Source organism: Staphylococcus sp. 191, from assembly GCF_011174885.1.
GTDB classification, from domain to species: domain Bacteria; phylum Bacillota; class Bacilli; order Staphylococcales; family Staphylococcaceae; genus Staphylococcus; species Staphylococcus coagulans.
Genome location: NZ_PNRJ01000013.1, coordinates 1 through 57,671, shown reverse-complemented (window position 1 = coordinate 57,671; position 57,671 = coordinate 1). Strand labels below are relative to the sequence as shown.

Genomic DNA, 57,671 nt, shown 5'->3' with positions numbered 1-57,671 from the left:
AAAACCCAGATTTAGGTTTGCTATAAATATAGCCCTCATCTATAAGTTGTGCATACGCATTCTCAACAGTCGTTTGGCTTACAGATAAGTACTGACTGAGTTGTCTTTTTGAAGGCAATTTTTCACCCTCTTGCATACTCCCATTAATTATACTTTTTTTAATATTTTCATATAGTTGAATGTAGATAGGTGAATTTTGTGACTGCTGGATATCGAACATTAACATTTCCATCTTATTACTCCAATCTGACCCGCTTATTTTTTGTTATTCTGACACTTTAACCAGTTCAGTTATTAGTATAATCTACTTGTGAACGTATGAAAAGGAGGACAATCACCTATGTCAAAATTAATCGGATCAGAGCGTGTTAAACGCGGTATGGCAGAAATGCAAAAAGGTGGCGTTATCATGGACGTGGTTAACGCTGAACAAGCAAAAATTGCGGAAGAAGCTGGTGCTGTTGCAGTCATGGCACTTGAGCGTGTACCATCAGATATTCGTGCTGCTGGTGGTGTCGCACGTGCTTGTAATCCTTCTATAGTAGAAGAAGTAATGAATGCGGTATCTGTTCCAGTCATGGCTAAATGTCGTATTGGCCATATTACAGAAGCAAGGGTTTTAGAAGCAATGGGTGTGGACTACATTGATGAATCAGAAGTATTAACACCTGCTGATGAAGTCTTCCACTTAAAGAAAAGTGATTATACCGTACCATTTGTATGTGGATGCCGAAACTTAGGAGAAGCTGCACGTCGTATTGGCGAAGGTGCTGCGATGCTTCGAACTAAAGGCGAACCAGGTACAGGAAATATCGTTGAAGCGGTACGTCATATGCGCCAAGTTAATCAAGAAGTGGCGCGTATCACAGTGATGAGTGATGACGAATTAATGACTGAAGCGAAAAACTTAGGTGCACCTTATGAAATCTTAAAAGATATTAAAGCACATGGTCGCTTACCGGTTGTAAACTTTGCAGCTGGTGGTGTCGCAACACCTCAAGACGCCGCATTAATGATGGAATTAGGTGCAGATGGTGTATTCGTTGGTTCAGGTATCTTTAAATCAGAAGATCCAGAAACTTTTGCTAAAGCTATTGTACAAGCGACAACACATTATCAAGACTACAAACTCATTGGCGAGTTAGCTAAAAAATTAGGTACTGCAATGAAAGGATTAGATATTAATCAACTTTCATTAGAAGAACGTATGCAAGAGCGTGGTTGGTAAAATGAAAATCGGAGTACTTGCATTACAAGGTGCTGTTCGTGAGCACATTCGACATATTGAAGCTACGGGGCATGAAGGTGTGCCAATTAAAAAAGTAGCACAATTAGAAGAAATAGAAGGGTTAATTATCCCTGGTGGTGAGTCAACAACGTTACGTCGCTTAATGGGACTTTATGGTTTTAAAGAAGCATTACGCGAATCACAATTGCCAATGTTTGGCACTTGTGCAGGCTTGATTGTGCTTGCGCAAGATATCGTTGACGAAGAAGGCTATTTACAAAAATTGGATATTACTGTAGAACGCAATTCATTTGGTCGTCAAATTGACAGTTTTGAATCAGAGCTTCAAATTAAAGGGATAAATCAACCTGTAGAGGGTGTCTTTATTAGAGCGCCTCATATCCAATCTGCAGCGCCACATGTAGAGATTTTAGGTCGAGTTGAAGATAAGATTATCGCAGTTCGTCAAAATCAATACTTAGGAATCTCATTTCATCCAGAATTAACAGATGATTACAGTATGACACAGTATTTTATAGAACAGGTTATCCCGAACAGCACATCGCAAAGAACCGCAGCTGAATGATAGTTGTCCTTATCCAATCTCATGGTTATGCATCAAGTGATAATCTAGGATGATAAGGACATCAAATATCAAAGCGATTGAGCTGGAAATCAATCCCAAAATAAATAGCGCTAAGATGATTTTCTATTAATAAATCATCTTAGCGCTTCTTTTTATAAAAAATTCGATTTCAATTATAAGAAGAAACCTGCGATTGTTGCAGACACAAATGATACTAATGTAGCACCAAATAATAATTTAAGTCCAAAGCGTGCAACCATGTCACCTTTTTCATCATTTAAAGATTTAATGGCTCCGGAAATAATACCGATCGAACTGAAATTCGCAAAAGATACTAAGAATACAGAGACAACACCTAGTGTACGAGGTGAAAGCCCGTTTGCTTTTCCTAATTCAGTCATTGCTACAAATTCATTAGATAGAAGCTTTGTAGCCATAATTGAACCTGCATGAACTGCATCATGCCAAGGAATACCTGTTAAAAATGCTAATGGTGCGAAAATGAAACCAATCAATGTTTGGAAATTCCAATCCAATTGACCACCAGAAACTAAACTGATAATACCGCCTACGATACCATTGAGTAATGAGATTAAAGCGATATAACCGATTAACATCGCACCTACAATAACAGCAACTTTAAATCCATCTAAGATATATTCGCCCAACATTTCAAAGAAAGATTGTTGCTTTTTCTCTTCTTCAATCAATAATTTGTCGTCTTCTTCGTTGACTTTATATGGATTAATAATAGAGGCAATAATGAAACCACCGAATAAGTTTAATACCACTGCGGTTACAACATATTTAGGTTCAACAAGTGTAAAGTAGGCACCGACAATTGATGCTGATACTGTAGACATTGCTGAAGCGGTTAATGTATATAAGCGATGTTTAGGAATATAAGGAAGTTGTTTTTTTAATGAAATGAACACTTCGGATTGTCCTAAAATAGCAGAAGCTACCGCATTATATGATTCTAAACGACCCATACCGTTAATTTTAGAAATTAAAAATCCAAGAACGTTAATAATTAATGGTAAGATTTTTGTGTATTGCAAAATACCAATCAACGCGGAAATAAAAATAATTGGCAGTAATACATTAAAGAAGAAAGGCGATGCGCCTTTGTTGGCTAAACCACCAAATACAAAATCGACACCGACTGCAGCTTGTTTTAATAAATAACCAAACCCAGTAGCAATACCGCCGACAATTTGAATCCCAATATTTGTTTTAAGTAAGAAAAATGCTAAAACAAGTTGGATAACAAGCATGATGCCAATATATTGCCAACGAACGTGCTTTTTATCAGAACTTGCTAAAAAAGCTAGGGCTAAAAATACAACAATCCCAACAACCCCAATTAAAATATGCATGTGAGTTCCACCTCTGCTTTTCAAAATTAAATTTCACTAGAACTATCATACACCAAAAATGTAAGCAGTAACATAGCAATTTTATAAATTTAAAATCAAATTGGTTGAAAAAGGTCAAAGTGGGTTCTATAATATAGTCAAAGATGGTCAAAAGAGGTGATACGATGCACAATATGTCTGACATCATAGAACAGTACATTAAAAAGTTATTTGAAGAAGCACAAGATGACGTTGTTGAAATTCAACGCGCAAACATTGCACAGCGTTTTGATTGCGTACCATCTCAGTTGAATTATGTCATCAAAACACGATTCACGAATGAACATGGTTATGAAATAGAAAGTAAACGTGGTGGCGGCGGGTATATTCGAATCACAAAAGTTGAAACAAAAGATCAAGGGAATTATATTAAACGTCTGATGGAATTAATTGGACCTGCCATTTCTCAGCAACAAGCGCTTTATATCATAGATGGTTTGTTGGAAAACAACTTGATTACTGAAAGAGAAGCCAAAATGATTGCAGCGATTGTAGATAGGGAAACATTGAAAATGGATGTGGCCGCAAGAGATATTATCCGGGCAAATATTTTGAAACGCCTACTACCGGTTATTAACTATTATTAAAGGATGATGTGCTATGAATACCGATAAATACAAACTTGAACGACATCAAGCGACAATCCCTTACCGTCAGCAAGTCAAATTGTCACAGCAACCTATCTATGGACAGTCTGACGATGATTGGCAAGAAGCAGAGGATGTTGAAGGGACTTTTGTCATCAAACAAATTTTACAACATTTGGCAGCTAAACACGGCTTGAGTGTCGATCAAGTGGTTTATCGAGAAGAAAAGCGCTGTCCAACTTGTCAAATGACATTAAAAGATATTGCGCATGTCGGCAAGTTCGGCTGTCATGATTGTTATCAAACTTTCAAAGAAGATGTTTATGACATTGTGAGACGTGTCCAAGGTGGTCATATTGAACATTCTGGAAAATGTCCACAGTCGTCACAACAAAAACGGGCATTGAAAAAACAACTTGAAGAAAAACGTGCACATCTTGAATCACTTGTTTCAAAACAAGCTTTTGAAGAAGCGGCGATTGTACGAGATGAAATTCAAGCACTCCAACAACAAAGTGAGGTGTCCAAATCTGATGACGAATAATCTTGATCAGCACATGAGTGATTGGATGCAAGAAGTTCAATCACAACCTGTGATTATGTCTTCACGTATTCGGTTAGCGCGTAATCTTGAAAATCATGTACATCCTTTGATGTTCCCGTCTGAAGAGGAAGGACATCGTGTGATTAATGAAGTTCAAGATGTTTTAAAGGATATGAAAGTTTTAAGATTAGATGAATTAGATCAACAAAGTAAATATAAGTTAGTGGCTAAGCATTTAATTAGCCCAGAGCTGACAAAGCAACCCGCATCTGCTGTATTGTTGAACGAAGATGAATCTATTAGTGTAATGGTAAATGAAGAGGACCATATACGTATTCAAGCAATGGGCAACGATTTATCATTAGATACGCTTTATCAAAAAGCTTCTAAAATAGATGACGTCTTAGATGCTTCACTCGATATCAGTTATGATGAACAACTGGGTTATTTGACAACTTGTCCGACGAATGTTGGCACAGGTATGCGTGCGAGTGTGATGTTGCACTTGCCAGGGTTGTCTATTATGAAGCGAATGAATCGTATTGCACAAACGATTAACCGATTTGGTTTTACGATTAGAGGCATTTACGGTGAAGGTTCGCAAGTTTATGGACATGTTTATCAAGTTTCAAATCAATTAACACTTGGTAAAAGTGAACAAGAAATTATTGATGCATTAACAGAATTAGTTCATCAAATTATTAATGAAGAACTCGCATTACGAGATCGTTTAAATCAACACAATCATACTGAGACACTTGATAGAATCTATCGTTCATTGGGTATATTAAAATATAGTCGTTTAATTTCGGTAGAGGAAGCATCATATCGTTTAAGTGATATTAAATTAGGTGTTGATTTGGGCATTTTAGAAATGGAAGACTTTCGATTTAATGAATTAATGATTGCGATTCAATCGCCATTTTTAATTGATGATGCAGAAGAACAATCCATTGAAGCCAAAAGAGCAGAAATTTTAAGAACGCATATATAAAACTAGGAGGTTGGCATATGTTATTTGGAAGATTAACAGAACGTGCGCAGCGTGTTTTAGCACATGCACAAGAAGAGGCAATTCGCTTAAATCACTCTAATATTGGAACAGAGCACTTACTACTAGGTTTAATGAAAGAACCAGAAGGTATTGCGGCAAAAGTATTAGAAAGTTTTGATATTACAGAAGATAAAGTTGTTGCAGAAGTAGAAAAATTGATTGGACATGGTCAAGAACAAATGGGCGCGTTACACTATACACCACGTGCTAAAAAGGTCATTGAACTTTCAATGGATGAAGCACGTAAATTACAGCACAACTTTGTAGGAACAGAGCACATTTTACTTGGCTTAATCCGTGAAAACGAAGGTGTAGCTGCACGTGTATTTGCAAACTTAGATTTAAATATTACTAAAGCACGTGCACAAGTTGTTAAAGCGTTAGGTAGCCCAGAAATGTCTAATAAAGGTGCACAAGCAGCTAAATCAAACAACACACCAACTTTAGATGGATTAGCAAGAGATTTAACAGTTATTGCTAAAGACGGTACGTTAGATCCAGTGGTAGGCCGAAATGCTGAAATTACACGTGTGATTGAAGTGTTAAGTCGACGTACAAAAAACAATCCTGTTCTTATCGGTGAACCTGGGGTAGGTAAAACTGCTATTGCGGAAGGTCTTGCTCAAGCAATCGTCAACAATGAAGTTCCAGAAACATTAAAAGATAAACGTGTCATGTCTTTAGATATGGGAACTGTTGTCGCAGGTACAAAATACCGTGGTGAGTTTGAAGAACGTCTTAAGAAAGTAATGGAAGAAATTCACCAAGCAGGCAATGTCATTTTATTCATTGACGAATTGCATACACTCATTGGTGCGGGTGGTGCAGAAGGTGCAATTGACGCCTCAAATATTTTAAAACCTGCCCTTGCACGTGGTGAACTACAATGTATTGGTGCCACAACATTAGATGAGTACCGTAAACACATCGAAAAAGATGCTGCACTTGAACGACGTTTCCAACCAGTACAAGTAGATGAACCAAGTGTTACGGATACAATTGAAATTTTAAAAGGCTTACGTGATCGTTATGAAGCACACCACAGAATTAACATTTCCGACGAAGCGATTGAAGCTGCTGCAAAATTAAGTAATCGTTATGTACAAGATCGTTTCTTACCAGATAAAGCGATTGATTTAATTGATGAAGCTAGTTCAAAAGTACGCTTAAAAAGCCATACAACACCAACAAGCTTAAAAGAGATTGAAGTACAAATTGAACAGGTGAAAAAAGAAAAAGATGCTGCAGTCCACGCACAAGAATTCGAAAATGCTGCAAATCTAAGAGATAAGCAAACAAAATTAGAAACGCAGTACGAAGAAGCTAAAAATGAATGGAAAAATAACCAAGGTGGCCAACACACAACACTTGTCCCTGAAGATATTGCAGAAGTTATTGCGGGTTGGACAGGTATTCCACTAACACGTTTGAACGAAACAGAATCAGATCGATTACTCAACTTGGAAGAAACATTACACCAACGTGTAATTGGTCAAGATGATGCAGTTGCTGCTATTTCTAAAGCCGTTCGTCGTGCGCGTGCAGGCTTAAAAGATCCTAAACGTCCAATTGGTAGCTTTATTTTCCTAGGACCAACAGGTGTAGGTAAAACAGAACTTGCGCGTGCATTAGCGCAATCTATGTTTGGTGAAGAAGATGCGATGATTCGCGTTGACATGAGTGAGTTTATGGAAAAACATGCAGTGAGTCGTTTGGTTGGTGCCCCTCCTGGATATGTAGGTCACGATGACGGAGGTCAATTAACTGAAAAAGTACGTCGTAAACCATACTCAGTTATTTTATTTGATGAAATTGAAAAAGCGCACCCAGATGTATTTAACATCTTATTACAAGTGTTAGACGATGGTCACTTGACTGACACGAAAGGTCGCCGAGTAGATTTCAGAAATACAGTCATTATTATGACTTCTAACGTCGGTGCACAAGAATTGCAAGACCAACGATTTGCAGGCTTTGGTGGCAATTCAGAAGGTAACGACTACGAAACAATTCGAAAAACAATGATGAAAGAATTGAAAAATGCGTTCCGTCCAGAGTTCTTAAACCGTGTTGACGACATCATTGTATTCCACAAACTTAATAAAGAAGAATTGAAAGAAATCGTAACAATGATGGTAGGTAAATTAACAGATCGCTTATCTGAACAAAACATTCATGTGAGTGTTACAGATGCAGCGAAAGATAAAATTGCCGCTGAAGGTTATGATCCAGAATATGGTGCACGTCCATTAATTCGCGCAATTCAAAAAACAGTTGAAGATAACTTAAGTGAGTTAATCTTAGAAGGTAAAGAATTAGAAGGTAAAAACGTTACTGTTGACTTTGACGGTGAATCTTTCCAATACGACATTTCTGAACGAGAATCAGATCAAGCAACAACATCTGAAGCATCATCGTAAAAATGTCTGAAAAGAACTGACGTATTTAAAGTGATTAAAAAAGAGTGCATAACCATTTGCTTTTGAGTCACATGCTTTTAAGGAGACGATTAAATCTTATGATAAATAAGAGATCGTCTCCTTTTATGTTGTATTTATTAGAGTGATAGATATAAAATAGAAAATCATTAGCATTGTTATCCTTTTGTTAAGTAGCTTTGTTTTTGTTCAAGTTGACCAGTATCCGAATGCTTGCAACAGGCACACAAGTAAAGTTTAGATATGTATTAAAATCGACAATGGATACGGTGTTAATTGCGATGAACATTGAATGATTGCGCTTTATTTCATAGGTTGTAGTGTGAAGTACAACCAGCCTTACGCAAAATTTGTCTTAAATCTTTAACAAGTATAAAATAGATATGTTATCCGAAGAGATGGGGGTGGCCTTGTGGCGAAAAAGAAAGTGATATTTGAATGTACAGCTTGTGGTTATCAATCTCCAAAATGGATGGGCAAATGCCCAAATTGTGGTGCATGGAATACAATGGAAGAGTCGATAGAACAAAAAGTAGCGAGCCCTAAACATGGGGTCAGATCTCAAAAAACGAGTACTTCCAAAATTCAAAAACTAAATGAAATTAAACAAGAACAAGCACCGCGTATCCTAACAAATAGTGATGAGTTTAACCGTGTACTCGGTGGAGGTATCGTAGAAGGATCGTTCGTCCTCATTGGTGGTGACCCAGGTATAGGGAAATCAACGCTGTTATTACAAATGTGTGCAGCACTCTCCCAAAGTAAAAATGTATTATATATTACAGGTGAGGAGTCACTTAATCAAACAAAGTTAAGGGCGGATCGACTTGACGAAGATGCGAGTCAATTGAATGTTTTTGCTGAGACCGACTTAGAAGTGATTCATGAAGCAGTGAAGAAAATTGAACCGGAGCTTATTGTAGTGGACTCAATTCAAACGATTTATCATCCAGAGATTAGTTCGGCTCCAGGATCCGTGTCACAAGTTCGTGAAAGTACACAAAGCTTAATGCATATTGCAAAACAAATGAATATTGCTACTTTCATTGTAGGACATGTGACAAAAGAAGGCCAAATTGCTGGACCGCGTTTGTTAGAACACATGGTGGATACGGTGTTGTATTTCGAAGGCGATGAACATCATGCTTATCGTATTTTAAGAGCTGTTAAAAACCGTTTTGGTTCTACGAATGAAATGGGCATATTCGAAATGAAACAATCCGGATTGAAAAGTGTATTGAACCCATCAGAGATGTTTTTAGAAGAGCGTTCTACCAATGTACCTGGCTCAACGATCGTTGCGACGATGGAAGGGACACGTCCATTACTTATTGAAGTACAAGCACTCGTTACGCCGACGACATTCAATAATCCTAGACGAATGGCTACAGGTATTGATCATAATCGCTTGAGTTTATTAATGGCAGTGTTAGAGAAAAAAGAAGGCTATTTATTACAACAACAAGACGCCTATATTAAAGTAGCAGGAGGCGTGAAGTTGTCTGAGCCAGCAGTGGACTTAAGTATTATTATCGCAACAGCATCAAGTTTTAAAGACCAAGCTGTCGATGGATTAGATTGTTTTATTGGAGAAGTTGGATTAACAGGGGAAGTACGACGCGTTTCCCGTATCGAACAACGGGTACAAGAAGCGGCAAAACTCGGTTTTAAACGTGTGATCTTACCTAAAACAAATATAGGGGGATGGCAATTCCCGCAAGGTATTGAAGTGATTGGTGTTTCTACTGTAAATGAAGCATTAAAATATGCCATAAAAAAATAGAAAGGAGGGAGGAAAAATGGATTTTGTCAAACTGCTCGTTATCCTATCGTACATTGTTATCGGGAGTGTCTTAGGCATTGTATTGATTCCTGAGATTGTTGTAGACTTTGAAGTCAGTCATCCACCGATGATAGAAAATAGCTATTTTGCAGCGTTTATGGGTACAGTTTTGATGTTTTTATTATTTGGTTGGTTTATTCCACGTATTGCATATGCTATTAAAGACTTAGAGCAATTTGTGTTAGGATACAGTGCGATTGAAATTATATTTGCGACAATTGGTCTGTTTATGGGCTTGCTCATTTCTGTTATGATTTCTTTTATTTTAGAATTTATTGGGACAGACTTTATTAATCGTATTATCCCGATTATTTTAACTTTAATTTTAAGTTATTTAGGTTTCCAATTCGGTCTTAAAAAACGAGATGAAATGTTGCTGTTTTTACCGGAAAACATGGCACGTTCGATGGCAATTAGCGCGCGTAACGCTGTACCGAAAATTATTGATACGAGCGCAATTATAGATGGTAGAATATTAAAAATTATGGAAGCGGGCTTTATAGATGGTGAGATTTTAATTCCGCAAGGTGTGATTAACGAGTTGCAAGTTGTGGCTGATGCTAATGATAGTATTAAACGTGACAAAGGGCGTCGTGGCTTAGAGATTCTTAATGCGATTCATATGTCAAAACATCCGACACGTATTGTTCATCCACAGCGAAGTCACCATGATATTGATGATTTACTCGTAAGATTGGCGCAACATTATCGTGCTCACGTGATTACAACGGATTATAATTTAAACAAAGTTTGTAGTATTCAAGGCATTAAAGTGTTGAATGTTAATGATTTATCAGACGCAATTCGTCCAGAAGTGCATCAAGGAGACCGATTTGACCTTATGATAACTAAAGTAGGTAAAGAACCGGGTCAAGGTGTAGGTTATTTTGATGACGGAACGATGGTCGTGGTCGACGATGCGAAGCAATATATTAATCAAACGATTCCTTTGGAAGTGATTAGTATGTTACAGACAGCTTCTGGGCGCATCATATTTGCAAAAAAGGTGGAGGAATAAATGACAAATTATCATGTGATCATACCGGCAGCAGGTACCGGAAATCGAATGGGACGTGCTTATAATAAATTATTGATTCGTGTTGCAGGACGTACAATTTTAGAACATACGATAGACGTATTTCAAAAAGATGATCAATGTGAAAGCATTTATTTAGCCATCCATCCAAGAGACCGTGAGCGATTACAAAATATTTTAGCGCCTTATAATAAAATTAAAGGCTTAATTGAAGGCGGGAAAGAACGCCAAGAAAGCATTCATAAAGTTATCCAACATATGAATGTGGCTGAAGATGAAGTTGTACTCGTCCATGATGGCGCGAGACCTTTTATTACACACCAAACCATTAAAGAGGTTACTTTAGCAATCGAAGCATATGGCGCGGCTATTGTAGGTGTTAAAGCGAAAGACACGATTAAATTGGTTCAAAATCAGTTTGTGTCACAAACTTTAGACCGTTCCGCTTTATGGCAAGTTCAAACACCACAGGGTTCTAAATTTCAGCATTTAAAAACAGCCTATGATGATGCGGTGACTAAAAAAATCAATGGCACTGATGACGCCTCGCTTTTAGAAGCTTCTGGCCAGCCGATTTATATGGTTGAAGGTGACTATGATAATATTAAAGTAACGACAGAAGAAGACCTTACATATGCGGAAGCAATATTTGATAAAAGGAGAAAAGAAAATCATGTATAGAGTTGGATTAGGTTATGACGTTCATGCTTTTGACGAAACGCGCCCATTAATTATCGGTGGTATTGAAGTGCCGCATACACACGGGTTAAAAGGCCACAGCGATGCCGATGTTTTACTTCATGCTATCACTGACGCTATGTTAGGTGCATGTGCACTAGGAGATATTGGAAAATTATTCCCTGACACAGACCCACAGTTCAAAGATGCAGATTCTAAAAAGTTGTTAGTCGCTGCATATGAACAAGTTAAAGATGAAGGCTATATTATTAATAATATTGACGCAACCATCATTGCTGAGCGCCCTAAATTCCGCCCTTATATTGATGAAATGCGTGCTGTCATTGCTGATTTGTTTGAAGTCGCAATACAACAAGTCAATGTAAAAGCAACGACAAGTGAAAAGTTAGGTTTTACAGGTCGTCAAGAAGGTATCGCAGCACAAGCAATCGTATCTTTAACAACGCAAGCATAGTTGAAAGTAACATATACACAATATCATATGACATGTTATAATTAAAAAATTGAAGAACAAAACAGGAGTGAACGAAATGAGTAACCGAGTAAGAGTCAGATATGCACCAAGCCCAACAGGTTATTTGCATATCGGTAACGCACGTACTGCATTATTTAACTATTTATTCGCGAAACACTATGATGGAGACTTTGTGATTCGTATTGAAGACACGGATACTAAGCGTAACCTTGCCGATGGTGAAGCTTCACAATTTGAAAATTTAAAATGGTTAGGTTTAGATTGGGATGAATCTGTGGATCAAGATAAAGGTTATGGTCCATATCGTCAATCTGAACGTGGTCACATTTATCAACCTCTTGTGGATCAATTGTTAGCTGAAGACAAAGCGTACAAATGTTACATGACGGAAGAAGAATTAGAAGCAGAGCGTCAAGCACAAATCGAACGCGGTGAGATGCCACGTTATGGTGGTAAACATGCCCATCTAACAGAAGAAGAAAGACAGCAATTTGAAGCAGAGGGACGTAAGCCTGCTATTCGTTTACGTGTACCACAAAATAAAACATATCAGTTCGATGACATGGTGAAAGGGACAGTTTCTTTTGAATCTGATAACTTCGGCGACTGGGTAATTGTGAAAAAAGATGGTATTCCAACATACAACTTTGCAGTTGCTGTAGATGATCACTATATGGAAATTACAGATGTGATTCGTGGCGATGACCATATTTCTAACACACCGAAACAATTAATGATTTATGAAACATTTGGTTGGGAACCGCCTCGTTTTGCACATATGACATTAATCGTGAATGAGCAACGCAAAAAGTTAAGCAAACGTGACGGTCAAATTTTACAGTTTATTGAGCAATATAAAGAATTAGGTTATTTACCAGAAGCATTATTTAACTTTATCGCATTATTAGGATGGTCTCCTGAAGGTGAAGAAGAAATCTTTTCTAAAGAACAATTGATCGATATCTTTACTGAAAAGCGTCTATCAAAATCACCTGCATTTTTCGATAAACAAAAATTGGCTTGGATTAACAACCAATACATGAAAGAAAAAGATTCGGAAACAGTTTTTGAGATGACATTACCGCATATGATTAAAGCTGGTTTGATACCTGAATCACCATCAGAAGCTGAATTAGACTGGGGACGTAAGCTCGTGGCACTTTATCAAGAACAAATGAGCTATGCTGGAGAAATTGTACCTTTATCAGAGCTATTTTTCCGAGACGAAAAAGAATTAGACGAAGCTTCACAAGAAGTGTTGAATGGTGAACAAGTTCCTGAATTAATGAATGCACTATATGGTAAATTAGAAGCGTTAGAGCCATTTGAAGCTGCTGAAATTAAAAAGAAAATTAAAGAAGTCCAAAAAGAAACTGGCATTAAAGGTAAACAACTCTTCATGCCAATTCGTGTTGCGGTAACTGGACAAATGCATGGACCAGAATTGCCGAATACAATGGAAGTGCTTGGCAAAACAAAAGTACTTCGTCGAATTAATCAATTATTGTAATGACTGGCTTAATTCTAAAATGAGGCTTAAAGAGCGATTTAGATTGTTTTCAAGCCGTTTCCAAATTTATAACTTGATATCACATTCAAAATCCACTACCATAAAGGTGAATTTTGATTTGAATAAAGGATTAGTAGGCAAATTGCGTGTTTTAGAGAGTGTACGGTTGCTGCAAGTACATCACAAAATTTGTTGAATGCACCTTTATTAAGAAGAATTAAATAATTAATGAGTGAGTAGGTCAAAGAGAATTGAATGATTCTCGTCGATATACTAATTGAGAGTGGAACCGTGCTTAAGCACCTCTGACATAATTTATGTCAGAGGTGTTTTTTATACTAAGGAATAAGAATAACCATTTTAGGAGGGAATACAGTGATCAAACGAATGATGGATGATGTAAAAATGGTCTTTGAACAAGACCCAGCAGCGCGTTCAACTTTTGAAGTGATTACAACATACGCGGGCTTGCATGCCGTGTGGAGTCATCTTATTGCACATCGTTTATATAATAAAAAACGCTTCACATTAGCGCGTGTCATATCTCAAGTTTCTCGCTTTTTTACAGGTATAGAAATCCATCCAGGCGCTAAAATTGGACGTCGTCTTTTTATCGATCATGGCATGGGTGTCGTTATCGGAGAGACATGTACAATAGGTGATAACGTAACGATTTACCAAGGTGTGACTTTAGGAGGGACTGGGAAAGAAAAAGGTAAAAGACACCCTGATATCGGAGACAATGTCTTGATTGCAGCAGGGGCTAAAGTATTAGGAAATATTAAAGTAGACTCGAATGTCAACATCGGTGCCAACTCTGTTGTATTAAGAAATGTGCCTAGTTATACAACTGTTGTAGGCATTCCTGGTCGTGTGGTAAAACAAGACGGCATTCGCACCGGTAAAACGTTTGATCATCTCAATTTGCCTGACCCTATTTATGAACAACTCAAGCAGCTTGAGCGACAACTTGAACAAACTAAAAATGGAGAGATTAAAGATGATTACATTATATAATACACTAACGCGTCAGAAAGAAACTTTTAAACCGATTGAACCTGGGAGAGTCAAAATGTACGTTTGCGGGCCGACTGTTTACAATTACATTCATATTGGAAATGCACGTCCAGCTATTAATTATGATGTTGTCAGACGCTATTTCGAATATAAAGGTTATGAAGTGAATTATGTATCAAATTTCACAGATGTCGATGACAAACTTATTAAACGCTCTCAAGAACTCGGGAAAACAGTACCTGAAATTGCAGATCGTTATATAAAAGCATTCCACGAAGATACGGGCGCATTAAATGTCAAACCCGCAACATGCAACCCACGCGTTATGGAGCATATGGATGATATTATCCAATTTATTCAAAATTTAATAGATGAAGGCTATGCTTACGAAAGTGGCGGAGATGTATACTTCAGAACGCGCAAATTTGATGGTTATGGAAAGTTAAGTCATCAATCTATCGATGATTTGAAAATTGGTGCTCGGATTGAACAAGGTGAACAAAAAGAAGAAGCTTTAGACTTCACTTTGTGGAAAAAAGCAAAACCGGGTGAAATCAGTTGGGAAAGTCCGTTTGGTACAGGACGTCCGGGTTGGCATATCGAATGCTCAGTTATGGCCTATGAAAAACTAGGCGCAACGATTGATATCCACGCTGGTGGCAGTGATTTACAATTCCCTCATCATGAAAATGAAATTGCACAATCAGAAGCGCATAATCATGCACCATTTGCAAACTATTGGATGCATAACGGCTTTATTAATATCGACAACGAAAAAATGAGTAAATCATTAGGTAACTTTATTTTAGTTCACGATATTATTAAAGAGGTCGATCCAGATGTATTGCGTTTCTTTATGATCAGCGTACATTATAGAAGTCCAATTAACTATAACATCGAGCGTGTAGAAGCGGCACGTAGTGGTCTTGAGCGTATTCGTAACAGTTATCAAGCCCTTATTGAACGAGAAGCGGTTGCTACAGATCTTGTAGACGATACGAATTATTTAGAACAAATTGAACAAGTACTTGAGCAATTTGAAAAAGTGATGGACGATGATTTTAATACAGCGAATGCCATTACAGCGTGGTATGATTTAGTTAAGCTTACAAATAAATACATGTTAGAAGATAATACGTCGACACAAGTGATTCAACGTTTTAAAGAAGTATTCCAAATTTTCAGTGAGGTACTGGGTATTCCACTCACTTCTCAAAAAGATGAGCAACTGCTTGATGAAGAGATTGAAAAATTAATTGAAGAGCGAAATGAAGCTAGAAAAGCTAAAGATTTTGCACGTGCAGACGAAATTCGTGATCAACTAAAAGCACAAAATATTATTCTTGAAGATACACCACAGGGCGTGAGATTTAAACGTGGCTAATGACATCAACAAAAAATTATTAAATCCACTCTCTTTAGCGTATGTGGGCGATGCTGTTTTAGATCAGCACGTCCGTACATATATCATTCTCAAATTACAGAGCAAACCGAACCGCTTGCATCAAGAAGCGAAAAGATTTGTCTCGGCTAAAAGTCAGGCTGCAACACTTGAAGCTTTAATTGAAAACAATTGGTTTACAGAAGAAGAACGAGATATCATTCGACGTGGACGTAATGCTAAAAGTTATACAAAAGCGAAAAACACAGATATTCAAACCTATCGAAAAAGTTCTGGCTTAGAAGCACTGATTGGCTATTTATATTTAGATCAACAAAATGCGAGACTTGAAGCATTATTAACGACAATAGTTGAATATGTAGAAGAAAGGCGTTGAATGAAATGGATTCAGAAATCATTGTTGGCCGTCATGCAGTAAGAGAAGCTGTGACAACAGGACATACCATTAATAAAATACTGATTCAAGAAGGCATTAAAAAGCAACAGATTGAAGATATTTTAAAAGCTGCAAAATCGGCAAAACTTGTTGTACAAACCGTTCCAAAATCAAAATTAGACCAAATTGCGAGCGCACCTCATCAAGGCGTAGCAGCTTATGTTGCTCCTTACGAATATGAGACATTGGATCATTTCTTAAAGCAACAAGCTGAAAAAGAGACACTTTCTACAGTATTGATCTTAGATGGCTTAGAAGATCCGCATAATTTAGGGTCGATATTGAGAACAGCAGATGCAACAGGTGTGGATGGGATTATTATTCCGAAAAGACGCTCTGTTGCATTGACACAAACAGTAGCTAAAGCGTCTACTGGAGCGATTCAACATGTCCCGGTTATTAGAGTCACGAATCTATCTCAAACGATGGATGAATTGAAAGATAAAGGCTATTGGATAGCGGGCACAGAAGCAAATCATGCGACAGATTATAGACAAATGCAAGTGGACGTTCCGTTAGCTATTGTTATCGGAAGTGAAGGTCAAGGAATGAGCCGTCGTGTGAAAGAAAAGTGTGATTTTTATATTAAAATTCCTATGGTTGGCCATGTGAATAGTTTGAATGCTTCTGTTGCAGCAAGTTTAATGATGTATGAAGTGTTTAGAAAACGGCGGCCCATTGGCGGTGAAGATTAAAAGATGAAAGACTATTATGTAATCATTGACGGGTACAACATGATAGGTCAGTCTCCAGAATTAAGTCGAGTAGCTAAAGAAAACTTAGAAGAAGCAAGAGAGCAACTACTGATTGAAATCGCAAACTATAATGCGGTCGTAAAAGGGAAAATCGTCTGTGTTTTTGATGCATATGAACAAGGCACGCCTCAGTCAGAATCTGTCTATCATGGTGTGCATGTTATTTTTACGAAAGAAAATGAAACGGCAGATAGTTTTATTGAGCGTTATGTTTACAACATTTACAACAAACATACAACGCATATCACAGTTGTAACAAGTGATATGAGTGAACAACATGCTATTTTTGGTACAGGTGCTTATCGTTTATCTTCAAGAGAAATGTGGCGACATTTAAAAGAAAATAAAGAGACCGTCACAAAGTCGATGCATCATTTTCATGAGCAGAAGCCGAGAACACGGATTCACTTATCTGAAGAAGTATTGTCTGAATTTGAGAAATTAAGGCGAGGCGAGTCCGAAGAATAAGATTTCGCAAGTTGTCTGAAGCTGTTATGAATAGGTATGATAAAGCATATTTTTCGAAGGCGAGGAAGAACGCATATGCTTTATCAATATCAATATGAATTAGATGATGCTTTTTCAGTAATGGTTGCACAAGTAAAGGCTCGGCAACCAGAGGCAATCGTACAATTAATCACTTACATTGAGCAATATGCACGAAAAAGTTTTAGTGACTTTAGTATCATGCCGGCAGATTGCGAAGATCTTATCCAAGAAGTGTTGCTAGCTATTTTTAAAAAGATACAAAGCGAGAATTTTTATTACGATGTCCCTTTCGAACATTATATTCATCGTGCAATTTATTTACGTAAAATAGACTATCGCCGTAAAAAGATGACGCATGAACGGCTATTCGACAACTATATTGAACGTTATACGACGCAATACCAAGTTATGTTAGTACAACAATATCAAAGTGGGTGTACATCACAACAATTTTGTCATGAAGTATTAAAATTAGCGGATCGTGGATTAAGTCATTTTGAAATGCAGGTGTTGAAATATCTGATTGAGGAATGGAAACCGTCAGAAATTGCATTGGCATTAAAGGCTGAAGATAAAAAAATATATAATGCCATCTATCGAATCCGTAAGAAATTGAAAGTACTTTTGGACGAATAGTGTGGTTTGACAATTGAACATAAACTTATGTATAGTAAACTGGTATTATAGAAGCAAGGTGAAATAAGTTGAAAAAAGTGCCATTAAATTGCGAGGAATGTGGAACCGTAACTACCATGTACCGAAAACGATCAATAAAACTGACCGGCTCGTATTAAAAAAATTCTGTGCAAAATGTAATACACATACATTTCATAAGGAATCTAAGTAAATAGGAGGGATTTTCGTTATGCCAAAAAAAGAAAGCTTTTTCCGAGGCGTTAAATCCGAAATGGAAAAAACAAGCTGGCCAACTGGACCAGAACTTGTAAAATACACAACAATCGTAGTCATGACAGTGCTATTCTTTTTGTTATTCTTCTACGGTTTAGATATTGGAATTGGTCAATTAATTAAAATGATAAAATAGTGAATGAGGAGTTGTCAGCATGTCTGAAGAGTTAGGGGCAAAACGTTGGTATGCAGTACATACCTACTCTGGTTATGAAAATAAAGTGAAAAAGAATTTAGAAAAACGTGTTGAGTCAATGAACATGACAGAACAAATCTTTAGAGTTGTGATTCCTGAAGAAGAAGAGACACAAGTTAAAGATGGAAAAGCTAAAAAGCAAATGAAGAAAACATTTCCTGGTTACGTATTAGTTGAGCTAGTGATGACTGATGAATCATGGTACGTTGTTAGAAATACACCAGGTGTAACTGGATTTGTAGGATCAGCTGGGGCAGGTTCAAAGCCTAACCCATTATTACCAGATGAAGCACGTTTTATTCTTAAGCAAATGGGCATGAAAGAAAAGACAATCGATGTTGAAGTGGATTTAGGTGAACAAGTCCGTATTACTTCTGGGCCGTTTGCAAATCAAGTGGGCGAAATCAGTGAAATTGAAGCGGATAAATTTAAGTTGACTGTATTAGTCGATATGTTTGGACGCGAAACACCAGTTGAAGTTGAATTTGATCAAATAGAAAAACTCTAAACGTGTAAAAAGTTATAAAAAATGAGTTGTATTCAGCGTATGAAAATGTTACAATTACGAAGTCGCGCATTCATAGCGCTACATTTCGTCACGAAATGTTAAGAGTGGGAGGGCAAAATTGAGCCCTGTGACCACATCACGATATCAAGGAGGTGCACATCGTGGCTAAAAAAGTAGAAAAAGTAGTTAAGTTACAAATTCCAGCAGGTAAAGCAAACCCAGCACCACCAGTTGGTCCTGCATTAGGTCAAGCCGGTGTGAACATTATGGCTTTCACAAAGGAATTTAACGCACGTACACAAGAACAAGCAGGTTTAATTATTCCGGTTGAAATTTATGTTTATGAAGATCGTTCATTTACATTTATTACTAAAACACCACCTGCAGCTGTATTACTTAAAAAAGCAGCTGGTATTGAAAAAGGTTCTGGTGAACCAAACAAAACTAAAGTTGCTACAGTAACAAAAGATCAAGTACGTGAAATTGCTAACACTAAAATGCCTGACTTAAATGCTGCAGACGAAGAAGCAGCTATGCGTATCGTTGAAGGTACTGCACGTAGTATGGGTATTATTGTTGAGTAATCACCAACTGATTAACAAATAAGACAATGAGAAGATAAATTTTCGTAAGAACGCAGATAGCCTATGAACAAGAAAGTATTCATTGTGATTCGCACAGATTTGTGCTAGGGACTATCTGCGCTCAACTTGCTTGAAGCAAGTAAATGTGGGAGGACATTCCGATAAAACCACTAAAGGAGGACAAAAAATGGCTAAAAAAGGTAAAAAGTATCAAGAAGCTTTAAACAAAGTTGATCGCCAAGCATTCTATACAGTAGAAGAAGCAATCAGCTTAGCTAAAGAAACATCTATTGCTAACTTCGATGCTTCAGTTGAAGTGGCTTTCCGTTTAGGTATTGATACACGTAAAAATGACCAACAAATCCGTGGTGCAGTTGTATTACCACACGGTACTGGTAAATCTCAACGTGTATTAGTTTTTGCTAAAGGCGACAAAATCGCTGAAGCAGAAGCAGCAGGTGCTGACTATGTTGGAGATGCAGAATATGTAAACAAAATCCAACAAGGTTGGTTTGATTTTGATGTTGTTGTTGCAACACCAGATATGATGGGTGAAGTTGGTAAATTAGGTCGTGTATTAGGACCTAAAGGTTTAATGCCAAACCCTAAAACTGGTACAGTAACAATGGACGTTAAAAAAGCTGTTGAAGAAATCAAAGCGGGTAAAGTTGAATACCGTGCAGAAAAAGCGGGTATCGTACACGCTTCAATCGGTAAAGTTTCATTCGATACAGAAAAATTAGTTGAAAACTTCAAAACTTTACAAGATGTGTTAACAAAAGCTAAACCATCTTCAGCTAAAGGTACTTACTTTAAGTCTGTTGCAGTAACAACTACAATGGGCCCTGGTATCAAAGTCGATACTGCAAGTTTCAAACTTTAAAACGAATCACTTAATGATAAAATCATTAAGTGGCTTGATAAATAGAAAATAATGGTTGACTTATTACACAAAAGCCGTTATATTAATTTTTGTTGAATATTTTACCTAAGACAGTAGGAGTTCTAACTGAACTTAAAAATCATCCTACCGAGGCTAAAATGGACTTGAACGTATGAACTTTCAAGCACTTTTTGCCGTGGGTAAAAAGTGCTTTTTATTTAAGTCTTGGACTTAACTATAAAAAGCACCTAAAACTTATCGATGGAGGTGTCAAAATGTCTGGAATCATTGAAGCGAAAAAACAACAAGTTGACGTCATTACTGATCAACTTAAAAGTTCTGTTTCTACAGTAGTTGTTGACTACCGTGGTTTAACAGTAGCAGAAGTAACAGAATTACGTAAACAATTACGTGAAGCTGGTGTTCAGTACAAAGTATACAAAAACACTATGTTACGTCGTGCAGCAGAACAAGCTGGTATTGAAGGTTTAGACGAGTTCTTAACTGGACCTACAGCAGTAGCATTTACTACTGAAGACGTTGTAGCCCCAGCTAAAGTCATCGCTGGATTCGCTAAAGAACACGAAGCTTTAGAAATCAAGACGGGTATCATGGAAGGTAGTATCATTACTGCTGATGAAGTGAAAACAGTTGGTTCATTACCATCACACGAAGGTCTTGTATCAATGCTTCTTTCTGTATTACAAGCGCCAATGCGCAACTTTGCTTATGCAGTTAAAGCTGTTGGAGAAAACAAAGAAGAAAACGCAGAATAAACGATAAATTAAAACTTAAAAATTGGAGGAATATTAACATGGCTAATCAAGAGCAAATCATTGAAGCAATTAAAGAAATGTCTGTTTTAGAATTAAATGACTTAGTTAAAGCAATCGAAGAAGAATTTGGTGTAACTGCAGCAGCACCAGTTGCAGCAGCAGGTGCAGCTGGCGGAGACGCAGCAGCAGAAAAAACTGAATTTGACGTTGAGTTAACTTCAGCTGGTTCATCTAAAATCAAAGTTGTTAAAGCTGTTAAAGAAGCAACTGGTTTAGGATTAAAAGATGCTAAAGAATTAGTTGACGGTGCTCCAAGCATCATCAAAGAAGCTTTACCAAAAGAAGAAGCTGAAAAACTTAAAGAACAATTAGAAGAAGTTGGCGCTTCAGTAGAATTAAAATAATTCATTGATAAGTGAAAAACCCGCTATTTTTGGAATAGCGGGTTTTTGAATACAATACGATAAAGAGGTGTGACACCGTGAGTCATTATTATGATGCACATCCTGATGCAACACCAGATGAGAGAGAAATTAGCTATCATTATCAGCAACACGAACTGCCACTCACAACAGATGCAGGTGTGTTTTCTCGTGATAAAGTTGATTTCGGCTCTGATTTATTGATACAGACATTTTTAAATGAACACCCGCCAGGTCAATTGAAAAGGATTATTGACGTCGGTTGTGGTTATGGACCGATTGGTTTAATGGTGGCCAAAGTTGCACCCCATGATCATATTACAATGTTAGATGTAAACCATCGTGCATTAGCATTAGCTAAAAGAAATGCCAAAGCGAATGGCATCTCAAATGTGACGATACAAGAGAGTGATGGGTTAGCAATGATAGAAGACGAAGCATGTGACTACGTTTTGACTAATCCACCTATTCGTGCTGGTAAACTAGTGGTTCACCAAATTTTGACAGATGCATACCGCGTACTTAAAACTGAGGGTGCATTGTATGTCGTTATACAAAAAAAGCAAGGGATGCCTTCTGCTAAGAAAAAAATGGATGAGGTTTTTGGAAACGTCTCATCTGTCAAAAATAGTAAAGGTTACCACATATTAAAGAGTTTTAAATCTTGATTTTAAATATTGACTATGATATAGTTGTAAGATGAAATAATTATGTTCAATAAGTGTGTACTTTTACGGTTAAAGTTTCATTGTAACATTTCAAAATAAGACTTATAGAATAGAAAATGGTGTCATCGATTATGTGCTACCGTTTTCTTTTTGTCTTGTTACATGATGAGAACTGAAAAGTGTTCGCACAATTTTTGAGGGGTGAATCTGTTTGGCAGGTCAATTTGTCCAATATGGAAGACATCGTAAACGTAGAAACTACGCAAGAATTTCAGAAGTTTTAGAGTTACCAAACTTAATTGAAATTCAAACAAAATCGTATGATTGGTTCTTAAAAGAAGGTCTTTTAGAAATGTTCCGTGATATTTCTCCAATCGAAGACTTCACGGGTAATCTTTCATTGGAATTTGTAGATTATAGATTAGGTGAACCGAAGTATGATTTAGAAGAATCAAAAAACCGTGATGCAACATATGCGGCACCATTACGCGTTAAAGTTCGTCTAGTTATTAAAGAAACAGGCGAAGTGAAAGATCAAGAAGTATTTATGGGAGATTTCCCTTTAATGACAGAAACAGGTACTTTTGTAATTAATGGTGCGGAACGTGTCATTGTATCTCAATTAGTTCGTTCACCGTCTGTCTACTTTAATGAAAAGTTAGATAAAAATGGTCGTGTGAACTATGATGCGACTGTTATCCCTAACCGCGGTGCATGGTTAGAGTATGAAACAGATGCGAAAGATGTAGTTTATGTACGTATTGATAGAACAAGAAAGTTACCATTGACAGTATTATTACGTGCATTAGGTTATTCAACTGACCAAGAAATCATTGATTTAATTGGAGACAATGAATACTTAAGAAACACTTTAGAAAAAGATAGCACTGAAAATACAGAACAAGCATTATTAGAAATTTATGAACGTTTACGTCCAGGTGAACCACCAACGGTAGAAAATGCTAAAAGCTTATTGTATTCTCGTTTCTTTGACCCTAAACGTTATGATTTAGCAAGCGTAGGACGTTATAAAGCAAATAAAAAATTACATTTAAAGCACCGCCTATTCAATCAAAAATTAGCTGAACCTATTGTAAATACTGACACAGGTGAAATTGTTGCTGAAGAAGGCACAGTTTTAGATCGTCGTAAGTTAGACGAAATCATGGATGTTCTTGAAACAAATGCTAACGCACAAGTATACGAACTTCCTAATAGTATTATCGATGAACCTGTAGAAGTACAATCTATTAAAGTTTATGTACCAAATGATGATGAAGAACGCACAACAACTGTAATTGGTAATGCATTCCCAGATTCAGAAGTGAAATGTATTACACCTGCTGACATCGTAGCGTCTATGTCATACTTCTTTAACTTATTACATGGTATCGGTTATACAGATGACATTGACCATCTTGGTAATCGTCGTTTACGCTCAGTTGGTGAATTATTACAAAACCAATTCCGTATTGGTTTGTCAAGAATGGAACGTGTGGTACGTGAAAGAATGTCTATTCAAGATACAGACTCCATCACACCACAACAATTAATTAACATTCGCCCAGTGATTGCATCAATAAAAGAGTTCTTCGGTAGCTCACAATTGTCACAATTCATGGACCAAGCGAACCCACTTGCTGAGTTAACACACAAACGTCGTTTATCAGCTTTAGGACCTGGTGGTTTAACACGTGAACGTGCACAAATGGAAGTTCGTGACGTACACTATTCTCACTATGGTCGCATGTGTCCAATTGAGACACCAGAGGGTCCAAACATTGGTTTGATCAACTCACTTTCAAGTTATGCACGTGTGAATGAATTTGGATTCATTGAAACACCATACAGAAAAGTAGACCTTGAAACAAACACAATTACAGACCGTATTGATTACCTTACTGCGGATGAAGAAGACAGTTATGTTGTTGCGCAAGCGAACTCAAGACTTGATGAAAACGGACGCTTTATCGATGACGAAATCGTTTGTCGTTTTCGTGGTAACAACACAACTATGGCTAAAGAAAAAATGGACTACATGGACGTATCGCCTAAACAAGTTGTTTCAGCTGCGACAGCATGTATTCCGTTCTTAGAAAACGATGACTCTAACCGTGCATTGATGGGTGCGAACATGCAACGTCAAGCAGTACCATTGTTAAACCCAGAATCACCATTTGTAGGTACAGGTATGGAACACGTAGCTGCACGTGATTCAGGTGCTGCTGTTATTTCTAAGTATCGTGGCCGCGTTGAACATGTTCAATCAAGCGAAGTTTTAGTACGTCGCTTAGTTGAAGAAAATGGTCAAGAAGTAGAAGGCGAATTAGACCGTTACCCATTAGCGAAATTCAAACGTTCAAACTCAGGTACATGTTATAACCAACGTCCTATTATCGCAGCAGGCGATATTGTTGAAAAAGGCGAAATTCTTGCAGATGGTCCATCTATGGAACTCGGAGAAATGGCTTTAGGTCGAAATGTTGTTGTTGGATTTATGACTTGGGATGGTTATAACTACGAGGATGCCGTAATTATGAGTGAGCGTCTTGTTAAAGATGACGTTTATACTTCAATTCACATCGAAGAATATGAATCTGAAGCTCGAGACACAAAACTTGGACCTGAAGAAATTACACGTGATATACCAAACGTTTCAGAAAACGCACTGAAAAACTTAGATGACCGCGGTATTGTATACGTTGGCGCAGAAGTAAAAGATGGTGATATTTTAGTCGGTAAAGTAACGCCTAAAGGTGTTACTGAATTGACAGCAGAAGAACGCCTATTACATGCGATCTTTGGTGAAAAAGCACGTGAAGTTCGTGATACGTCATTACGTGTGCCACACGGTGCAGGCGGTATCGTTCTTGATGTTAAAGTGTTTAACCGTGAAGAAGGCGATGATTCACTTTCACCAGGTGTGAACCAACTTGTTCGTGTATATATCGTTCAAAAACGTAAAATTCATGTAGGGGACAAAATGTGTGGTCGTCACGGTAACAAAGGTGTCATCTCTAAAATTGTTCCTGAAGAAGATATGCCGTACTTACCAGATGGCCGTCCAATCGACATCATGTTAAACCCACTAGGTGTACCATCACGTATGAATATCGGACAAGTTTTAGAGTTACATTTAGGTATGGCTGCTAAAAACTTAGGTATTCACGTTGCTTCACCAGTATTTGACGGTGCCAACGATGAAGACGTATGGTCTACAATTGAAGAAGCAGGTATGGCGCGTGACGGTAAAACAGTACTTTACGATGGCCGTACAGGAGAACCATTTGACAACCGTATTTCAGTTGGTGTGATGTACATGTTGAAACTTGCGCACATGGTAGATGATAAACTTCACGCACGTTCAACTGGACCATATTCATTAGTTACACAACAACCTCTTGGTGGTAAAGCACAATTTGGTGGACAAAGATTTGGTGAGATGGAGGTATGGGCACTCGAAGCTTATGGTGCAGCATATACACTTCAAGAGATCTTAACATACAAATCAGATGACACTGTAGGTCGTGTGAAAACTTATGAAGCGATCGTTAAAGGTGAAAACATTTCAAGACCAAGTGTTCCTGAATCATTCCGCGTATTGATGAAAGAGCTACAAAGTTTAGGTCTTGATGTTAAAGTGATGGATGAACAAGACAATGAAATTGAAATGCGCGATTTAGATGAGGATGATATTCCAGATCGTAAAGTCAATATTCAACCATCTACTGTTCCAGAATCTCAAAAAGAATTTAACGAATAAATGCATGTTGAAAATCAAAAACGATCTTGAATAGGAGATCGCAAAGTTGCATGAGACGTCATAGCGTGCCGATAGTTATGCACGTTCAATGTAACTTTTAAGGATTTAATTGCGTTAAGAACATGAGACGCGTTAAAGACTTAACCTGAACTTGATTAAAACGAAAGGAAGACGAGTGGCGCTTTTGCTACTCGAGAAGGGAGATGTGTGGAAACCTACACGCATCTTCTCTATCCTGTTTGTTAAATAGACATTGCTTTAATATATTATGAAATCGTGTGAATCAATCAACTAGCACAGCTAATTTAAACTAAAGGAGGTAGGCTCCTTGATTGATGTAAATAAATTCCATTACATGAAAATAGGACTCGCTTCACCTGAAAAAATCCGCTCTTGGTCATATGGTGAGGTCAAAAAACCAGAAACAATTAACTATCGTACTTTAAAACCAGAAAAAGATGGTCTATTCTGTGAAAGAATTTTCGGACCTACTAAAGACTGGGAATGTAGTTGTGGGAAGTATAAACGTGTACGTTACAAAGGTATGATTTGTGACCGATGTGGTGTAGAAGTGACAAAATCAAAAGTACGTCGTGAACGTATGGGTCACATTGAGTTAGCAGCTCCAGTTTCGCATATTTGGTATTTTAAAGGAATCCCAAGCCGTATGGGTCTTTTGTTAGACATGTCACCACGTGCTTTAGAAGAAGTTATTTATTTTGCTTCTTATGTCGTTGTGGATCCAGGTCCAACAGGCTTAGAAAAGAAAACATTGCTTTCTGAAGCAGAATTCCGTGAATATTATGATAAATTCCCTGGTCAATTCACTGCAAAAATGGGTGCTGAAGGGATTAAAGATTTATTAGATGAGATTGATTTAGATCAAGAATTAAAAGTATTACGTGACGAATTGGAATCTGCAACAGGTCAACGTTTAACACGTGCCATCAAACGTTTAGAAGTTGTTGAGTCATTCCGTAACTCTGGTAACAACCCAGCTTGGATGATTTTAGACGTACTTCCAATTATTCCACCTGAGATTCGTCCAATGGTTCAACTCGATGGTGGTCGTTTTGCTACAAGTGATTTGAACGACTTATACCGTCGTGTTATTAACCGTAACAATCGTTTAAAACGTTTGTTAGATTTAGGTGCGCCCGGAATCATCGTTCAAAACGAAAAACGTATGTTACAAGAAGCTGTGGATGCGTTAATCGATAACGGTCGTCGTGGTCGCCCTGTAACAGGACCAGGTAACCGTCCATTAAAATCACTTTCACATATGTTAAAAGGTAAACAAGGTCGTTTCCGCCAAAACTTGTTAGGTAAACGTGTAGACTATTCAGGTCGTTCAGTAATCGCAGTAGGTCCAAACTTAAAAATGTACCAATGTGGTTTACCGAAAGAAATGGCATTAGAATTGTTCAAACCGTTTGTAATGAAAGAATTAGTGCAACGTGAAATTGCAACAAACATCAAAAATGCTAAAAGTAAAATTGAGCGTACTGAAGACGAAGTTTGGGACGTTTTAGAAGATGTTATTATTGAACACCCTGTACTTTTAAACCGTGCGCCAACATTGCACAGATTAGGTATCCAAGCGTTCGAACCTACATTAGTTGAAGGCCGTGCGATTCGTTTGCACCCACTCGTTACAACTGCCTATAACGCAGACTTTGACGGTGACCAAATGGCGGTTCACGTTCCATTATCTAAAGAAGCACAAGCAGAAGCACGTATGTTGATGCTTGCTGCACAAAACATCCTAAACCCTAAAGATGGTAAACCAGTCGTAACACCATCACAAGACATGGTATTAGGTAACTATTACTTAACATTAGAACGTAAAGACGCTGTTAATACAGGAATGATGTTTAACGATACGAATGAAGTAATCAAAGCTTATGCGAATGGCCATGTACATTTACACACACGTATTGGTGTCCAAGCTTCTTCATTCAACAACCCTACATTTACTGAGGAACAAAATAACAAAATTTTAGCGACATCTGTAGGTAAAGTCATCTTTAACGAAATTATTCCGGACTCATTTGCGTACATTAATGAGCCAACAGCAACAAACCTTGAGAAAAACACACCAGATAAATACTTTGTTGATCCATCAGAACTTGGTGAAGGTGGTCTAGCTGAGTACTTTGAAAATACTGAACTTGTTCCACCATTCAACAAAAAATTCTTGGGTAATATTATCGCAGAAGTGTTCAATCGCTTTAGCATTACAGATACGTCTATGATGCTTGACTTGATGAAAGACCTAGGATTTAAATATTCATCAAAAGCAGGTATTACAGTAGGTGTAGCAGACATTGTTGTATTACCAGATAAACAAGAAATCTTGGATGAGTCAGAAAAATTAGTTGAGCGTGTTCAAAAACAATTCAACCGTGGTTTATTAACGGAAGAAGAACGTTATAATGCGGTTATTGAAATTTGGACAAATGCAAAAGATAAAATCCAAGCTAAATTGATGAAATCACTTGATAAAACGAACCCAATCTTCATGATGAGTGACTCAGGTGCCCGTGGTAACGCATCTAACTTTACGCAACTTGCAGGTATGCGTGGTTTAATGGCCGCACCATCTGGTAAAATCATCGAACTTCCAATCACTTCATCATTCCGTGAAGGTTTAACGGTATTAGAGTACTTTATCTCTACTCACGGTGCGCGTAAAGGTCTTGCCGATACAGCACTGAAAACTGCCGACTCTGGTTACTTGACACGCCGTCTTGTTGACGTTGCACAAGATGTCATTGTTCGTGAAGAAGACTGTGGTACAGACCGTGGCTTACTCGTTTCAGATATTAAAGAAGGTACTGAAATGATCGAACCATTTATTGAACGTATCGAAGGTCGTTATTCAAAAGAAACTGTACGTCATCCTGAAACAGGTAAAATTATCATTCGCCCAGACGAATTAATTACACCAGAAATCGCTAAAGAAATTACGGATGCTAGTATTGAAGAAATGTATATTCGCTCTGCATTTACATGTAACACAAGACATGGTGTCTGTGAAAAATGTTACGGTAAAAACTTGGCAACAGGTGAAAAAGTCGAAGTTGGTGAAGCAGTAGGAACAATTGCTGCACAATCTATCGGTGAACCTGGTACACAATTAACAATGCGTACATTCCACACAGGTGGGGTTGCTGGTAGCGATATTACACAAGGTTTACCACGTATCCAAGAGATTTTCGAAGCGCGTAATCCTAAAGGTCAAGCTGTTATTACAGAAATTGAAGGTGTGATTGATAACATCACAGTTGGCAAAGATAGACAACAAGAAATCGTTGTTAAAGGTGCGAACGAAACACGCTCATATCTTGCCTCTGGTACATCACGCTTGAAAGTAGAAATTGGCCAATCCGTAGAACGTGGTGAAGTATTAACTGAAGGTTCAATTGAGCCGAAAAACTTCCTTGCAGTTGCTGGTTTAACAGCGACAGAAGAATACTTGCTTAAAGAAGTTCAAAAAGTTTATCGTATGCAAGGTGTAGAAATCGACGATAAACACGTTGAGGTTATGGTACGTCAAATGTTACGTAAAGTTCGTATCATTGAAGCAGGTGACACGAAATTATTACCAGGATCACTTGTTGATATCCATAACTTTACAGATGCGAACCGCGAAGCCTTTAAAGAACGTAAGCGTCCTGCGACTGCGAAACCAGTCTTGTTAGGTATTACAAAAGCTTCTCTTGAAACAGAAAGCTTCTTGTCAGCTGCATCCTTCCAAGAAACAACACGTGTTCTTACAGATGCTGCGATTAAAGGTAAACGTGATGACTTACTCGGACTTAAAGAAAATGTTATCATTGGTAAATTAATTCCTGCAGGTACGGGTATGAAACGCTACAGTAAAGTTGATATTGAAAAAGACGAAGCGCCACAACAAGGCCTTGAAGAGCAAGTCATTATCGACTAATTTGAATCATTGAAGTAAGTTGTAATATTGGGATCTGTCAATATATGATCTGTACTGACAGAAATAAAAGGTAGGGGCTGATTTCGATATCGTGTATACAATATTGAAATCAGACTGCCTGCATCCCCAATATAAGATTGACTGGTATTCACAAGTCTCTAAAAATCAATATTTATTGCGAATAACAGTTGACGAAGTATTTATGAAAATGATAATATAGTAAAGGTTGATGCAAGCAAGTACTTTGGAGGATATGTAAATGTCTAATGAAAAAGTCACACGCTTAAACAAACAAGCCTACGTTGTTGGTTTAAAAGAAACGCTAAAAGCGCTTCAAAAACAACGTGTAAAAACATTGATTATCGGTGAAGATGTTAATGTGCATCTCTTAGCACGCGTGTTATGCTTTGCCAATCAAAATAAGATACCTATCGAATTCTTTTCAAGCCGAAAAGCATTGGGAGAATATGTTGGTATAAATGTAAAAGCAACAGTTGTTGCTTTGCTCAAATGAGATTAGTAAGTTTTTGCTTACTAAATTTTATTTAACCTAAAAATGAACCACCTGGATGTGTGGGATTAAGAAATGAAGAGAGGAGGAAACTTGAAATGCCTACTATTAACCAATTAGTACGTAAACCAAGAAAAAGCAAAACTCAAAAATCAGACTCACCAGCTTTAAATAGAGGTTTCAATAGTCAAAAGAAACAATTCACTAAATTGAATTCTCCACAAAAACGTGGCGTATGTACACGTGTGGGTACTATGACACCTAAAAAACCTAACTCAGCGTTACGTAAATATGCACGTGTTCGTTTATCAAACAACATTGAAATCAACGCATACATTCCTGGTATCGGACACAACTTACAAGAGCACAGTGTTGTACTTGTACGTGGTGGACGTGTAAAAGACTTACCTGGTGTGCGTTACCATATCGTACGTGGTGCGTTAGATACATCTGGTGTTGATGGTCGTATGCAAAGCCGTTCATTATACGGTACTAAAAAACCTAAAAAATAAGGTTAAAAGATTGTAAATCAGCCTTTTAATCATGACTGATAGAATATAAATATACTATAATAGGAAGGGAGGACTTGTATTATGCCTCGTAAAGGATCAGTACCTAAAAGAGATGTGTTACCGGATCCAATTCACAACTCTAAGTTAGTAACAAAATTAATCAACAAGATTATGTTAGATGGTAAACGTGGAACTGCTCAACGTATTCTTTATTCAGCGTTCGACCTAGTTCAAGAACGTTCAGGTCGCGATGCTATGGAAGTTTTCGATGAAGCAATTAACAATATTATGCCAGTACTTGAAGTTAAAGCTCGCCGTGTAGGTGGTTCAAACTATCAAGTGCCTGTAGAGGTTCGTCCAGAGCGTCGTACAACTTTAGGTTTACGTTGGTTAGTAAACTATGCGCGCCTTCGTGGTGAAAAAACGATGGAAGAGCGTTTAGCTAACGAAATCTTAGACGCAGCAAACAATACTGGTGGTGCAGTTAAGAAACGTGAGGACACTCACAAAATGGCTGAAGCGAACAAAGCATTCGCTCACTATCGCTGGTAAGATATGTGCTAATTCCCTGAGCAATTCTAGTATCAGTAATCAACTTGCATTTTGCTTGTTTGAGAGAACTGTACGTGCTTAGGGTAAAGCTATATCTAAATATATTATCCTATTATTCTGGAAGGAGAAAGAATACCCATGGGAAGAGAATTTTCTTTGAAAAACACGCGTAATATCGGTATCATGGCACACATTGATGCGGGTAAAACGACTACTACTGAACGTATTCTTTATTACACTGGACGTATCCACAAAATTGGTGAAACACATGAAGGTGCTTCACAAATGGACTGGATGGAACAAGAACAAGACCGTGGTATTACGATTACTTCAGCCGCTACAACTGCAGCATGGAATGGTCACCGTGTTAACATCATCGACACACCAGGACACGTAGACTTCACTGTTGAAGTTGAACGTTCTTTACGTGTACTTGATGGTGCAGTGACAGTATTAGATGCGCAATCAGGTGTTGAACCTCAAACTGAAACAGTTTGGCGTCAAGCAACAACATACGGCGTACCACGTATCGTATTTGTAAACAAAATGGACAAATTAGGTGCTAACTTTGATTATGCAGTAAGCACTTTACATGATCGTTTACAAGCAAACGCAGCACCAATCCAATTACCAATTGGTGCAGAAGATGACTTCAATGCCATCATCGACTTAGTTACAATGAAATGTTTCAAATACACAAATGATTTAGGAACAGAAATTGAAGAAACTGAAATTCCTGAAGACCACCGTGAACGTGCAGAAGAAGCACGTGAAACATTAATCGAAGCTGTTGCTGAAACAAATGATGACTTGATGGAAAAAATCTTCAGTGAAGAAGAAATCACTGTTGACGAACTTAAAGACGCTATTCGTCAAGCAACAACAGACGTTGAATTCTACCCTGTATTATGTGGTACAGCGTTCAAAAACAAAGGTGTTCAATTAATGCTTGATGCTGTTATTGACTACCTTCCTTCTCCGTTAGATGTTAAACCAATCATTGGTCATCGTGCGGATGATCCTGATGAAGAAGTGATTGCGAAAGCAGACGACGATGCTGACTTCGCTGCACTTGCATTTAAAGTTATGACTGACCCATACGTTGGTAAGTTAACATTCTTCCGCGTATACTCAGGTACTTTAACTTCAGGTTCTTATGTTAAAAACTCAACAAAAGACAAACGTGAACGTGTAGGTCGTATCCTTCAAATGCACGCAAACTCACGTCAAGAAATCAGCACTGTATATTCTGGTGATATCGCAGCTGCTGTAGGTCTTAAAGATACTGGTACAGGTGACACGCTTTGTGGAGAGAAAAATGACATCATCCTTGAGTCAATGGAATTCCCAGAGCCAGTTATCCACTTATCAGTTGAACCAAAATCTAAAGCTGACCAAGATAAAATGACTCAGGCGCTTGTGAAACTTCAAGAAGAAGACCCAACTTTCAAAGCGCATACAGATGAAGAAACAGGTCAAGTTATCATTGGTGGTATGGGTGAACTTCACCTTGACATCATTGTTGACCGTATGAAAAAAGAATTTAACGTTGAAGCTAACGTAGGTGCGCCAATGGTGTCTTATCGTGAGACATTCAGACAATCTGCTGCAGTTCAAGGTAAATTCTCTCGTCAATCTGGTGGTCGTGGTCAATACGGTGATGTACACATTGAATTCACACCAAACGAAACAGGTGCAGGTTTCGAATTCGAAAATGCTATCGTTGGTGGTGTAGTTCCTCGTGAATACATTCCATCAGTTGAACAAGGTCTTAAAGATGCTATGGAAAATGGTGTCTTAGCTGGTTACCCATTAATCGATGTTAAAGCAAAATTATTTGATGGTTCATACCACGATGTCGACTCATCTGAAATGGCCTTCAAAATTGCTGCATCTTTAGCGCTTAAAGAAGCTGCTAAAAAATGTGATCCAGTTATCTTAGAACCAATGATGAAAGTAACTATCGAAATGCCTGAAGAATACATGGGTGATATCATGGGTGACGTTACTGCCCGTCGTGGACGTGTAGATGGTATGGAACCACGTGGTAACGCACAAGTGGTAAACGCTTATGTACCACTTTCAGAAATGTTTGGTTACGCAACTTCATTACGTTCTAACACGCAAGGTCGCGGTACTTATACAATGTACTTTGATCACTATGCAGAGGTGCCAAAATCAATCTCTGAAGAAATCATCAAAAAGAACAAAGGCGAGTAATTCAATCATTACAAATTAGCGCGAATCATGTTAATATGACTAAGGGCAAGCCTTGTTTATAAATTGATTTTTTCAGTAAAATGATTTATAAAGGAAATATCATTATCTATCTCATGTTGGTGAGTAACTTTCATGAGAGATATTTAAAATATTAATTCTTATTCAAAGAGGAGAGATTTCATAATGGCAAAAGAAAAATTCGATCGCTCAAAAGAACATGCCAATATTGGTACTATCGGTCACGTTGACCATGGTAAAACTACTTTAACAGCTGCTATCGCAACTGTATTAGCTAAAAACGGTGACTCTGTTGCACAATCATACGACATGATTGACAACGCGCCAGAAGAAAAAGAACGTGGTATCACAATCAATACTTCACACATCGAATACCAAACAGACAAACGTCACTATGCACACGTTGACTGTCCTGGACACGCTGACTATGTTAAAAACATGATCACTGGTGCTGCTCAAATGGACGGTGGTATCTTAGTAGTATCTGCTGCTGATGGTCCAATGCCACAAACTCGTGAACACATCCTTTTATCACGTAACGTTGGTGTACCAGCATTAGTTGTATTCTTAAACAAAGTTGACATGGTTGACGATGAAGAATTATTAGAATTAGTTGAAATGGAAGTTCGTGACTTATTATCTGAATACGACTTCCCAGGCGATGACGTACCTGTAATCGCTGGTTCAGCATTAAAAGCTTTAGAAGGCGAACCAGAATACGAAGAAAAAATCTTAGAATTAATGCAAGCTGTTGATGATTACATTCCAACTCCAGAACGTGACTCAGACAAACCATTCATGATGCCAGTTGAGGACGTATTCTCAATCACTGGTCGTGGTACAGTTGCTACTGGTCGTGTTGAACGTGGTCAAATCAAAGTTGGTGAAGAAGTTGAAATCATCGGTTTAGCTGAAGAATCTTCTAAAACAACTGTTACTGGTGTAGAAATGTTCCGTAAATTACTAGACTACGCTGAAGCTGGTGACAACATTGGTGCTTTATTACGTGGTGTTGCACGTGAAGACATCAACCGTGGTCAAGTATTAGCTGCTCCTGGTTCAATTACACCACACACAAAGTTTAAAGCAGAAGTTTACGTATTATCTAAAGACGAAGGTGGTCGTCACACTCCATTCTTCTCTAACTACCGCCCACAATTCTATTTCCGTACTACTGACGTAACTGGCGTTGTTCACTTACCAGAAGGTACTGAAATGGTTATGCCTGGCGATAACGTTGAAATGGAAGTTGAATTAATTTCACCAATCGCTATCGAAGACGGTACGCGTTTCTCAATTCGTGAAGGTGGACGTACTGTAGGATCAGGCGTTGTTACTGAAATCGAAAAATAATTCATCTATTTGATGAGATAAAAGAGCTAGCCCTGTTGGGTTAGCTCTTTTTATATTGGCGCTCTGTCAAATCAGACTGATAAGCAAAGTATAGGGGTAAAGTAGTATCGCGTTACTTAATCTCTTTTTTGATGCGTTTCAAAATGATTCATACATAAAATGATAGACTGCACTACTAAACTATTTATAGAAGGGATACAATATAAAGCTAGCTTATCTAGAGAGCAATGCTAAAAATAACTATCTTTTCTTGTCTCCGCATCATGAACAAAGCTATAAGTAACTACTGTTATGAGTTGAATTAAAAGATCAATGGTATCTTACTAGTAAAAGTATTCTATTAATTCAATAGTACACTTCCATTTGAAATGTATTGCTTTTAAGCGTTAAAGTGTGTATGATAGAAATTATCTAAATATTCTCACTTCACTTTTGATTGCGGGATATGATCCCGTTGAGTGTATTGTGTATAAGATGGGATAAATTAAACTATTTAATTTGAATTGGAAAGTGGGAAAACCATGGAGAATTTGACAGCAAAGCAATTTGTAATGAATATTTTGAATGGCATGGCTATTGGTGTCGTCGTTGTGCTTATTCCAGGTGCATTACTAGGAGAATTAATGAAAGTATTAGTACCTGTTCTGCCATTTTTGAAACCTATCGTAGGGGCTTTGGCATTGTCTAATGCGATGATGGGACTCGTGGTGGGTGTATTAACCGGTTTAAACTTTAAATTTAATCCAATCCAAGCTACGGCATTGGGATTAGCGACGATGTTTGCATCAGGTGCAGCGCAATTTGGAAAAGAAGGTATGATTATACTTAAAGGTACGGGCGATGTAATCAACATGGGACTGACAGCAGCATTAGGAGCAGCAGTGATTTTGTTTATCGGTGATAAGTTAAAAGCCTATACGATTTTAGTGATACCACTTATATTACTCGTAGGCGTTGGCTTTATTGGACGCTTGATGTTGCCGTACGTCATGCAAATCACCACATGGATTGGACATGGGGTCGCAGCACTATTGAGCCTTCAGGCAGTCGTGATGTGTATCATCATAGCAGTGATATTTAGCATAATGATTGTGTCGCCGATTACAACTGTAGGTATTTCACTTGCGATTTCAATTTCAGGCATTGGTGCAGGTGCAGCAAATATTGGTATTTGTGCAGCTGGTTTCGGATTTGCGATATTAGGTTGGTCAGTTAATACGAAAGGAACAAGTGTGGCACATTTTATTGGCTCGCCTAAAATGTCGATGGCGAATGCAGCGCAAAAGCCTATTATTTTACTACCTATTGTGTGTACAGCGGCTTGTTGTGGTCTGATTGCTTCTCTATTAAATATTATTGGCACACCTATGAGTGCAGGTTTTGGATTTAGTGGCTTAGTAGGACCCATTAATTATTTAAATTTAGTAGACGGTGGTTGGAATATAACTAATTTTATAAAAATGTTAGTTGCTTTTATTATTGCGCCGGTTGGATTCAATTTCTTATTTAAATATCTATTTATGCGTGTGTTCCCCATTGTGAAACCTGAAGATTATCGTTTGAATATTTAAAGCGTTAGCTGAAGAATTGTCCCATTCAATTGAAAATCGCTTCAACCTATACAACGAAATATAAAAAGAGAGGAGGGGACAATGGTTTATAACTTATAAAAAATAAGAAGGCAAGACGTTGAAGTCTGCCTTCTTAATAATTTGTGATACAGTTTGAGATCAACTTAAAATAGATTTCAAAAAATCAGTGCATATGACTTTTAATTATTTATAAAAAGGGGGTATCGTATTCAATCACTAACAGTATTACAAGCCTAGCGCGAGTAAGCGCGTATGAATATGATGATGTTTCAACCCCTCTTTAAGTAAGGATAACGAAAATCAAGCAACATAATGTTTAGATACCATGCTCAATCTCTTTTTTTCTATTGATAGTTAGATTTAAATACTAAGATTTAAATGAATATGCCACTATTATGGTTTATTCAGCTTCTCTAATTTCATCAGCAATATCGTTATAATCTATTTCAGTTTCTGTGAATGTACGATTATGAACTGGGAAATGTTGCTCAAAATTTTCGAAGTTTTGAATTTCAACTGTAACATGATCGACTTCAAAATCGAGGACATGCCCACCAAACTGACGGGCATCATCAGCGAAATGGATATGAAACCCTCCAGAACCTATCCCATGAAAGAGTTCAGGTGTAAAAAAGCCAATAAGAGTTCCTTGAATATTTTCTTCTGTTTGTTCTGGCTGTCTACGCGCAGAATTGATTAAACGTGTATAAGGGGGCTCTTGCCCAGGCATCATACGCACATGCATTTTTTTAAATGTTCCTGTAATTCTTACAGATGAAAACATATTTGCACTTAGCATATGTGCTTTCACTTCTTCTAACACGTCTTCAGAAGGTTTATTTTCTGTTTGGTAAGTTTCATCAGCAGAAAAGCGTGTAATTGTTGCATAAGGCGTCATTTCGTCGCCTTTTAACTTAACGAACTCTTTATGTTCATTTGCGTGATAAGCTTCTCCATTTAGAAAAATCACTTCCCCGTCGGATCCTGTTAATGTTGCAAGTCCAGAGTCTCCATGTTCCAGTACTTCTTTTACACTCATAGTGCCTTCTAATAGTCCTGCCATTAACGTACCTAAAGTCCCGTGTTGATATAATGTGTGTGCCATACTCTAATTACTCCTTTGCTTTCTTTTCTGTTTAATTTAATGCATCGGGTAGTACATTTGTTGATAATTTAATGTTATCGGCATAATTGACCGGAATATCAATTAAAACAGGTCCTTCTGTCGTATAACTTTCTTTAATTGCTTGTTCTAATTCTGCTGGTGTAGTGACGCGAACGCCTTTTGCTCCGAATGACTCTGCGTATTTGACAAAGTCAACTTCCCCGAATTCAACACCTGCAGAACGTTGATATTTCATTTCCTCTTGGAATTCAACCATATTGTAACGTCCGTCATTCCAAATCAATTGTGTAATATTAAGGTTTTTACGAACTGCTGTTTCAAGTTCTTGGCCAGAAAATAGGAAGCCACCATCTCCAGCAACTGAGATTACCCGTTCATGAGGTCTAACGAGTGCAGCAGCAATTGCCCAAGGTAAAGCGACACCTAATGTTTGCATCCCATTACTGAACAATAAATGACGTGGTTTATAGCTTCTAAATTTTCTAGCCATCCAAATGTAATGACTTCCTACATCGACAGTCACTGTTGAATCGTCACTAATTGTTTTTTGCATCGCATCGATAATTTCGATAGGGTGAAGGACACCTTCAACATGCGTTGCTTTAATCCCTGTTGCTTCAGATACATTATCTCTAAGTGAATCGAGTTTTTGTAATTTTTCTTCGTCTAAGATTGGATGATTAATATGTTCAGAAATGAGTTGAATTGTCTCTGATATATTACCAATCAATTCAGCTTTAGGTTGCATATGGTTCGTGATTTCTGCAGGAACTTCATCAATATTGATAATTTCAGTCTCTAATTCTTTATTCCAGTTACTTGCTTCATACTCAATTGGGTCATAACCAATTGTGATGACTAAATCACTTTTTCTAAGAAGCTCATCACCCACTTGGTTTCTAAATAAACCTATTCTTCCAAAGAAGTGTGACTCCAATTCACGGCTAATCACACCTGCACCTTGGAATGTTTCAACAACAGGTAATTTTGACTTTTCAACAAGTTGACGAATCGCATGTGTCTCAGCTTCACTAGAGCTACGCATACCCACTAATAATACAGGTGATTGTGCAGATTTTAAATCTTCGACAATATTTTTAATATCTTCCTCTGCAGGAACACCTAATTTTGGTTTTTGAGGAACAGTGATTGCTTCCGTTTGAACTGGCGCACTAATAACGTCTTGTGGAATACTGATAAAACTTGCACCATTTTTTCCAGAAGTTGCTTCTCGAATCGCATTTGTCATCACTTCTGATAATGATTCAGGATCTTGAACTTCCGCACTGAATTTTGTAGAAGATCTCAATAATGATGCATTGTCCACACTTTGATGGGTTAAACGAAGTAAATCATTACGCTTAACTTGTCCACCAATAGCGAGCACAGGGTCACCTTCAGAAGTTGCAGTGAGAAGGCCGGTAGTAAGATTGCTCACCCCTGGTCCACTTGTTACAAGGGCAACTCCTGGCTTTCCAGTCAATCGGCCAATTCCTTGCGCAATCATGGCAGCATTTTGCTCATGACGCGTAACAATAAGTTCAGGGCCATCATCTTTTAATGCATTAAAAAGAAAATCTATTTTTGCACCCGGTATACCAAATACATAGTCAATACCGTGATGTTTTAAAGTATCAATCACCATATCTGCAGCTGAATAGTTTTGATGAGTCATGTTATCAATTCCTTCCTTATCATGTAAGATAAGTCAGTATCAGTGAACGATTCATACCTAAAATATATTAGCAGGGTATCAAATAGATCACTCATATGACTTATGCCTATTTTAAGTCTAGAACACAAAACTAATTTAATCAAAAACAATGTTTTTATTATTTAGATGGAAATAGTTATTTTAAAAATATCAATTTATTAAGTCGTTGATATGACTTGTATTAAGCGATTACATGAATTTTGGCTATCGGATAATATCAATTTTTCAACAATTAAAATATAGAATAATAAATGAAGTAAAAGGGATTTTGATATAAAAATGAGCTCATTTTAGTGAGTGAATAAAACGCAAAGAAGAGGACAATCAAATCATTATTGTCCTCTTTTTTCTAAATCATTATAAATATGAAATTATCCATTAATATATGATAGCGCACCTGAATTAGCCGTTTGAGAAGTAACGACATCATCAAAAAGATTTTCTATCTTGCTTATATTCTCAACTTGAAACCTTAACTAAAAGTTGCCTTCAAGTTCTAATATTTTCATGAATGTACTTACGGCGTACTTCATCGCACTTTCATCAATATCAAAGTGTGGACTATGATGGGGCCAATCGGTTTCTTTTTGAGGGTTACCGCAACCCGTAAAGAAAAAAGCACCGGGTCTGGCTTTTAAATAAAAAGAGAAATCTTCTCCAACCATCATGAGGTCAGAGTCATGGTATCGAAAGTTCAATGCATTGGCTGCCTTTTTAACGGTTTCTGCTGACGCTTCATGATTATAGACAGGTAAATAACCCTTAATGTAATCAAATGAATAAGTGATATCGTTTGCCAATGCGAGTCCTTGAAGCAGCTTATCCATCTTATGATAGATGTGTGTTTGAACTTCAGAATCAAAAGTTCGAACAGTGCCTTGGCAAGTGGCTGTATCAGGGATAACGCTATCGGCGTTTCCTGCTTCAATCTTACCGAAAGAGAGTACTGCTTGTTTGACGGGATCTATCGTTCTTGAGACGATTTTTTGAGCACTTAAAATGAACTCTGCCAAAATAACGATGGGGTCGATGGTTTCGTGGGGTTTCGCGCCATGCCCTCCTTTACCAAAGAGCGTAATATGAAATTCATCCGGCTGTGCCATCATAGGCCCGGGTCGTGTATGAATCGTGCCGGTAGGGTAGCCTGTCCACAAATGGTTGCCATAGATTTTATCAACGCCCATTAATGCATTGTCTGCAATCATTTCTTGAGCGCCACCCGGTGTTAATTCCTCGCCATATTGAAATATCAGAACGACTGTCCCTTTCAACTCCGATTGATGCTCGTGTAATAGTTCCGCGACGGTTAATAATATAGACGTATGGCCATCATGACCACAGGCATGCATGATGCCTGGTACTTTAGAACGATAAGGGACGTCTTTTAAATCATCGATAGGTAGCGCATCGAAATCAGCGCGCAAAGCAATTGTAGGGCCGGGCTCTTCGCCTAATATACGGGCTAATATACCGTTTTGTCCTACATGCGCATCAATTTGAAAGTTTAATTTTTGGAGACGCTCTACAATATAATCATGAGTATGTTTTTCTTGAAAAGACAATTCGGGATATTGATGAAGATAACGACGTGTTTCAATCATATCCTGTTCTTTTTCATAAGCCGATTGGAACCAATCAGTCACGATGATCCCTCCTTACTTGCAGTTATTTCATTTATTATACACTTGCTTTTAAGTTTGTACAAAATACGTTATGATTAAAGTGTATGAAAATTGAAAGGGGAACTTAATCATGGTACAAAAGTTAAATGACTTTCTTGAAGAAAATATTAGTTATTTAAAAGATAATGGTCTTTATAATGAAATTGATACAATTGAAGGTGCAAACGGTCCTGAAATTAAAATTAATGGCAAAAAATACATTAACCTTTCTTCAAATAACTATTTAGGCTTAGCAACAAACGAAGATTTGAAAAAGGCAGCTAAAAGTGCTATTGATTCTCATGGTGTAGGTGCAGGGGCAGTACGTACTATTAATGGTACATTAGATTTACACGATGAACTTGAAGCGACTTTGGCGAAATTTAAAGGCACTGAAGCGGCAATTGCTTACCAATCAGGTTTCAATTGTAATATGGCTGCAATTTCAGCGGTTATGAATAAAAATGATGCTATTCTTTCTGATGAATTAAACCATGCCTCAATTATTGATGGCTGCCGTTTATCAAAAGCGAAAATTATTCGTGTTAACCATTCAGATATGGATGATTTACGTCAAAAAGCAAAAGAAGCTGTAGAATCTGGGCAATACAATAAAGTGATGTACATTACTGACGGTGTTTTCAGTATGGATGGTGATGTTGCTAAATTACCTGAAATTGTCGAAATTTGTGAAGAATACGGTATCATGGTTTACGTGGATGATGCACACGGTTCAGGTGTGATGGGTAAAGGTGCAGGTACAGTAAAACATTTCGGCTTACAAGACAAAGTTGATTTCCAAATCGGAACATTATCTAAAGCAATTGGTGTTGTGGGTGGCTATGTTGCGGGCTCACAAAAATTAATTGACTGGTTGAAAGTACAATCACGTCCGTTCTTATTCTCTACTTCATTGGCACCTGGCGATACAAAAGCTATTACTGAAGCAGTTAATAAATTAATGGCATCAACTGAACTTCATGATCGACTATGGGACAATGCGCATTATTTAAAAGAAGGTCTGAACCGTTTAGGATTTAATACAGGTAAATCTGAAACACCGATTACGCCTGTAATTATTGGAGACGAAAAGAAAACACAACAATTTAGTAAACGTTTAATGGATGAAGGTATTTATGTTAAATCTATCGTATTTCCAACTGTGCCACGTGGTACAGGACGTGTACGTAATATGCCAACAGCTGCACACACAAAAGAAATGCTAGATGAAGCGTTAGCGGTGTATGAACGTGTGGGTAAAGAATTAGAAGTCATTTAACTAAAAAAATTATATATTAAGATTCGTTATTTGAGCTGGAAAAGGGCACATATTCGAGTCATCTTTAAAAGAGCAAGGTGTACACTTATCATAGCAGTGTAATGATTTTACCTTGCTCTTTTTTGATTTAAGTGTCATATCGTATGCAGGACAGAAAATTAATTTTATTGTGAAACTTTGGTAAAGATAACTGCAATTGCGTATAAATGGTTATAAACGAATACGAAATCTAGTGAGTGACTTCCTTTATTTGTTTAGAGCTTTATCTTTAGCTTGAAATATGCTTATAGCTCAAACTGATTTAACATTAAGATGTCTTTGATATTTAAATTTGCGATAAAGTTAGAATTTGAAATCAATGTGTATTTATATGTATATCATGCATATACAAGAAAACGCTTTAATGTTATAATTACTCTATATTTTAAAGAAAATGATTGTACATAAAACACATGTGTCCTCAGGAGAAACACAGAATGGAGATGGATGACGTTATGAAAAGAATTATGGTTACCGGTGCGTTAGGACAAATTGGGACTGAGCTTGTCGCAAAATGCCGTGAAGTTTATGGTACTGAAAATGTGCTTGCTACTGATATTCGTGAGCCAGAAGCAGGTTCTATAGTTGCGGAAGGTCCGTTTGAAATACTAGATGTGACAGATGCAGATAAAATGATGCAAATTGCAGAATCATTTAAGCCTGATACTTTGATGCATATGGCTGCGCTATTGTCTGCAACTGCTGAACAAAAGCCTTTATTAGCATGGAATTTGAACATGGGTGGACTTGTAAATGCGTTAGAAACAGCGCGTCACTTAAACTTACAATTTTTTACCCCAAGTTCTATCGGTGCTTTTGGACCCAATACACCTAAGAAAAACACACCCCAAGTTACAATCCAAAGACCAAATACGATGTACGGTGTAAATAAAGTTTCTGGGGAATTATTGTGCGATTACTATTTTACTAAATTCGGTGTGGATACACGCAGTGTTCGTTTCCCTGGTTTGATTTCATATGTTAAAGAGCCCGGTGGCGGTACAACGGATTATGCCGTTGATATTTATTTCCAAGCGGTTCGAGAAGGTAAGTACACAAGCTATATTGATAAAAACACATATATGGATATGATGTTTATGGATGATGCGATACAAGCGATTATTCAATTAATGGAAGCAGACGGTGGTAAACTGATTCATCGTAATGCATATAACTTAAGTGCAATGAGTATAGAACCAGAAATGGTAAAGTCAGCAATTCAAGAACATATGCCTGAATTTACACTAGACTATGATGTAGATCCTGTACGTCAAGATATTGCTGAAAGTTGGCCAGATAATATTGATACGAGTTGCGCACGTGGCGAATGGGGCTTTAACCCTAAATATGATTTAGAAGCGATGACAACACGTATGTTAGAAGGTATTCGCGAGAAAGAAAGTCATAAAGCCTAAATTAATATTAAATAAAGCAGTAAAGTTGTTGAAAAGTATGTGGCTCAAGGAAATTCACCATTTCAATAACTTTACTGTTTTTTTGCTTGTTATAGTATCATTTCAGAGCTAAACAATAATAAGGGTGTCGACGTATATATCAAAACAATTGAAGTTCAATCGGTTAGAAAGTAAGATAGATGATAATATAGTCAATTCGTATAGGTTATTCGAAATAGCGCTATCTTTTTTGAAATGGCAGAAATATTTCACAAAAATTAAAATAAAATCTATAAATTGTTTTAATTTTCGGAATTCTCATTGAATTGTATGACTGTCATTGTTATAATGCATATATTACATTTACATAATTAGGAGGAATAATCATGTCAGAACTCATTAAACTTGATGCCAGAAAATCACTCAAAGAAAAGCCCGACAATGCATCGCTTACTTTCGGTGAAGTCTTCACTGATTACATGTTAAGCTTTGAGTACTCATTAGAAAAAGGATGGCACGATTTAAAGATTATTCCTTATGGTCCAATTGAACTTTCACCGTCAGCACAGAGTATTCACTATGGCCAATCAGTATTTGAAGGGTTAAAAGCATACAAACATAACGGCGAGGTTGTTTTGTTTAGACCTGAGGAAAACTTTAAACGTATCAATCAGTCGTTGGCACGTTTAAAAATGCCGGAAATTGACGAAGCATTATTGCTAGAAGGATTAAAACAGCTCGTAGATATTGATCGTGATTGGGTACCAGAAGGAGAAGGTCAGTCTCTTTATATTCGACCGACTGTATTTGCGACAGAAGGTGTGTTAGGTGTTCACCCGTCCCACGAATATCGCTTGTTAATTATTTTATCACCATCGGGTTCATATTATGGCGGTGACTCATTACGTCCAACTAAAATTTATGTTGAAGATGAATACGTACGTGCCGTGCGTGGAGGCGTTGGATTCGCGAAAGTAGCAGGTAACTACGCTGCAAGTTTACTTGCTCAAGCAAATGCGAATGAACTCGGTTTTGATCAAGTACTATGGTTAGATGGTGTAGAACAAAAATATGTTGAAGAAGTAGGAAGTATGAACATCTTTTTTGTCATTAATGGCAAAGTGGTTACGCCACAATTAAACGGGAGTATTTTACCAGGGATTACGAGAAAAACGGTGCTCGAATTGGCACAAACATTAGGGTATGAAGTTGAAGAGCGTCGTATTTCGATTGATGAATTATTTGATCTTCATAAAGAAGGCGCTTTACAAGAAGTGTTTGGTACCGGTACAGCAGCAGTCATCTCACCTGTAGGGACATTACAATTTAAAGATCAACAGATTGTAATTAATGATAATCAAACAGGCCCTATCACACAAGAGCTTTATGATCACTACACAGGTATTCAAAGTGGAAAATTAGATGATCCTAAAGGATGGCGTGTAGTTGTACCACATTACGAAAGATAAGACATTTGAATCATTTTTAAATTTGAAAAAGAAAGCGTCAAAATTGCGTTGTTCAATTTTGGACGCTTTTTATTTTGAAGTATGATAAACCTAACGCAAAAAAAGATGAGGTGAGGAAAGAATGACAAATCAACAATGGATACTATTCGATAAAGATGGCACACTGATACATTTTGATCAGAGTTGGACCAAGATAGGCATACAATTAGTTGATGACGTCTGTGCATATTATAAAATTAATAATCAGAGCGAAGTGTATCACAAATTAGGTATACGTGATCATCAATTTGTGAAAGGAAGTATCATGGCTTCAGGGACGTTAAAAGATATGATAAATGTATTTAACGCTTTTACAGATGCGGATACTACAAAATGGGTTTCAGAAAGAAGTCAGCAACTGATACGTCAAAGACAGCCTGAAATCGAGTTGTATGAAGGTGTGCAGACATTGCTTTATGAACTAAAACAACAGTCTTATCATTTAGGTCTAGTGACAAGTGATAATGCGGTAGGGGTTGACAAATTTATCAAAACTACACAATTAGAGCAGGTTTTTGACATATTGATTTCTACAGAGGGTAATCATTATGAAAAGCCAGATGCACGGTTGCTTCAACCTTTGTGGGACATGGGCGTACAAGGTAAATCGCTTGTGATGGTGGGAGATACAGATAACGATATGTTGACTGGAAAAAATGCAGGTAGTACTTTAAATGTAGGTGTAAGAACAGGATTAGGGAAAGAAGCGACATTTGAAGCGGCAGATGTAGTCATTGATGACATCAGTCAATTACTGTCTGTATTAGATAAAAAAGCAGATCAAAGAAGTTAACGACGTGCGTTGTTTCTTCTTTAACCTGCTTTAAAATTAGCGCATTAATCTTGATAAGATTCGGATTATGAACGCGAATCCACTTGTCTATATGTATGAATTACATGTTCGATTTTCTTGAGCACGATATCAATCGACTCGGGGTTTTCATATAAGTCGTATTCTTTAATATTGACACGAACAACTGGACAAGCGTTAAATTGATTAATCCAATCGTCATAACGTTTAAACAACATTTTCCAATATTCTGGATCAGTTTCGATTTCCATTTGACGTCCACGTGTTTGAATGCGTTCAATCACAGTGTCATAATCAGATTCGAGATAAATAAGGACATCTGGCTTAGGAAAGTAAGGTGTTAATACCATTGCCTCGAAAAGGTTTGAGTAGGTCTGGAAATCTTCTTCAGACATTGTACCTTGTTCTTCATGCATTTTCGCAAAAATATCGACGTCTTCATAAATAGAACGATCTTGTACAAAACCACCGCCATATTCGAACATACGTTTTTGTTCTTTGAAACGCTCTGCTAAAAAGTAAATTTGAAGATGGAAACTCCATCGATTGAAATCTTGATAAAATTTATCGAGGTAAGGATTATTTTCGACATTTTCATAAGAAGTTCGAAAGTTAAGCTTCTCAGCTAAAGCTTGCGTTAATGATGATTTACCAACACCAACGGTTCCAGCTATTGTAATAATAGCATTGGAAGGAATGTTATATTGATTCATTTCATTTGCCTCCGATTAGTTCGTTAATTTGTTCTAATACATGCGCATAGTCATCAGGATTTTCAACAAAGTCAATTTTTGTTGTGTCAATCCATAAAACATGATGACCATCATTTTTTAATGATTGATAGTAATTTGCATAATCTTCTTTAAGTTTTAATAAATAATCATCTTGGATATTCGCTTCGAAATCACGATCTCGTTTGGCGATACGTGCTTTAAGTATACTTAAATCTGCATCTAAAATAACAGTGAAGTCTGGAGAAATCAGATCTTCCGTTAAAATATCATAAATTCTGGAAAATTTATCATATTCCTTATCATTTAAAGTATTACGCGCAAAAATTTTGTTTTTATAAATATGATAGTCGCTGACAATGCCACCATCGTATTCAGCTAGATCTTGATAAGCTTTGTAACGATGACATAAGAAAAACATTTCCGTTTGAAAACTCCATTTGGAAATATCTGTATAAAAATCTGATAGATAAGGATTTTCGCCGACAATTTCTTTTGCTTCATAAAAGTGATAAGATTGACTCAACTTATGCGCTAATGAAGATTTGCCAACGCCTATCGGTCCTTCGATTGCGATAAACGGTTTTTTCATATTTTTCTCTCCATAAAAAATTTTATTGAACCAGTATTACAAATTTTAACATAAGTGAGGCTATTTCTGTATGACAAGTCATCAATATTATATGTCATTGGCACTTGAAGAAGCACGTGAAGCGGCAAAAAAAGGAGAAGTGCCTATCGGTGCCATTATCGTTAAAAATGAAAAAGTGATTGCACGTGCACATAATTTACGTGAAACAAATCAAATTCCGACTGCACATGCTGAGCAACTAGCAATAGAACGAGCTGCTGAAACACTAGGAACATGGCGATTAGAAGGATGTACATTGTATGTGACACTAGAGCCTTGCGTGATGTGTGCAGGAAGCATTGTGATGAGTCGAGTGGACACTGTTGTATTTGGTGCATATGATCCAAAAGGGGGATGCACCGGTAGTTTAATGAATCTCGTTCAAGATCAGCGTATGAATCACCGAGCAAAAGTGATTGAAGGTGTATTGGCCTACTCATGTGGTGAAATCTTACGTCAATTTTTTAGAACGCTACGTCAACGAAAAGCCACTAAGGCGATGTCAAACTAGGCTGTGATTAAGTTATCGAGGCATGAAAAAAAGATATGAGTTGGTGCCAAGTGTAAACAACAAATCCCCGACTGAATGACATAGCGTTGTACAAGCAATCCTTTCTTTCGTTTAAATAAATGAAGATGTTTGAACAATACTTATAGTCATAATTTTGATAGAATGAGACTGTATTTGAGACAGTCATTTTATAGTTAAAACATAAAAGAGAGAGGGATAAAGATGGTAAAACTTATTGCCACAGATATGGACGGCACGTTGCTAAACGCAGCACATGAAGTTTCACAAGAAAATATTGAAGCCATTCAATACGCACAATCACGCGGTGTTACAGTAACCATTGCGACAGGCCGAGCGTTTTATGAAGCGAATGATCCGATTAAACCAACAGGATTAAAAGTCCCATATATTTGTTTGAATGGCGCAGAAGTCCGTGATGAAAGCTTTGATATTGTCCACACATCGAGTCTAAATCATGAACTTTATCAACGTATTCGAAACGTGCTCGTTCGTGAAAATATCTATTATCAAATTTATACAAATTTTGGTATTTACACTGAAGACCCTGAGCGTGATTTAGCAATTTATTTGGACATTGCTAAATACTCAGGGCAACAACCTGATGTTGAAAAAATACGTCAACATATTAATCATCGTATTGAAATTGGAACATTAAAAGTAGTAAACAACTATGACAATATAGAATCCGTAACAGGAGAGTTAATCATGAAAGTTCTTGCACATGATACGGATTTAGATAAAATTGCCCGAGTGAAGGCTGAATTGTCAGAGAGTAGTAATTTAGCGGTGTCTTCTTCTTCAAAAGGTAATCTAGAAATTACGCACATAGATGCACAAAAAGGGTTAGCATTATGTGCGATTGCTGAAAAATTAGGCATTGATATGAAAGATACCATGGCAATCGGTGACAATTTGAACGATAAATCAATGCTAGATCGTGCAGGTATTGCTGTGGCAATGGACAATGGTTTACCTGAATTAAAAGAAAATGCCACTTTTGTAACAGCTTCGAATGAAGAAAGTGGTGTCGCAAAAGCAATTTATCGTGTTTTAGGTGAGAATAATTAATTTGGCTTAAGCGTGATACTGCATATTGTCTTTTAACTCTATTATAGCGGGTATAATCCATCTAGCATGATGGATTTTGTATCAATCGGATTGGTGAAATGATATTTCAATTTTGCCTTTCCGATTTTTTTATGAATAAAAATAGAGAATCACTATAACGACGGTAAATTGTCTAGTTCCCAAGAATAATTTATAAACCAATAAAAAAGAACTCTAGATTATTGATTTAATCTAGAGTCCCTTCTAAATCATTAAAATTATGATGAGTTTGCCTCAAAAAAGATTATTTTTATGAGTGCAAACTATGATTTTCTATATTTCAATTTTGCAAACGCATCATGCTGATGGATAGATTCTTCGTTACGACATTCAATATCGAAGCCTTCTATCCAGTTGACCTCTACTAAGTCAGCAGCAATCAAGCGTATTAAATCTTCTACAAAACGTGGATTTTCGTAAGCGCGCTCTGTTACTCTTTTTTCATCAGGTCTTTTTAAGATAGGATAAAGCATTGAGCTCGCATTGGCTTCCATTGCATCTAAAATAATCTCTTTATGGTTTTCAGGTAATATCGCGTTTTTGTCAATATATGTTTTGACAGTAATCATACCACGTTGATTGTGTGCAGAGTATTCACTGATTTCCTTAGAACATGGACAGAGCGTTGTCACTGCAGCCTCAATTGTCAATTCTTTGCGTGTAATTTGATCGTTATTGACAGCTAAACCATATGTGACGTCTGCATGGCCAATTGCTTTAATTTGAGTGACTGGGCTCAAGCGATCAAAAAACCACTTTCCGCTCACGTCTACACCAGCACTTCGTTGTTTCATACTTGTTTTGAGACGATTCATCAGTTGTGTTAATGCTTCAAATTCAAGTCGAATCCCGTTGTCATATTCCGCTTCAACAGATTCTAATATACGACTCATGTTAATGCCTTTTTCATCTTGCGTCAGGCTTGTCGAAAAGCTAAAATTACCAGCCGTTTGGTATTGATCAATCCAAACAGGGTAAACGAGATTTTTAATTCCTACTTCTTCTATTTCAAATAAGAAATTTTTATGCGTACTTTGAAGGTCGGGCATTTCAGATTTTGTTGTCGGCTTACTTCCATTAACGGGATCAACCGAACCGAAATGTCTCCAACGACCTTCACGCGTTGATAAATCAAATTCAGTCATGTATCTTCCTCCACTAAATTTTCACAGTAATACGAATGTCATACCATTTATTTAAATTGATAAGTCCAAAATGTTTCTCTTGTTAAATAAGCTGCTGCATCTTTGGGTACACCCGATGCCTGTCCTTGAGGATTCGCAAGTTGTTCTAAAAACGGACCTGTTTGTGAACGATGCGCCTCAAAAGCAGCAAATTTTTGGTCTCTATAGTCTGAAATGTCATTGATGATATCAGGTTCACCGAGCACATCAATGGCGTCGTTACTGAATGCTACAAGTTGTAATCTTGGGCGACGACTTTCTTCCATTCGACCTACTGTTCTTACAACAGCTTCAGCAGTCGCTTCATGATCTGGGTGAACCGCATGCCCAGGATAGAAAGAAATAATGGTTGTAGGTTGCGTCTCATCAATTAATTTTTGAACCATCGCATCCATTTCTTCATGGGGTTCAAATTCAACCGTTTTATCGCGTAGCCCCATTTTACGTAAATCTGTAATCCCAATCGCCTTTGCAGCATCTTCAAGTTCGCGTTCACGAATATTAGGCAGTGATTCGCGTGTCGCGATAGGGGGATTTCCTAAGTTACGTGCCATTTGACCAAGTGTCAGACAAGCATAAGTAACTGGCACACCGTCGTTGATATAACGTGCAAGTGTACCAGCAGAGGAGAATGTCTCATCGTCAGGATGAGGAAAGATGACAAGAATATGTTTTTCAATCGTCATTTGTATTCGTACTCCTTTCTACGCCTTAAAAGGTTTGCGACTAATTTCAAGTGCTGCCGCAAGTTGACCTTCATAATTAAATCCTGCTAATAAGAACTCCTCATCATCGTTCACTTCATAGTGTGTTAAGCCTTGAACGTAAACCCAACCGTTGTTGTCGAGCTTTAAACCTACGCGATAAGGATCCTTGCCGCCCCCTTTAAGTTGGGCGTGCTGATAAGTCAGCTGTATATTTCTTAAAAATGTGCCTGCGTTGAATACACGCTGATCAAAATGATTCGCATAAGCGCCATTTGTTGTCTCAACGTGGATATAGACAGGTTCATTGGCATAGTGATCAAATAATTTTTGAACAGTCGTTTCTGTAATCGGTTGCAAAAAATTCACTGCCTTCCTGATTATGGTTATCTGTCCATTTTACTAAAAAAGAAAGAAAATTAATATAGCTCTGCTCATTTTAATCCTCAAATAAAAGCAAATCTTTACTTAATTGAGGTGTGGGTTGTCTTCTCATCACGAGCTGTTGATAACTTTCTGTAAAATAATCAAGACGCTCTTGATCTTGTAAAAGATGATAGCTGAGAAGGTCAATAATAAAGTGATTGGCTAATTGTGAATTAATAAAATACGCATCATGCGTACGACTGCGATCGGCAGTGATAATAATACGGTCACAATAAGTTTCAAGTGCAGGCGTGCGCAAATGAGAAATAGCAATAATCGTCGCTTCATTTTGGTGTCCATGATAAATGCTATCAATAATTTCTTGCGTCGCACCACTATTGGTAAAAGCAACAATGGTTGTTTTGTTATTGCACATATGCCCGACGACAGTCATTAAATGGGCATCAGTAATCGCAAGCGTATTAAACCCCATACGAGCAGTACGAAAGTAAAGTTCTTGTGCGCTCAGTCCAGAACTACCAATACCGATAAAAATTGTTTTTTCGCTGTTTCTAATGGTATTTACGAGGTAGAGCAAATCTGACTCAACTAAAAATTCTCCGGTATGATCCATAATTGAACGATAGTGTTGGTGCAAAATTTGTATAGACGGACTATTATGAATCGGCTTCACTTGCAATTCATGTTGAATAGCGAATCGAAAAGATTGAAAGCTATCATAATGTAGTTTATAAGCAAAGCGCGTCACACTTGAAGGCGATACCCCAATCACATCAGCTAAATTATTTATGGCGCCAATATCCATTTGGTAATCGATATTTAAAATATAATTTGCAATTTGTCGATCTACTTTTGTGAAAAGATGTTGATATTGTTGAATACGATTTTCAATTTTCATAGCAATTCTCCTTTAATCTCATTGTATTTGAAAAGATTTTTCAAAACAATGTATTTTATTGACGGATATTTTCAAAATGATATATTGAAGGTGGATAGATGATGCATTGAAACGCAAAGCATAAGCCATAGTTATCCACCTTGTACTGTACTTTAAAGATGAAATATTTTTAGACGTATGTTTTCAACCGCGAAAGATGTTGCGTAGAACGATTTGAATTGAATGAAGCATCATTGAAATCATAAATACAGACAGATTTTTTTAATGAAATATGGCGTAGGCTATGAATAGATATATAATTCAAAAAATGAAAAGTAGTCATATGATGGATAAAAATAGCTGAATCGAAGCGTAAACCTATGTCATACAGGTCAAAACAAATGAACAGACAACGAAAGGAATGTGGAAAAATATGAAAATACCTCAAGGCTTGGTCGTATCGTGTCAAGCGTTACCAGATGAACCGTTGCATTCATCTTGGATTATGAGCAAAATGGCTTTAGCAGCCAAAGAAGGCGGCGCGGTAGGGATAAGAGCAAATACAAAAGCAGATATTATGGCAATTCAAAAAGAAGTAGACTTGCCTATTATAGGCATTGTAAAACGCGATTATCCTAACTCCTCTGTTTTTATCACTGCGACACAAAAAGAAGTGGATGAACTAATTGAGAGTGGTTGTGAAGTGATAGCACTAGATGCCACATTGCGAGAACGTCCAGCGCAAGATTTAGAAACACTAGTGACATATATAAGAGAAAAAGCGCCACAAGTTGAAATTATGGCAGATATTGCGACGATTGAAGAAGCTAAAAATGCGGATCGTCTAGGCTTTGATTATATAGGAACTACTTTGAGAGGCTATACAGAAGAAACACAAGGACAAGTTTTGTATGATCAAGACTTTAAATTTTTAACAGATGTTTTGTCAGTCGTACAGCAAAAAGTGATTGCTGAAGGGAATGTGATCACACCGGAAATGTTGAAAACTGTATTTGAAAAAGGGGTATATGCTGCAGTAGTAGGCGGTGCAATTACAAGACCTCGAGATATTACAAGACGATTTGTAAAAATGATTGAGGAGTAGGATGCGAAGATGAAAATTATCAATTTAGGTTCAGAAGCACATGCCTCGTTCCATGTAGCATGTGAACTTTACAAACAAATGTTGTATCAAAAAGAGAGTCGCTTAGGATTGGCGACAGGCGGTACAATGGTAAAAGTGTATGAATATTTAGTCGAGCTACTACAAAAAAATCAATTAGACGTTTCACATATTGAAACTTTTAATTTAGATGAGTATGTTGGCTTAGATGCAAATCATGAAGAAAGTTATTATCAATATATGCAGAAAGTACTTTTTAGCGCTTACCCACATTTTGATCCAGAGCGTATCCATCTCCCGAATGGGATTGCACAAGATATCCAAGCAGAAGCAAAACGTTACGAATCGTTATTAGAAGCAGGTGGTGCAGTGGACATTCAAATATTAGGTATCGGTCAAAATGGGCATATCGGTTTTAATGAGCCAGGTACCTCTTTTGATAGCTTAACGCATTGTGTCAACTTGACTGAAAGTACAATTCAAGCGAATAGCCGTTATTTTGAAACGATTGATGACGTACCTAAACAGGCGATTTCAATGGGCTTACATTCAATTATGAAAGCAAAACGTATTATTTTGCTTGCTTTTGGTGAGCAAAAAAGAGCGGCTATGCGTCAATTAATGACAAAAACCATTACAACTGAAGTGCCGGCATCAATATTGCACCGTCACCCGCATGTCGAAGTGTTTGTAGATGATGCTGCAATGCCTTAATCGATAAGGCTTTCCAGTATCTCATCGATATCCGACTTGTTTAATCTCTTATATGTTGGGTAAACATGTTATCATGAGAGTTACAAATTTGACGGAGGATTGATGAAATCATGGAATTACAATTAGCTATAGACTTACTAAATAAAGAAGAGGCAGCAGAACTTGCTAAAAAGGTAACTGATTATGTAGACATTGTAGAAATCGGAACACCTATCGTAATTAATGAGGGCTTACCTGCCGTTCAACATTTAAAAGAAAATGTAAAAGATGAAGATGTTAAAGTTTTAGCAGACTTAAAAATTATGGATGCAGCTGACTATGAAGTAAGTCAAGCTGTTAAATTTGGTGCGGATGTTGTTACGATTTTAGGTGTGGCAGAAGATGCTTCTATTAAAAATGCTGTAGAAGAAGCGCACAAACACGGTAAACAATTGTTGGTGGACTTAATTGCAGTACAAGATTTAGAAAAACGTGCAAAAGAAATTGATGCACTTGGTGCGGACTACATTGCCGTTCATACAGGTTATGACTTACAAGCACAAGGTCAATCGCCACTAGAAAGCTTGAAGAAAGTTAAATCTGTCATTAAAAATGCAAAAGTTGCAGTTGCAGGTGGTATTAAACCTGAAACTGTTAAAGAAGTGGCTGCTGAATCGCCAGACTTAATTATCGTGGGTGGCGGTATCGCAAACGCTGACGATCCACGTGAAGCAGCAAAACAAATTCGTGAAGCGATTGAAGGTAAATAAAATGGCTATTCAACAGCAATTTGAACTTATTCATCGTGAGCTTGAACAGACATTGTCTCAAGTCGATGAAGAAGCCATCCGACAATTTGAACAAGCTGTGTTAAATGCAGAAGCGGTGTTTGTGACAGGTAAAGGACGTTCGGGTTTTGTCGCAAATGGTTTTGCGATGCGTTTGAACCAACTTGGCCAAAAGGCGCATGTCGTCGGCGAAACGACAACACCCTCTATTCAAAAAGGGGATTTGCTCGTTGTCATTTCAGGTTCAGGTTCGACGACACATTTAAAATTATTAGCCGACAAAGCGCATGAAGTAGGTGCAACAATTGCTTTAGTAACGACAAAAGCTGATTCTGAGATAGGTGAACGTGCAGAAGTGACGCTTGTCCTTCCTGCAGGTACGAAACATCAATCTGAAGGCTCTGCTCAACCGCTCGGTAGTTTATTCGAGCAAAGTGCGCAGTTGATGTTAGATGGTGTCGTATTAGATTTAATGCCCGCATTAGATATAAACGAGACAACCATGCAAAATAACCATGCTAATTTAGAATAGTATCATCAAAAATAAAATCAATGATTTGAAGTTGAGGGAAAAGCTAGTTTCTACAGTAGTGATGTGGAACTAGCTTTTTTTGAAAATGTTAATACGTTGAGAGGAATTTGCATGGCTTGCTTTTAGCTTTAAATGCTTTTTTAGATTAAGTGCAGCTATGTCTCATCCGCACGACACACTCGATTAATAGAATTTTCTTATAATTTAATAGAATTTATGTATTAGAAACTGATTACACGATTTGTTGGATTAAAGCAAAGTCATCTACCAAGGAGGAAATGTTATGGATTATTCACCAAAACAAGGTATTAGAAGTCATGGTTTACCTCATGATCCATTTAAAAGTAGTACGGTACCGCGTCCGATTGGTTGGATTTCAACGGTTTCAAAAGATGGAAAAGACAATTTAGCGCCCTATAGCCAGTACCAAAATTTAACGTGGGATCCACCAATGGTGATGTTTGCGGCGAATCAATCAGTATTAGGAAATCATGAGCGTAAAGATACCGTAAAAAATGCTGAAGAGACAGGTTGGTTTGTGTGGAACATGGCAACATATGAATTGCGAGAAGCTGTAAACTTGTCGTCTAAAGCGTTACCACCTGAGGAAGATGAGTTTGAATTTGCAGGTGTGACAAAAGAAGCATGTATTGAAGCGCCAGGCTACCGTGTCAAAGAGTCACCCGTGCATTTTGAATGTGAGTATGTCCAAACAATTCGTATTCCAACTGGCGACCCTGTTTCGACGGTAGATATTGTTATCGGTCGTGTAGCGCAAGTACATATTGATGATGATGTCATTATGGATAATGGAAAGTTAGATATTAAGTCTATCCGTCCTATTGCGCGTCTAGGTTACTATGATTACACAGTCGTTGACCAAATTTTTGAAATGAAAGCACCAGCAGCAACGAAAGAAGAACTTGCAGGACTCGAGGGGCGTAACTTCGATAATAAGTCTGAATAAGAGTGATACATCGAGGGTGACGGGGTTAAAGTATTAATTATAATTTCTCACATATACCTTAGCAGTGATAAATATAAAAAATCTGACTGATTTTGTTTGTGAGAAATTATTGACTTCTAATTGAAAGAGGTAGGGTCCTCGATATGGACTCACTTTTTAGGATTTGAATTCTCAACTCAATTAAAGTATACACTGGGTAGAAACGAAATTGAATTTTAGACTTTAAGTGCTCGCTTAAGAGGCATGTCTATTTTAATAATTTCACCTCAATAATTGAGGAAAATAATAAGTTTAAAAAGTGAAGAAATTATATAGTATCAATTATTTTGGCACCCAATGTAACATGTATCATTTTGTGCATTTAACTATTAAAGAGTAAGTTGTGCGCAAGTTATAGCCGGTTTAAGAGAATATATTCATTTAATTTTAACAATTTGCTCTAATTACATAAAAGTCGGGACTAGGAAAGTCCTAGTCCCTTAATTGGGTTTAGCTTTCTATACTTATTTGGTTTGTTATTAATGTAACGCCAAAAACAGGGAGGTATAAGGAATAAATCAATTATAAAATTAATATTTCTGCATTAAACTATTTATCTATAGTGAGTGAGAAGTATTATATAACATTATTGCTATATATTAAACATTAATTCTAGTAATTTTTGTTATAATAATACTTAAGAATAAACAAATTAATAATATCGACAAAATAGTTACATGTGCAGGGATATTTAAAGTTAAAGCTGTTCTAATAATTGTAGCACCAATTGCTCCACCAAAACCGGCTACAGCAATGAAAATACTAGTTAACAAATTTTTATTACTACTAAATCTATTGATTATACTAGCGCCTAACGGGAACATTGGTGCAAAGAATAATGTTAGTAAAAATAATAATATTAACTTAAACAAATCTGCTGTACCTGAATATATTAATATAATGTATAAAAG

At 37.2% G+C, this 57,671-nt stretch carries 54 protein-coding genes, 2 pseudogenes and 1 other annotated feature (1 of these 57 running past the window's edge); of the genes and pseudogenes, 44 read left to right on the top strand and 12 right to left on the bottom strand.

Annotated elements, in window-relative coordinates; translation table 11 throughout:
* On the bottom strand, window positions 1-232 hold the start of the coding sequence (gene pdxR, locus C1H58_RS09330) for a MocR-like pyridoxine biosynthesis transcription factor PdxR (RefSeq protein WP_165546027.1). It extends 1,169 nt beyond the left edge of the window; only the first 232 of its 1,401 coding nucleotides appear in the window; it begins with the start codon at window positions 230-232; its stop codon lies off the left edge, out of view.
* 108 nt (window positions 233-340) lie between these two features.
* Here pdxR and pdxS point away from each other — a divergent pair, with 108 nt between their 5' ends.
* A complete protein-coding gene (gene pdxS, locus C1H58_RS09325; protein WP_165546026.1) occupies window positions 341-1,228 on the top strand; it encodes a pyridoxal 5'-phosphate synthase lyase subunit PdxS in 888 nt (295 codons plus the stop codon).
* Between the two features lies 1 nt (window position 1,229).
* On the top strand, window positions 1,230-1,814 hold the full coding sequence (pdxT, locus tag C1H58_RS09320; RefSeq protein ID WP_165546025.1) for a pyridoxal 5'-phosphate synthase glutaminase subunit PdxT: 585 nt from the start codon (window positions 1,230-1,232) through the stop codon (window positions 1,812-1,814).
* Window positions 1,815-1,987: 173 nt separating this feature from the next.
* Here pdxT and C1H58_RS09315 read toward each other — a convergent pair whose 3' ends face one another.
* Complete coding sequence (locus C1H58_RS09315; RefSeq protein WP_050331776.1) at window positions 1,988-3,193, bottom strand: NupC/NupG family nucleoside CNT transporter; 1,206 nt, start codon at window positions 3,191-3,193, stop codon at window positions 1,988-1,990.
* A 164-nt stretch (window positions 3,194-3,357) separates the two neighbouring features.
* Between C1H58_RS09315 and C1H58_RS09310 the strand changes: the two genes are divergently transcribed.
* The 31 genes and pseudogenes from C1H58_RS09310 to C1H58_RS09160 all read left to right on the top strand — a co-directional run bounded on the left by C1H58_RS09310 (window position 3,358) and on the right by C1H58_RS09160 (window position 36,912).
* Window positions 3,358-3,819: a CtsR family transcriptional regulator gene (locus C1H58_RS09310; RefSeq protein WP_016424279.1), complete on the top strand. Its 462-nt coding sequence runs from the start codon at window positions 3,358-3,360 to the stop codon at window positions 3,817-3,819.
* 13 nt (window positions 3,820-3,832) lie between these two features.
* Complete coding sequence (locus tag C1H58_RS09305; protein ID WP_165546024.1) at window positions 3,833-4,363, top strand: UvrB/UvrC motif-containing protein; 531 nt, start codon at window positions 3,833-3,835, stop codon at window positions 4,361-4,363.
* The gene (locus C1H58_RS09300) at window positions 4,353-5,357 is read left to right on the top strand and encodes a protein arginine kinase (RefSeq protein WP_050346077.1); all 1,005 of its coding nucleotides are present in this window, start codon (window positions 4,353-4,355) and stop codon (window positions 5,355-5,357) included. Before C1H58_RS09305 ends, C1H58_RS09300 begins: the two co-directional genes overlap by 11 nt.
* A gap of 17 nt (window positions 5,358-5,374) precedes the next feature.
* On the top strand, window positions 5,375-7,837 hold the full coding sequence (locus C1H58_RS09295) for an ATP-dependent Clp protease ATP-binding subunit (protein ID WP_050346076.1): 2,463 nt from the start codon (window positions 5,375-5,377) through the stop codon (window positions 7,835-7,837).
* A gap of 430 nt (window positions 7,838-8,267) precedes the next feature.
* Complete coding sequence (radA, locus tag C1H58_RS09290) at window positions 8,268-9,638, top strand: DNA repair protein RadA (protein WP_165546023.1); 1,371 nt, start codon at window positions 8,268-8,270, stop codon at window positions 9,636-9,638.
* Between the two features lie 16 nt (window positions 9,639-9,654).
* Window positions 9,655-10,716, top strand: a complete 1,062-nt coding sequence (locus C1H58_RS09285) for a PIN/TRAM domain-containing protein (protein WP_016424284.1) — start codon at window positions 9,655-9,657, stop codon at window positions 10,714-10,716.
* Complete coding sequence (gene ispD / locus C1H58_RS09280; RefSeq protein ID WP_165546022.1) at window positions 10,717-11,415, top strand: 2-C-methyl-D-erythritol 4-phosphate cytidylyltransferase; 699 nt, start codon at window positions 10,717-10,719, stop codon at window positions 11,413-11,415.
* Window positions 11,408-11,887 carry a 2-C-methyl-D-erythritol 2,4-cyclodiphosphate synthase gene (ispF, locus tag C1H58_RS09275; RefSeq protein ID WP_050346074.1) on the top strand — a complete coding sequence of 160 codons (480 nt, stop codon included), beginning with the start codon at window positions 11,408-11,410 and terminating at the stop codon, window positions 11,885-11,887. The genes ispD and ispF overlap by 8 nt, the downstream gene beginning before the upstream one ends.
* 76 nt (window positions 11,888-11,963) lie before the next feature.
* Window positions 11,964-13,418, top strand: a complete 1,455-nt coding sequence (gene gltX / locus C1H58_RS09270) for a glutamate--tRNA ligase (protein ID WP_050331769.1) — start codon at window positions 11,964-11,966, stop codon at window positions 13,416-13,418.
* 387 nt (window positions 13,419-13,805) lie between these two features.
* A complete protein-coding gene (gene cysE, locus C1H58_RS09265) occupies window positions 13,806-14,435 on the top strand; it encodes a serine O-acetyltransferase (protein ID WP_171839470.1) in 630 nt (209 codons plus the stop codon).
* Entirely contained in the window at window positions 14,419-15,819 is a 1,401-nt protein-coding gene (gene cysS, locus C1H58_RS09260; protein ID WP_165546021.1) for a cysteine--tRNA ligase, read from the top strand. The genes cysE and cysS overlap by 17 nt, the downstream gene beginning before the upstream one ends.
* Window positions 15,820-15,823: 4 nt before the next feature.
* Window positions 15,824-16,213 carry a Mini-ribonuclease 3 gene (locus C1H58_RS09255; RefSeq protein WP_037559176.1) on the top strand — a complete coding sequence of 130 codons (390 nt, stop codon included), beginning with the start codon at window positions 15,824-15,826 and terminating at the stop codon, window positions 16,211-16,213.
* A gap of 5 nt (window positions 16,214-16,218) precedes the next feature.
* A complete protein-coding gene (rlmB, locus tag C1H58_RS09250) occupies window positions 16,219-16,968 on the top strand; it encodes a 23S rRNA (guanosine(2251)-2'-O)-methyltransferase RlmB (RefSeq protein ID WP_165546020.1) in 750 nt (249 codons plus the stop codon).
* 3 nt (window positions 16,969-16,971) lie between these two features.
* A complete protein-coding gene (locus C1H58_RS09245; protein WP_050346070.1) occupies window positions 16,972-17,496 on the top strand; it encodes an NYN domain-containing protein in 525 nt (174 codons plus the stop codon).
* Between the two features lie 120 nt (window positions 17,497-17,616).
* On the top strand, window positions 17,617-18,153 hold the full coding sequence (locus C1H58_RS09240; protein ID WP_165546030.1) for a sigma-70 family RNA polymerase sigma factor: 537 nt from the start codon (window positions 17,617-17,619) through the stop codon (window positions 18,151-18,153).
* A gap of 68 nt (window positions 18,154-18,221) precedes the next feature.
* Window positions 18,222-18,364, top strand: a pseudogene (gene rpmG / locus C1H58_RS09235) (50S ribosomal protein L33).
* Window positions 18,365-18,382: 18 nt separating this feature from the next.
* Window positions 18,383-18,562, top strand: a complete 180-nt coding sequence (secE, locus tag C1H58_RS09230; RefSeq protein ID WP_016424294.1) for a preprotein translocase subunit SecE — start codon at window positions 18,383-18,385, stop codon at window positions 18,560-18,562.
* A gap of 19 nt (window positions 18,563-18,581) precedes the next feature.
* Entirely contained in the window at window positions 18,582-19,130 is a 549-nt protein-coding gene (nusG, locus tag C1H58_RS09225; protein WP_016424295.1) for a transcription termination/antitermination protein NusG, read from the top strand.
* Window positions 19,131-19,291: 161 nt separating this feature from the next.
* The gene (gene rplK, locus C1H58_RS09220; RefSeq protein ID WP_016424296.1) at window positions 19,292-19,714 is read left to right on the top strand and encodes a 50S ribosomal protein L11; all 423 of its coding nucleotides are present in this window, start codon (window positions 19,292-19,294) and stop codon (window positions 19,712-19,714) included.
* A 187-nt stretch (window positions 19,715-19,901) separates the two neighbouring features.
* On the top strand, window positions 19,902-20,597 hold the full coding sequence (gene rplA, locus C1H58_RS09215) for a 50S ribosomal protein L1 (protein WP_050331764.1): 696 nt from the start codon (window positions 19,902-19,904) through the stop codon (window positions 20,595-20,597).
* Between the two features lie 86 nt (window positions 20,598-20,683).
* Window positions 20,684-20,823, top strand: a sequence feature (ribosomal protein L10 leader region).
* 49 nt (window positions 20,824-20,872) lie between these two features.
* The gene (gene rplJ, locus C1H58_RS09210) at window positions 20,873-21,373 is read left to right on the top strand and encodes a 50S ribosomal protein L10 (protein WP_016424298.1); all 501 of its coding nucleotides are present in this window, start codon (window positions 20,873-20,875) and stop codon (window positions 21,371-21,373) included.
* Between the two features lie 38 nt (window positions 21,374-21,411).
* Complete coding sequence (gene rplL / locus C1H58_RS09205) at window positions 21,412-21,777, top strand: 50S ribosomal protein L7/L12 (protein ID WP_016424299.1); 366 nt, start codon at window positions 21,412-21,414, stop codon at window positions 21,775-21,777.
* A gap of 77 nt (window positions 21,778-21,854) precedes the next feature.
* Window positions 21,855-22,463 (top strand): class I SAM-dependent methyltransferase, encoded by a 609-nt coding sequence (locus C1H58_RS09200; RefSeq protein WP_060830368.1) that lies wholly within the window; start codon window positions 21,855-21,857, stop codon window positions 22,461-22,463.
* A 211-nt stretch (window positions 22,464-22,674) separates the two neighbouring features.
* Window positions 22,675-26,226 carry a DNA-directed RNA polymerase subunit beta gene (gene rpoB, locus C1H58_RS09195; protein WP_050331762.1) on the top strand — a complete coding sequence of 1,184 codons (3,552 nt, stop codon included), beginning with the start codon at window positions 22,675-22,677 and terminating at the stop codon, window positions 26,224-26,226.
* A gap of 328 nt (window positions 26,227-26,554) precedes the next feature.
* Window positions 26,555-30,175 carry a DNA-directed RNA polymerase subunit beta' gene (rpoC, locus tag C1H58_RS09190; protein ID WP_165546019.1) on the top strand — a complete coding sequence of 1,207 codons (3,621 nt, stop codon included), beginning with the start codon at window positions 26,555-26,557 and terminating at the stop codon, window positions 30,173-30,175.
* A 259-nt stretch (window positions 30,176-30,434) separates the two neighbouring features.
* Window positions 30,435-30,689 carry a ribosomal L7Ae/L30e/S12e/Gadd45 family protein gene (locus C1H58_RS09185; RefSeq protein WP_165546018.1) on the top strand — a complete coding sequence of 85 codons (255 nt, stop codon included), beginning with the start codon at window positions 30,435-30,437 and terminating at the stop codon, window positions 30,687-30,689.
* A 95-nt stretch (window positions 30,690-30,784) separates the two neighbouring features.
* A complete protein-coding gene (gene rpsL, locus C1H58_RS09180) occupies window positions 30,785-31,198 on the top strand; it encodes a 30S ribosomal protein S12 (protein WP_016424304.1) in 414 nt (137 codons plus the stop codon).
* 81 nt (window positions 31,199-31,279) lie between these two features.
* A complete protein-coding gene (gene rpsG, locus C1H58_RS09175; RefSeq protein ID WP_014614746.1) occupies window positions 31,280-31,750 on the top strand; it encodes a 30S ribosomal protein S7 in 471 nt (156 codons plus the stop codon).
* A gap of 138 nt (window positions 31,751-31,888) precedes the next feature.
* A complete protein-coding gene (gene fusA / locus C1H58_RS09170; RefSeq protein WP_050331760.1) occupies window positions 31,889-33,970 on the top strand; it encodes an elongation factor G in 2,082 nt (693 codons plus the stop codon).
* A 183-nt stretch (window positions 33,971-34,153) separates the two neighbouring features.
* Window positions 34,154-35,341: an elongation factor Tu gene (tuf, locus tag C1H58_RS09165; protein WP_016424306.1), complete on the top strand. Its 1,188-nt coding sequence runs from the start codon at window positions 34,154-34,156 to the stop codon at window positions 35,339-35,341.
* A gap of 521 nt (window positions 35,342-35,862) precedes the next feature.
* On the top strand, window positions 35,863-36,912 hold the full coding sequence (locus tag C1H58_RS09160) for a PTS sugar transporter subunit IIC (protein ID WP_103356310.1): 1,050 nt from the start codon (window positions 35,863-35,865) through the stop codon (window positions 36,910-36,912).
* 421 nt (window positions 36,913-37,333) lie between these two features.
* Here C1H58_RS09160 and budA read toward each other — a convergent pair whose 3' ends face one another.
* The 3 genes from budA to C1H58_RS09145 form a co-directional block, all read right to left on the bottom strand.
* Window positions 37,334-38,038, bottom strand: a complete 705-nt coding sequence (budA, locus tag C1H58_RS09155) for an acetolactate decarboxylase (RefSeq protein WP_103356568.1) — start codon at window positions 38,036-38,038, stop codon at window positions 37,334-37,336.
* 31 nt (window positions 38,039-38,069) lie between these two features.
* Window positions 38,070-39,734, bottom strand: a complete 1,665-nt coding sequence (alsS, locus tag C1H58_RS09150; RefSeq protein ID WP_050346067.1) for an acetolactate synthase AlsS — start codon at window positions 39,732-39,734, stop codon at window positions 38,070-38,072.
* Between the two features lie 515 nt (window positions 39,735-40,249).
* Window positions 40,250-41,416, bottom strand: a complete 1,167-nt coding sequence (locus C1H58_RS09145; RefSeq protein ID WP_165546017.1) for an amidohydrolase — start codon at window positions 41,414-41,416, stop codon at window positions 40,250-40,252.
* Window positions 41,417-41,525: 109 nt separating this feature from the next.
* Between C1H58_RS09145 and C1H58_RS09140 the strand changes: the two genes are divergently transcribed.
* The 4 genes from C1H58_RS09140 (at window position 41,526) to C1H58_RS09125 (ending at window position 46,447) form a co-directional block, all read left to right on the top strand.
* Window positions 41,526-42,713 carry a glycine C-acetyltransferase gene (locus tag C1H58_RS09140; RefSeq protein ID WP_016424311.1) on the top strand — a complete coding sequence of 396 codons (1,188 nt, stop codon included), beginning with the start codon at window positions 41,526-41,528 and terminating at the stop codon, window positions 42,711-42,713.
* 494 nt (window positions 42,714-43,207) lie between these two features.
* Entirely contained in the window at window positions 43,208-44,167 is a 960-nt protein-coding gene (locus C1H58_RS09135; RefSeq protein WP_060830533.1) for an L-threonine 3-dehydrogenase, read from the top strand.
* A gap of 365 nt (window positions 44,168-44,532) precedes the next feature.
* Entirely contained in the window at window positions 44,533-45,615 is a 1,083-nt protein-coding gene (locus C1H58_RS09130; RefSeq protein WP_060830365.1) for a branched-chain amino acid aminotransferase, read from the top strand.
* A gap of 121 nt (window positions 45,616-45,736) precedes the next feature.
* A complete protein-coding gene (locus C1H58_RS09125) occupies window positions 45,737-46,447 on the top strand; it encodes an HAD family hydrolase (RefSeq protein WP_165546016.1) in 711 nt (236 codons plus the stop codon).
* Window positions 46,448-46,512: 65 nt separating this feature from the next.
* Here the strand turns inward: C1H58_RS09125 and C1H58_RS09120 are convergent, their stop codons facing one another.
* Together C1H58_RS09120 and C1H58_RS09115 are read right to left on the bottom strand one after the other, a co-directional pair.
* Window positions 46,513-47,178, bottom strand: coding sequence for a deoxynucleoside kinase (locus tag C1H58_RS09120; RefSeq protein WP_050331752.1), 666 nt, complete (start codon window positions 47,176-47,178; stop codon window positions 46,513-46,515).
* A gap of 1 nt (window position 47,179) precedes the next feature.
* Window positions 47,180-47,788 (bottom strand): deoxynucleoside kinase, encoded by a 609-nt coding sequence (locus C1H58_RS09115; RefSeq protein ID WP_050331751.1) that lies wholly within the window; start codon window positions 47,786-47,788, stop codon window positions 47,180-47,182.
* 70 nt (window positions 47,789-47,858) lie between these two features.
* Between C1H58_RS09115 and tadA the strand changes: the two genes are divergently transcribed.
* Complete coding sequence (gene tadA / locus C1H58_RS09110) at window positions 47,859-48,338, top strand: tRNA adenosine(34) deaminase TadA (protein WP_103356571.1); 480 nt, start codon at window positions 47,859-47,861, stop codon at window positions 48,336-48,338.
* Window positions 48,339-48,560: 222 nt separating this feature from the next.
* Entirely contained in the window at window positions 48,561-49,427 is an 867-nt protein-coding gene (locus C1H58_RS09105; protein WP_165546015.1) for a Cof-type HAD-IIB family hydrolase, read from the top strand.
* Window positions 49,428-49,729: 302 nt separating this feature from the next.
* On the opposite strand, the gene folE2 is transcribed toward C1H58_RS09105, so the two are convergent.
* The 4 genes from folE2 to C1H58_RS09085 form a co-directional block, all read right to left on the bottom strand.
* Entirely contained in the window at window positions 49,730-50,611 is an 882-nt protein-coding gene (gene folE2 / locus C1H58_RS09100) for a GTP cyclohydrolase FolE2 (protein WP_165546014.1), read from the bottom strand.
* A gap of 47 nt (window positions 50,612-50,658) precedes the next feature.
* Complete coding sequence (gene bshB2 / locus C1H58_RS09095) at window positions 50,659-51,336, bottom strand: bacillithiol biosynthesis deacetylase BshB2 (RefSeq protein WP_060830361.1); 678 nt, start codon at window positions 51,334-51,336, stop codon at window positions 50,659-50,661.
* Window positions 51,337-51,354: 18 nt separating this feature from the next.
* A complete protein-coding gene (locus C1H58_RS09090) occupies window positions 51,355-51,714 on the bottom strand; it encodes a YojF family protein (RefSeq protein WP_165546029.1) in 360 nt (119 codons plus the stop codon).
* Window positions 51,715-51,793: 79 nt separating this feature from the next.
* The gene (locus C1H58_RS09085; protein ID WP_165546013.1) at window positions 51,794-52,639 is read right to left on the bottom strand and encodes a MurR/RpiR family transcriptional regulator; all 846 of its coding nucleotides are present in this window, start codon (window positions 52,637-52,639) and stop codon (window positions 51,794-51,796) included.
* Between the two features lie 412 nt (window positions 52,640-53,051).
* Between C1H58_RS09085 and C1H58_RS09080 the strand changes: the two genes are divergently transcribed.
* From C1H58_RS09080 to C1H58_RS09060, 5 genes are all read left to right on the top strand, one after another.
* Complete coding sequence (locus C1H58_RS09080; protein ID WP_060830358.1) at window positions 53,052-53,723, top strand: N-acetylmannosamine-6-phosphate 2-epimerase; 672 nt, start codon at window positions 53,052-53,054, stop codon at window positions 53,721-53,723.
* A 9-nt stretch (window positions 53,724-53,732) separates the two neighbouring features.
* The gene (nagB, locus tag C1H58_RS09075; RefSeq protein ID WP_050346058.1) at window positions 53,733-54,455 is read left to right on the top strand and encodes a glucosamine-6-phosphate deaminase; all 723 of its coding nucleotides are present in this window, start codon (window positions 53,733-53,735) and stop codon (window positions 54,453-54,455) included.
* Window positions 54,456-54,565: 110 nt separating this feature from the next.
* A complete protein-coding gene (gene hxlA / locus C1H58_RS09070; RefSeq protein ID WP_016424326.1) occupies window positions 54,566-55,204 on the top strand; it encodes a 3-hexulose-6-phosphate synthase in 639 nt (212 codons plus the stop codon).
* A gap of 1 nt (window position 55,205) precedes the next feature.
* The gene (gene hxlB, locus C1H58_RS09065; protein ID WP_165546012.1) at window positions 55,206-55,754 is read left to right on the top strand and encodes a 6-phospho-3-hexuloisomerase; all 549 of its coding nucleotides are present in this window, start codon (window positions 55,206-55,208) and stop codon (window positions 55,752-55,754) included.
* A 283-nt stretch (window positions 55,755-56,037) separates the two neighbouring features.
* Complete coding sequence (locus C1H58_RS09060; RefSeq protein ID WP_165546011.1) at window positions 56,038-56,721, top strand: flavin reductase family protein; 684 nt, start codon at window positions 56,038-56,040, stop codon at window positions 56,719-56,721.
* 638 nt (window positions 56,722-57,359) lie between these two features.
* Here the strand turns inward: C1H58_RS09060 and C1H58_RS09055 are convergent.
* Window positions 57,360-57,671, bottom strand: a pseudogene (locus C1H58_RS09055) (MFS transporter); the annotation flags it as partial.

Bases quoted from the DNA above. Each gene is read 5' to 3' on its own strand.
- C1H58_RS09240 (WP_165546030.1), top strand. From the start codon at position 17,617: ATGGTTGCACAAGTAAAGGCTCGGCAACCAGAGGCAATCGTACAATTA.
- rplJ (WP_016424298.1), top strand. From the start codon at position 20,873: ATGTCTGGAATCATTGAAGCGAAAAAACAACAAGTTGACGTCATTACT.
- C1H58_RS09310 (WP_016424279.1), top strand. From the start codon at position 3,358: ATGCACAATATGTCTGACATCATAGAACAGTACATTAAAAAGTTATTT.
- C1H58_RS09105 (WP_165546015.1), top strand. From the start codon at position 48,561: ATGGTAAAACTTATTGCCACAGATATGGACGGCACGTTGCTAAACGCA.
- C1H58_RS09135 (WP_060830533.1), top strand. From the start codon at position 43,208: ATGAAAAGAATTATGGTTACCGGTGCGTTAGGACAAATTGGGACTGAG.
- C1H58_RS09245 (WP_050346070.1), top strand. From the start codon at position 16,972: ATGAAAGACTATTATGTAATCATTGACGGGTACAACATGATAGGTCAG.
- folE2 (WP_165546014.1), bottom strand. From the start codon at position 50,611: ATGACTGAATTTGATTTATCAACGCGTGAAGGTCGTTGGAGACATTTC.
- C1H58_RS09130 (WP_060830365.1), top strand. From the start codon at position 44,533: ATGTCAGAACTCATTAAACTTGATGCCAGAAAATCACTCAAAGAAAAG.
- pdxT (WP_165546025.1), top strand. From the start codon at position 1,230: ATGAAAATCGGAGTACTTGCATTACAAGGTGCTGTTCGTGAGCACATT.
- rlmB (WP_165546020.1), top strand. From the start codon at position 16,219: ATGGATTCAGAAATCATTGTTGGCCGTCATGCAGTAAGAGAAGCTGTG.
- C1H58_RS09160 (WP_103356310.1), top strand. From the start codon at position 35,863: ATGGAGAATTTGACAGCAAAGCAATTTGTAATGAATATTTTGAATGGC.
- cysS (WP_165546021.1), top strand. From the start codon at position 14,419: ATGATTACATTATATAATACACTAACGCGTCAGAAAGAAACTTTTAAA.
- rpsL (WP_016424304.1), top strand. From the start codon at position 30,785: ATGCCTACTATTAACCAATTAGTACGTAAACCAAGAAAAAGCAAAACT.
- rpsG (WP_014614746.1), top strand. From the start codon at position 31,280: ATGCCTCGTAAAGGATCAGTACCTAAAAGAGATGTGTTACCGGATCCA.
- rplL (WP_016424299.1), top strand. From the start codon at position 21,412: ATGGCTAATCAAGAGCAAATCATTGAAGCAATTAAAGAAATGTCTGTT.
- pdxS (WP_165546026.1), top strand. From the start codon at position 341: ATGTCAAAATTAATCGGATCAGAGCGTGTTAAACGCGGTATGGCAGAA.
- nusG (WP_016424295.1), top strand. From the start codon at position 18,582: ATGTCTGAAGAGTTAGGGGCAAAACGTTGGTATGCAGTACATACCTAC.
- C1H58_RS09285 (WP_016424284.1), top strand. From the start codon at position 9,655: ATGGATTTTGTCAAACTGCTCGTTATCCTATCGTACATTGTTATCGGG.
- alsS (WP_050346067.1), bottom strand. From the start codon at position 39,734: ATGACTCATCAAAACTATTCAGCTGCAGATATGGTGATTGATACTTTA.
- nagB (WP_050346058.1), top strand. From the start codon at position 53,733: ATGAAAATTATCAATTTAGGTTCAGAAGCACATGCCTCGTTCCATGTA.
- secE (WP_016424294.1), top strand. From the start codon at position 18,383: ATGCCAAAAAAAGAAAGCTTTTTCCGAGGCGTTAAATCCGAAATGGAA.
- C1H58_RS09125 (WP_165546016.1), top strand. From the start codon at position 45,737: ATGACAAATCAACAATGGATACTATTCGATAAAGATGGCACACTGATA.
- C1H58_RS09115 (WP_050331751.1), bottom strand. From the start codon at position 47,788: ATGAAAAAACCGTTTATCGCAATCGAAGGACCGATAGGCGTTGGCAAA.
- C1H58_RS09120 (WP_050331752.1), bottom strand. From the start codon at position 47,178: ATGAATCAATATAACATTCCTTCCAATGCTATTATTACAATAGCTGGA.
- C1H58_RS09085 (WP_165546013.1), bottom strand. From the start codon at position 52,639: ATGAAAATTGAAAATCGTATTCAACAATATCAACATCTTTTCACAAAA.
- ispF (WP_050346074.1), top strand. From the start codon at position 11,408: ATGTATAGAGTTGGATTAGGTTATGACGTTCATGCTTTTGACGAAACG.
- cysE (WP_171839470.1), top strand. From the start codon at position 13,806: ATGATGGATGATGTAAAAATGGTCTTTGAACAAGACCCAGCAGCGCGT.
- C1H58_RS09185 (WP_165546018.1), top strand. From the start codon at position 30,435: ATGTCTAATGAAAAAGTCACACGCTTAAACAAACAAGCCTACGTTGTT.
- C1H58_RS09300 (WP_050346077.1), top strand. From the start codon at position 4,353: ATGACGAATAATCTTGATCAGCACATGAGTGATTGGATGCAAGAAGTT.
- tadA (WP_103356571.1), top strand. From the start codon at position 47,859: ATGACAAGTCATCAATATTATATGTCATTGGCACTTGAAGAAGCACGT.
- C1H58_RS09315 (WP_050331776.1), bottom strand. From the start codon at position 3,193: ATGCATATTTTAATTGGGGTTGTTGGGATTGTTGTATTTTTAGCCCTA.
- C1H58_RS09140 (WP_016424311.1), top strand. From the start codon at position 41,526: ATGGTACAAAAGTTAAATGACTTTCTTGAAGAAAATATTAGTTATTTA.
- budA (WP_103356568.1), bottom strand. From the start codon at position 38,038: ATGGCACACACATTATATCAACACGGGACTTTAGGTACGTTAATGGCA.
- hxlA (WP_016424326.1), top strand. From the start codon at position 54,566: ATGGAATTACAATTAGCTATAGACTTACTAAATAAAGAAGAGGCAGCA.
- C1H58_RS09080 (WP_060830358.1), top strand. From the start codon at position 53,052: ATGAAAATACCTCAAGGCTTGGTCGTATCGTGTCAAGCGTTACCAGAT.
- fusA (WP_050331760.1), top strand. From the start codon at position 31,889: ATGGGAAGAGAATTTTCTTTGAAAAACACGCGTAATATCGGTATCATG.
- rplA (WP_050331764.1), top strand. From the start codon at position 19,902: ATGGCTAAAAAAGGTAAAAAGTATCAAGAAGCTTTAAACAAAGTTGAT.
- C1H58_RS09060 (WP_165546011.1), top strand. From the start codon at position 56,038: ATGGATTATTCACCAAAACAAGGTATTAGAAGTCATGGTTTACCTCAT.
- C1H58_RS09295 (WP_050346076.1), top strand. From the start codon at position 5,375: ATGTTATTTGGAAGATTAACAGAACGTGCGCAGCGTGTTTTAGCACAT.
- hxlB (WP_165546012.1), top strand. From the start codon at position 55,206: ATGGCTATTCAACAGCAATTTGAACTTATTCATCGTGAGCTTGAACAG.
- tuf (WP_016424306.1), top strand. From the start codon at position 34,154: ATGGCAAAAGAAAAATTCGATCGCTCAAAAGAACATGCCAATATTGGT.
- ispD (WP_165546022.1), top strand. From the start codon at position 10,717: ATGACAAATTATCATGTGATCATACCGGCAGCAGGTACCGGAAATCGA.
- C1H58_RS09305 (WP_165546024.1), top strand. From the start codon at position 3,833: ATGAATACCGATAAATACAAACTTGAACGACATCAAGCGACAATCCCT.
- gltX (WP_050331769.1), top strand. From the start codon at position 11,964: ATGAGTAACCGAGTAAGAGTCAGATATGCACCAAGCCCAACAGGTTAT.
- bshB2 (WP_060830361.1), bottom strand. From the start codon at position 51,336: ATGACGATTGAAAAACATATTCTTGTCATCTTTCCTCATCCTGACGAT.